Origin of the sequence: Bacillus pfraonensis (genome assembly GCF_050768835.1) — a bacterium.
GTDB lineage: Bacteria > Bacillota > Bacilli > Bacillales > Bacillaceae_G > Bacillus_A > Bacillus_A pfraonensis.
In genome coordinates this window covers 1-55,463 of record NZ_JAHCDO010000025.1, presented here as the reverse complement: position 1 = coordinate 55,463, position 55,463 = coordinate 1, and the positions used below count along the sequence as shown (strand labels likewise).

General features: G+C 35.0%; 56 protein-coding genes, 1 pseudogene and 2 other annotated features. Of the genes and pseudogenes, 34 read left to right on the top strand and 23 right to left on the bottom strand.

Annotation, left to right across the window (positions count from 1 at the left end):
• From KFD70_RS21750 to KFD70_RS21740, 3 genes are all read right to left on the bottom strand, one after another.
• The coding region (locus tag KFD70_RS21750) for an IS3 family transposase (RefSeq protein WP_431613337.1) at positions 1–271 on the bottom strand (271 nt) is incomplete at its 3' end.
• A complete protein-coding gene (locus KFD70_RS21745) occupies positions 271–594 on the bottom strand; it encodes a transposase (protein WP_065703575.1) in 324 nt (107 codons plus the stop codon). The genes KFD70_RS21750 and KFD70_RS21745, both read right to left, overlap by 1 nt.
• Before the next feature lie 485 nt (positions 595–1,079).
• Positions 1,080–1,310: a CGEA protein gene (locus KFD70_RS21740; RefSeq protein WP_431613336.1), complete on the bottom strand. Its 231-nt coding sequence runs from the start codon at positions 1,308–1,310 to the stop codon at positions 1,080–1,082.
• Between the two features lie 236 nt (positions 1,311–1,546).
• On the opposite strand from KFD70_RS21740, the gene KFD70_RS21735 reads away from it, so the two are divergent.
• Positions 1,547–2,767: a glycosyltransferase gene (locus tag KFD70_RS21735; RefSeq protein WP_431613335.1), complete on the top strand. Its 1,221-nt coding sequence runs from the start codon at positions 1,547–1,549 to the stop codon at positions 2,765–2,767.
• A 251-nt stretch (positions 2,768–3,018) separates the two neighbouring features.
• Here the strand turns inward: KFD70_RS21735 and pseI are convergent, their stop codons facing one another.
• From pseI to pseB, 6 genes are read right to left on the bottom strand one after another with little or no spacing between them, the layout of a single operon-like run.
• Positions 3,019–4,068, bottom strand: coding sequence for a pseudaminic acid synthase (gene pseI, locus KFD70_RS21730; RefSeq protein WP_431613334.1), 1,050 nt, complete (start codon positions 4,066–4,068; stop codon positions 3,019–3,021).
• A 15-nt stretch (positions 4,069–4,083) separates the two neighbouring features.
• Positions 4,084–4,662, bottom strand: a complete 579-nt coding sequence (locus KFD70_RS21725; protein ID WP_431613333.1) for a formyl transferase — start codon at positions 4,660–4,662, stop codon at positions 4,084–4,086.
• Between the two features lie 17 nt (positions 4,663–4,679).
• A complete protein-coding gene (gene pseG / locus KFD70_RS21720) occupies positions 4,680–5,765 on the bottom strand; it encodes a UDP-2,4-diacetamido-2,4,6-trideoxy-beta-L-altropyranose hydrolase (RefSeq protein ID WP_431613332.1) in 1,086 nt (361 codons plus the stop codon).
• Between the two features lie 5 nt (positions 5,766–5,770).
• Positions 5,771–6,508 (bottom strand): cytidylyltransferase domain-containing protein, encoded by a 738-nt coding sequence (locus tag KFD70_RS21715; protein WP_431613331.1) that lies wholly within the window; start codon positions 6,506–6,508, stop codon positions 5,771–5,773.
• Positions 6,509–6,528: 20 nt separating this feature from the next.
• Complete coding sequence (pseC, locus tag KFD70_RS21710) at positions 6,529–7,722, bottom strand: UDP-4-amino-4,6-dideoxy-N-acetyl-beta-L-altrosamine transaminase (RefSeq protein ID WP_431613330.1); 1,194 nt, start codon at positions 7,720–7,722, stop codon at positions 6,529–6,531.
• A gap of 55 nt (positions 7,723–7,777) precedes the next feature.
• Positions 7,778–8,743 carry a UDP-N-acetylglucosamine 4,6-dehydratase (inverting) gene (gene pseB, locus KFD70_RS21705; protein WP_336453952.1) on the bottom strand — a complete coding sequence of 322 codons (966 nt, stop codon included), beginning with the start codon at positions 8,741–8,743 and terminating at the stop codon, positions 7,778–7,780.
• 695 nt (positions 8,744–9,438) lie between these two features.
• On the opposite strand from pseB, the gene KFD70_RS21700 reads away from it, so the two are divergent.
• The 3 genes from KFD70_RS21700 to KFD70_RS21690 all read left to right on the top strand — a co-directional run bounded on the left by KFD70_RS21700 (position 9,439) and on the right by KFD70_RS21690 (position 14,838).
• Positions 9,439–12,135, top strand: coding sequence for a glycosyltransferase (locus KFD70_RS21700; RefSeq protein ID WP_431613329.1), 2,697 nt, complete (start codon positions 9,439–9,441; stop codon positions 12,133–12,135).
• Positions 12,136–12,383: 248 nt separating this feature from the next.
• Complete coding sequence (locus tag KFD70_RS21695; protein WP_336453954.1) at positions 12,384–13,619, top strand: surface carbohydrate biosynthesis protein; 1,236 nt, start codon at positions 12,384–12,386, stop codon at positions 13,617–13,619.
• A 478-nt stretch (positions 13,620–14,097) separates the two neighbouring features.
• Positions 14,098–14,838: a sugar phosphate nucleotidyltransferase gene (locus KFD70_RS21690; protein ID WP_336453955.1), complete on the top strand. Its 741-nt coding sequence runs from the start codon at positions 14,098–14,100 to the stop codon at positions 14,836–14,838.
• Positions 14,839–15,128: 290 nt separating this feature from the next.
• On the opposite strand, the gene KFD70_RS21685 is transcribed toward KFD70_RS21690, so the two are convergent.
• Positions 15,129–16,094: a CgeB family protein gene (locus KFD70_RS21685; RefSeq protein WP_336453956.1), complete on the bottom strand. Its 966-nt coding sequence runs from the start codon at positions 16,092–16,094 to the stop codon at positions 15,129–15,131.
• A 28-nt stretch (positions 16,095–16,122) separates the two neighbouring features.
• A complete protein-coding gene (locus KFD70_RS21680) occupies positions 16,123–16,362 on the bottom strand; it encodes a CGEA protein (RefSeq protein WP_174099359.1) in 240 nt (79 codons plus the stop codon).
• Positions 16,363–17,018: 656 nt separating this feature from the next.
• Between KFD70_RS21680 and rfbC the strand changes: the two genes are divergently transcribed.
• The 11 genes from rfbC to KFD70_RS21625 all read left to right on the top strand — a co-directional run bounded on the left by rfbC (position 17,019) and on the right by KFD70_RS21625 (position 27,287).
• Positions 17,019–17,585: a dTDP-4-dehydrorhamnose 3,5-epimerase gene (gene rfbC / locus KFD70_RS21675; RefSeq protein WP_431613328.1), complete on the top strand. Its 567-nt coding sequence runs from the start codon at positions 17,019–17,021 to the stop codon at positions 17,583–17,585.
• The gene (rfbB, locus tag KFD70_RS21670) at positions 17,582–18,559 is read left to right on the top strand and encodes a dTDP-glucose 4,6-dehydratase (RefSeq protein ID WP_431613327.1); all 978 of its coding nucleotides are present in this window, start codon (positions 17,582–17,584) and stop codon (positions 18,557–18,559) included. Before rfbC ends, rfbB begins: the two co-directional genes overlap by 4 nt.
• Positions 18,560–18,574: 15 nt before the next feature.
• Positions 18,575–19,435 (top strand): dTDP-4-dehydrorhamnose reductase, encoded by an 861-nt coding sequence (gene rfbD, locus KFD70_RS21665; protein ID WP_431613326.1) that lies wholly within the window; start codon positions 18,575–18,577, stop codon positions 19,433–19,435.
• 366 nt (positions 19,436–19,801) lie between these two features.
• Complete coding sequence (locus tag KFD70_RS21660) at positions 19,802–20,470, top strand: glycosyltransferase family protein (protein WP_431613325.1); 669 nt, start codon at positions 19,802–19,804, stop codon at positions 20,468–20,470.
• 194 nt (positions 20,471–20,664) lie between these two features.
• Positions 20,665–21,402, top strand: coding sequence for a TylF/MycF family methyltransferase (locus tag KFD70_RS21655; RefSeq protein WP_431613339.1), 738 nt, complete (start codon positions 20,665–20,667; stop codon positions 21,400–21,402).
• 610 nt (positions 21,403–22,012) lie between these two features.
• A complete protein-coding gene (locus tag KFD70_RS21650) occupies positions 22,013–22,636 on the top strand; it encodes a CmcI family methyltransferase (protein ID WP_431613324.1) in 624 nt (207 codons plus the stop codon).
• A 242-nt stretch (positions 22,637–22,878) separates the two neighbouring features.
• Complete coding sequence (locus tag KFD70_RS21645) at positions 22,879–23,118, top strand: glycosyltransferase (RefSeq protein ID WP_431613323.1); 240 nt, start codon at positions 22,879–22,881, stop codon at positions 23,116–23,118.
• A 116-nt stretch (positions 23,119–23,234) separates the two neighbouring features.
• Positions 23,235–23,987 (top strand): TylF/MycF family methyltransferase, encoded by a 753-nt coding sequence (locus tag KFD70_RS21640; RefSeq protein ID WP_431613322.1) that lies wholly within the window; start codon positions 23,235–23,237, stop codon positions 23,985–23,987.
• Positions 23,988–24,202: 215 nt separating this feature from the next.
• A complete protein-coding gene (locus tag KFD70_RS21635; protein ID WP_431613321.1) occupies positions 24,203–24,826 on the top strand; it encodes a cephalosporin hydroxylase family protein in 624 nt (207 codons plus the stop codon).
• A 231-nt stretch (positions 24,827–25,057) separates the two neighbouring features.
• Positions 25,058–25,756, top strand: a complete 699-nt coding sequence (locus KFD70_RS21630) for a glycosyltransferase family protein (protein ID WP_431613320.1) — start codon at positions 25,058–25,060, stop codon at positions 25,754–25,756.
• Positions 25,757–26,207: 451 nt separating this feature from the next.
• The gene (locus KFD70_RS21625) at positions 26,208–27,287 is read left to right on the top strand and encodes a CgeB family protein (RefSeq protein ID WP_431613319.1); all 1,080 of its coding nucleotides are present in this window, start codon (positions 26,208–26,210) and stop codon (positions 27,285–27,287) included.
• A 135-nt stretch (positions 27,288–27,422) separates the two neighbouring features.
• Here the strand turns inward: KFD70_RS21625 and KFD70_RS21620 are convergent, their stop codons facing one another.
• Positions 27,423–28,082: a hypothetical protein gene (locus KFD70_RS21620; protein ID WP_336453966.1), complete on the bottom strand. Its 660-nt coding sequence runs from the start codon at positions 28,080–28,082 to the stop codon at positions 27,423–27,425.
• A gap of 504 nt (positions 28,083–28,586) precedes the next feature.
• On the opposite strand from KFD70_RS21620, the gene KFD70_RS21615 reads away from it, so the two are divergent.
• Positions 28,587–29,417 (top strand): CotO family spore coat protein, encoded by an 831-nt coding sequence (locus KFD70_RS21615; protein WP_431613318.1) that lies wholly within the window; start codon positions 28,587–28,589, stop codon positions 29,415–29,417.
• Positions 29,418–29,484: 67 nt separating this feature from the next.
• Here the strand turns inward: KFD70_RS21615 and KFD70_RS21610 are convergent, their stop codons facing one another.
• The gene (locus tag KFD70_RS21610) at positions 29,485–30,132 is read right to left on the bottom strand and encodes a CotY/CotZ family spore coat protein (protein ID WP_431613317.1); all 648 of its coding nucleotides are present in this window, start codon (positions 30,130–30,132) and stop codon (positions 29,485–29,487) included.
• Between the two features lie 127 nt (positions 30,133–30,259).
• Here KFD70_RS21610 and KFD70_RS21605 point away from each other — a divergent pair, with 127 nt between their 5' ends.
• Positions 30,260–30,619 carry a DUF1360 domain-containing protein gene (locus KFD70_RS21605; protein ID WP_336453969.1) on the top strand — a complete coding sequence of 120 codons (360 nt, stop codon included), beginning with the start codon at positions 30,260–30,262 and terminating at the stop codon, positions 30,617–30,619.
• Between the two features lie 63 nt (positions 30,620–30,682).
• Positions 30,683–30,889 (top strand): cytochrome C oxidase subunit III, encoded by a 207-nt coding sequence (locus tag KFD70_RS21600; protein WP_336453970.1) that lies wholly within the window; start codon positions 30,683–30,685, stop codon positions 30,887–30,889.
• 287 nt (positions 30,890–31,176) lie between these two features.
• Here the strand turns inward: KFD70_RS21600 and KFD70_RS21595 are convergent, their stop codons facing one another.
• From KFD70_RS21595 to KFD70_RS21575, 5 genes are all read right to left on the bottom strand, one after another.
• Positions 31,177–31,644 carry a CotY/CotZ family spore coat protein gene (locus tag KFD70_RS21595; RefSeq protein ID WP_336453971.1) on the bottom strand — a complete coding sequence of 156 codons (468 nt, stop codon included), beginning with the start codon at positions 31,642–31,644 and terminating at the stop codon, positions 31,177–31,179.
• 143 nt (positions 31,645–31,787) lie between these two features.
• A complete protein-coding gene (locus tag KFD70_RS21590) occupies positions 31,788–33,851 on the bottom strand; it encodes an ATP-dependent helicase (RefSeq protein WP_336453972.1) in 2,064 nt (687 codons plus the stop codon).
• 101 nt (positions 33,852–33,952) lie between these two features.
• Positions 33,953–34,375: a GNAT family N-acetyltransferase gene (locus tag KFD70_RS21585; RefSeq protein WP_336453973.1), complete on the bottom strand. Its 423-nt coding sequence runs from the start codon at positions 34,373–34,375 to the stop codon at positions 33,953–33,955.
• Between the two features lies 1 nt (position 34,376).
• Positions 34,377–34,895 (bottom strand): YjcG family protein, encoded by a 519-nt coding sequence (locus KFD70_RS21580; RefSeq protein WP_336453974.1) that lies wholly within the window; start codon positions 34,893–34,895, stop codon positions 34,377–34,379.
• Positions 34,896–34,987: 92 nt separating this feature from the next.
• The gene (locus tag KFD70_RS21575) at positions 34,988–35,719 is read right to left on the bottom strand and encodes an alpha/beta hydrolase (RefSeq protein ID WP_336453975.1); all 732 of its coding nucleotides are present in this window, start codon (positions 35,717–35,719) and stop codon (positions 34,988–34,990) included.
• Between the two features lie 323 nt (positions 35,720–36,042).
• On the opposite strand from KFD70_RS21575, the gene KFD70_RS21570 reads away from it, so the two are divergent.
• The 4 genes from KFD70_RS21570 to KFD70_RS21555 all read left to right on the top strand — a co-directional run bounded on the left by KFD70_RS21570 (position 36,043) and on the right by KFD70_RS21555 (position 38,637).
• Complete coding sequence (locus KFD70_RS21570; RefSeq protein ID WP_431613316.1) at positions 36,043–36,954, top strand: DMT family transporter; 912 nt, start codon at positions 36,043–36,045, stop codon at positions 36,952–36,954.
• Between the two features lie 160 nt (positions 36,955–37,114).
• On the top strand, positions 37,115–37,282 hold the full coding sequence (locus KFD70_RS21565; protein WP_336453977.1) for a hypothetical protein: 168 nt from the start codon (positions 37,115–37,117) through the stop codon (positions 37,280–37,282).
• Positions 37,283–37,457: 175 nt separating this feature from the next.
• A complete protein-coding gene (locus KFD70_RS21560; protein ID WP_336453978.1) occupies positions 37,458–37,847 on the top strand; it encodes a cupredoxin domain-containing protein in 390 nt (129 codons plus the stop codon).
• Positions 37,848–38,220: 373 nt separating this feature from the next.
• Complete coding sequence (locus tag KFD70_RS21555; protein ID WP_336453979.1) at positions 38,221–38,637, top strand: PH domain-containing protein; 417 nt, start codon at positions 38,221–38,223, stop codon at positions 38,635–38,637.
• Positions 38,638–38,714: 77 nt separating this feature from the next.
• Here the strand turns inward: KFD70_RS21555 and KFD70_RS21550 are convergent, their stop codons facing one another.
• Complete coding sequence (locus tag KFD70_RS21550) at positions 38,715–39,107, bottom strand: Ig-like domain-containing protein (RefSeq protein WP_336453980.1); 393 nt, start codon at positions 39,105–39,107, stop codon at positions 38,715–38,717.
• Positions 39,108–39,286: 179 nt separating this feature from the next.
• The gene (putP, locus tag KFD70_RS21545) at positions 39,287–40,753 is read right to left on the bottom strand and encodes a sodium/proline symporter PutP (RefSeq protein WP_336453981.1); all 1,467 of its coding nucleotides are present in this window, start codon (positions 40,751–40,753) and stop codon (positions 39,287–39,289) included.
• Positions 40,754–41,059: 306 nt separating this feature from the next.
• Positions 41,060–41,298 (top strand) — a binding site (T-box leader).
• Positions 41,299–41,338: 40 nt separating this feature from the next.
• Positions 41,339–41,579 (top strand) — a binding site (T-box leader).
• A 52-nt stretch (positions 41,580–41,631) separates the two neighbouring features.
• Here putP and trpE point away from each other — a divergent pair.
• From trpE to trpA, 7 genes are read left to right on the top strand one after another with little or no spacing between them, the layout of a single operon-like run.
• Positions 41,632–43,044 (top strand): anthranilate synthase component I, encoded by a 1,413-nt coding sequence (gene trpE / locus KFD70_RS21540; RefSeq protein ID WP_336453982.1) that lies wholly within the window; start codon positions 41,632–41,634, stop codon positions 43,042–43,044.
• On the top strand, positions 43,041–43,628 hold the full coding sequence (locus tag KFD70_RS21535) for an aminodeoxychorismate/anthranilate synthase component II (RefSeq protein ID WP_336453983.1): 588 nt from the start codon (positions 43,041–43,043) through the stop codon (positions 43,626–43,628). Before trpE ends, KFD70_RS21535 begins: the two co-directional genes overlap by 4 nt.
• Positions 43,625–44,650 (top strand): anthranilate phosphoribosyltransferase, encoded by a 1,026-nt coding sequence (gene trpD / locus KFD70_RS21530; protein ID WP_336453984.1) that lies wholly within the window; start codon positions 43,625–43,627, stop codon positions 44,648–44,650. Before KFD70_RS21535 ends, trpD begins: the two co-directional genes overlap by 4 nt.
• On the top strand, positions 44,651–45,412 hold the full coding sequence (gene trpC, locus KFD70_RS21525) for an indole-3-glycerol phosphate synthase TrpC (protein ID WP_336453985.1): 762 nt from the start codon (positions 44,651–44,653) through the stop codon (positions 45,410–45,412).
• On the top strand, positions 45,409–46,017 hold the full coding sequence (locus KFD70_RS21520) for a phosphoribosylanthranilate isomerase (protein WP_336453986.1): 609 nt from the start codon (positions 45,409–45,411) through the stop codon (positions 46,015–46,017). The genes trpC and KFD70_RS21520 overlap by 4 nt, the downstream gene beginning before the upstream one ends.
• A 2-nt stretch (positions 46,018–46,019) precedes the next feature.
• The gene (trpB, locus tag KFD70_RS21515) at positions 46,020–47,213 is read left to right on the top strand and encodes a tryptophan synthase subunit beta (protein WP_336453987.1); all 1,194 of its coding nucleotides are present in this window, start codon (positions 46,020–46,022) and stop codon (positions 47,211–47,213) included.
• A 3-nt stretch (positions 47,214–47,216) separates the two neighbouring features.
• Positions 47,217–47,978, top strand: a complete 762-nt coding sequence (gene trpA, locus KFD70_RS21510; protein WP_431613315.1) for a tryptophan synthase subunit alpha — start codon at positions 47,217–47,219, stop codon at positions 47,976–47,978.
• A 136-nt stretch (positions 47,979–48,114) separates the two neighbouring features.
• On the opposite strand, the gene KFD70_RS21505 is transcribed toward trpA, so the two are convergent.
• Positions 48,115–48,675 carry a DUF4240 domain-containing protein gene (locus tag KFD70_RS21505; RefSeq protein WP_336453989.1) on the bottom strand — a complete coding sequence of 187 codons (561 nt, stop codon included), beginning with the start codon at positions 48,673–48,675 and terminating at the stop codon, positions 48,115–48,117.
• A gap of 161 nt (positions 48,676–48,836) precedes the next feature.
• On the opposite strand from KFD70_RS21505, the gene KFD70_RS21500 reads away from it, so the two are divergent.
• The gene (locus KFD70_RS21500; protein ID WP_336453990.1) at positions 48,837–50,333 is read left to right on the top strand and encodes an L-lactate permease; all 1,497 of its coding nucleotides are present in this window, start codon (positions 48,837–48,839) and stop codon (positions 50,331–50,333) included.
• Between the two features lie 89 nt (positions 50,334–50,422).
• Positions 50,423–51,106 (top strand): DUF2278 family protein, encoded by a 684-nt coding sequence (locus KFD70_RS21495; RefSeq protein ID WP_431613314.1) that lies wholly within the window; start codon positions 50,423–50,425, stop codon positions 51,104–51,106.
• Positions 51,107–51,120: 14 nt separating this feature from the next.
• On the opposite strand, the gene KFD70_RS21490 is transcribed toward KFD70_RS21495, so the two are convergent.
• Positions 51,121–51,963 (bottom strand): hypothetical protein, encoded by an 843-nt coding sequence (locus KFD70_RS21490; RefSeq protein ID WP_431613338.1) that lies wholly within the window; start codon positions 51,961–51,963, stop codon positions 51,121–51,123.
• A 190-nt stretch (positions 51,964–52,153) separates the two neighbouring features.
• Between KFD70_RS21490 and KFD70_RS21485 the strand changes: the two genes are divergently transcribed.
• Positions 52,154–52,927 (top strand): zinc-ribbon domain-containing protein, encoded by a 774-nt coding sequence (locus KFD70_RS21485; RefSeq protein ID WP_336453993.1) that lies wholly within the window; start codon positions 52,154–52,156, stop codon positions 52,925–52,927.
• A 16-nt stretch (positions 52,928–52,943) separates the two neighbouring features.
• A complete protein-coding gene (locus KFD70_RS21480) occupies positions 52,944–54,203 on the top strand; it encodes a TcaA 3rd/4th domain-containing protein (protein ID WP_431613313.1) in 1,260 nt (419 codons plus the stop codon).
• A gap of 145 nt (positions 54,204–54,348) precedes the next feature.
• On the opposite strand, the gene KFD70_RS21475 is transcribed toward KFD70_RS21480, so the two are convergent.
• Positions 54,349–54,777: a hypothetical protein gene (locus tag KFD70_RS21475; RefSeq protein WP_336453995.1), complete on the bottom strand. Its 429-nt coding sequence runs from the start codon at positions 54,775–54,777 to the stop codon at positions 54,349–54,351.
• Positions 54,778–55,099: 322 nt separating this feature from the next.
• On the opposite strand from KFD70_RS21475, the pseudogene KFD70_RS21470 reads away from it, so the two are divergent.
• Positions 55,100–55,463, top strand: a pseudogene (locus KFD70_RS21470) (hypothetical protein); the annotation flags it as partial.

The following is a 55,463-nucleotide window of genomic DNA, read 5'->3' as shown; positions in this document are numbered from 1 at the left end:
CCCGAGATAATACGTTATATTTTCTCATGATACGTAATACTTTTTTATGATTCATTACGATGTTAAATTGATCACGTAGACAAGCTGTAACCCGACGATATCCATACCGATATTTATGATGTTGACATATTTCTATTACGGTTTTTTCTTCATGATTAGTTACTGTTTTCTCCTGCGTTTTCCAACGATAATAAGTAGCACGTGAAATATTAAATATGGAACACAGTTCTGCAATTGTAAAAATTGATTGCCATTCCTTTATCATTTTCATTATTTCTTCTTTTCCTCCCACCTCCTTAAGATTTCTTGGCACTTTTCCAGCAATATAATCTTTGCCTTTAAATAACGTATTTCTAATTCTTTTTGTTCAAGTTCTGTTAACTTTTTTAAGCCTTTTCCATGTGCAGATTGTCTCCCAATAGATTGTTCAAACCGATAGGTTTCGCCTTCACGATACCATTTCATCCAAGTTTTAATTTGAGCCACATGTTTAATTCCTAAGGCATCCATAATTTCTTTATTTTTGAATCCTTGGTGTTTCATTTCAACTACTTTCCACTTTATTTCGGCAGGATAATGCGTCTTTTTCCCCATACGAAAAACACCTCCATTAAAATCATAACTGATACTTACGATTTAGAGAGGTGTTTTTTATCGTCTCATTCTCAGGGTTCACTCCATGCAGAAAGGATAGCGTTTTTTTATGCCTATTTTGATTTAAGACGAATTGTAAATCTTATTTGTTTTTCTATTATGCTTTGGGTGGAAGAACTAGTAATAAGGGAAAAGAAAAAACAAATTGAATATAAAGCTATAAATAATACAAGGTAATACTCAAGAACACATAAATATTCTTTTAGAAGTTTCATTTGTTAGAAAAGCGGAAGAAAGTCGCAACTTTATGAGGAAAAACCTTTTACACACTAGGTGGTGCTGCCTAAAAGTATGCTATGCTTGGTGCAAAAATTGTTTAATTGTAAAAAATCAAACTTGCTAGAGTTAGAAAAACATAATTTTTAGAATGTTTAGCGATTACTCCTTTCACTGAAAGTACAAAGTAATTTGTAGAGTTCATTAAATTAGGAATGGAGAGTAACACTTTCTATATCTTCACAACTTATGAGTACAAAATTAGTGGATGGTGGTGTTATTGAACTTTCTTCTTCTAATATAACTAGACAAATTCCGGGATGAAATTCATAAAGAGAAGCAGGGCCAATAATTTGTCCAGTTCTGGTTGTAATTGTAACTATAACTCCTGATGGCCAAATATTAAATAAAAAACAAGCTATACCTTTGCAATTTGCCATATTTTTCACCTAACCTTAAATTTGTTATTTGAATATGTGTTTTCTAAAGACACATATAGTCAATATATGTAGGGGGATATAAAATGTTTGGATTAAAGCAAACGTGGGTGACTTTTTTGAATTATAAGGAAAGAAAACCTTCGTAACCATCCGTCTTATGGTAGTGATTACTTGATGGGGGATACAATTTCGCCTTATTATTTCATGTGAAAATAAATGGTGTAATATTTTTGTTTATGAAAATATATATTTATAAATTATGGAAGATAATGAGTTGGAATGGTACATTAGAAGATTTAAATGAAGGAGGGAGAGTGTTGTTAGAGAGAACCGGTGTTTCAAAAAAGAAAGGCATTTTATTTGTGATGAATCCTATAGGTGGGGGAGTAGAATACTATCAAAATACGTATATTGAGGAGAATAAACATAAGTATAGAATGTATAAGCTGACGTTTAGAGCGGGAATTTTTCGTATAGAAGATATAAATCAGGAAATCCCTCTGTACGATGAGTTCGAGTTTCATAATTATGATGAAAATAGCTTCCGATTACTACTTAAGTCAATAAATATTGAGTTAATTTATATCAATCATCTTATTAAATTTCCTATATTTGAGTTTATAAAATTCGTTCAACATTCTGGAATTGATTATATTTATTTTATACATGATTTTTTTTGCATATGCCCTCTCGTTAATTTGATTAAAAGGAATGGTCCTTACTGCAATAATGAAACAGATGTGAATATATGTACGGCGTGTTTGAGTGGGGGAAGGGAAACAGATATTCAAACTTGGAGAAAAACATTTGAATCTTTTTTATCAAATGCTCAGAAGGTAATCGCTCCAAGCAACAGTACAAAAGAAATTGTAAAAAAACATTTCCCTAGCATTGCTATAGATGTACAGGAACATCCTTTATCTTCTAATATCCACTATACATATACCCCTGAATTTACAAGTGAAAAAAAGCTTAATGTCGCCTTCGTAGGAAATATACACAAAAATAAAGGATCACACATTTTATATAAACTTAAGATGGAAATTGAAAGGGGGAAGCTACCTTTTTGTATAAAGGTAATTGGGTTAACAGATAGGCATAAAAGAAGATTTGTCAGCCCTAGCGGACATTTTGTTGTAACAGGACCATATGATAGTAGGGAAATTTCTAATATTTTGGCAACACATAAAATAGCTATCGTTATAACTTCTTCTATATGTCCAGAGACATTTTCTTATACAACCAATGAGGCTATGTTTTCAGGGTATCCGGTTATTGCATTTGATATGGGAGCCCCAGCGGAGCAAATAAGAAAATATAAAGGGGGATGGATTCTAAAAGAAATTAGTAGTAGGAGTGTCTTGCAAGTATTACAAAAACTCTTCGTAAATCGCAATGAAATATTGGAGAAAGCAAGTAATCTATCGGTAGCTTGTCAAAATAAAGGGATTTTATAATCTTTTCATCAATGAAAAGAAGGGAAGGATTAAAATGGTAATTGTGACTCTTAAAGATCCGTAGAATAACTGCAGATAAAGAGTTGTGTAGAGGCTTTTTTAACCATATAAAATGAAAGAGGGACTAGTTGACAAAACATGACAATAGCCCCTGATAGAAAATGCTTCATAGGTAAAAAAATGGTGAAATTTATGTGGGAAATTTGATTAACAGAGACAGGAATTTTGTTTTTTCATTAAGAAGTTTTCCGTTAAATCAAATCCCAATTTACAGGTGTTCCCTTAACAACATCTTTTTTCACTTTCTTTCCTAGCAAAATAGGAAGGTATTTTGGTGCCAAACCATATCCAGGTCGAATGGCTTTTATATTCTCTGTTGTTAAAAGATCTCCAGCTTTCATATCTTGTGCAACATATAGAGAACGACGAAACTTTAATGAGCTTTTTTCCATCTCAGTCGGTCCATAATAAACCTTCCCTAGTGCCTGCCATGCTCGTTCTGTTTCCATAACAAGAGATTTTAGTTCGTCTGCTTCCATTGAAAACGCGGAGTCTACTCCTCCATCAGCCCTAGATAAAGTGAAATGTTTTTCAATTACAGTTGCTCCCAGTGCAACACTTGCGACTGCAGTACCTACTCCTAATGTATGATCTGATAAACCTACTTCACATTGGAATAATTCCCTCATATGAGGAATTGTATAAATATTAGTGTTTTCCGGGGAAGCAGGATACGTACTTGTACATTTCAACAAAATAAGGTCTTTACAGCCTGCTGATTTGGCAGCTTTGACAGTCTCATCTAATTCTGAAATTGTAGCCATACCGGTGGAGATAATAAGCGGTTTGCCAGTAGAGGCAGCTTTACAGATTAGAGGGATATCAGTATTTTCAAAAGAAGCAATTTTATAACAAGGAACATTTAGGGATTCTAGAAAATCAACTGCTGTTTCATCAAATGGGGTGCTAAATGGGGTTATACCTAGTTCTTTACATTTATTAAAAATCGGTTTATGCCATTCCCAAGGTGTGTAAGCTTGCTGATATAGTTTATAAAGCGTGTTTCCTTTCCATAAACTGTCTGCATCTTCTATTTTAAAATCTTTATTATCTATATCGAGTGTCATAGTATCAGCTGTATACGTTTGAATTTTTAGAGCATGTGCACCAGCTTTTGTTGCAGCTTCAACGATTTGTAATGCACGTTCCAATGACTGATTATGGTTTCCAGACATTTCGGCAATGATAAATGGTTGTTGATTACGACCTATTTTTCTTCCATTAATCTCAACATCTTTCATTCTATCTTCTCCTTTCTAACCGTTCATTTTTGCTTTACCTATTATATCTTTCACTGACGTATCCCATCCATCAGTAAGGAAATTCAAATACTTTTCTTTATCTTTTAATCTATGATAACTGCCGCCAGGAGGTTGTGGTTTCCTCATAACTTTTCCAGAACGAATTAACTCCCAATTCTTAATAAAAAGTTGTTCTATTTCTTGGCATAGTCTATCATAAGAGGTTTTTAGTGTATCATTTTCCTTGTAGGGAACTTTCAATTGAGCGATAATATCCCCTGTATCTAATCCGTTATCTATATAATGAATTGTAATCCCTTTAGGTGTATCTTCAAGAAAACTCCATAAATTGGGATCAGCCCCCTTATTCCAGGGAAGATAAGATATATGCAAGTTAATAATCTTGTTATTAAATTTCTCTATAATTGAAGGAGGAATTATATATCTATATCCATAGCTGACAATAAAATCAATATGAGTAAGAATAGGTGAGTGAATGTCTATTTTATCTTCATAGAAAACAACACTATCTCCATATGATTTAAGAAAACTGTACAAGTTATTACCTTTAGATCCTAATAATAGAATGTTCATAATATCTTCCTTAACATTTAATATAGTAAAATTTCCGATACTACACGTGTTTTCCCGAAAGCGTCTACCATTTCTAATGCTTTTTTAGAAGAGACCTCTAAATCAAAGTTTCCGCTCCTAACAATCTCAATGGAATTACAAATATCTTTCTCATAAATTTCATCTGATTTTCCAATATAAAAATCAATACCTAAATTTCCTACTGCTTTACATATTTCAATTTGATTATATGCCACTGAGATTAATAGTGCAGGTAACCCTAAACAATATCTTTCCCAAGTTGTCGAACCTCCAGCACATATTGCCAGATCTGCTTCATTCATTAATCGGGACATATAATCAATATTATAATGGAAGGTCATATTTGAATGTTTTTTGCATAAATTTTGGATGAAGTCTTTTTGAGGATTTGCTTGACCGACAACTACATGAATAAGAAGCTGTGTACAGTCTAGTGCTTCTAGAGCTTTGATTACTTTGGATGTTTCATTAGTGGGATCACTTCCACCAAAAAATATGAGTACTGTTTTAAGATTACCAGTTCTTTTTCTTACATTTTTCCGTTCCTTTAAAAATTCTGTCCTTAGCAGTGCATATTTGGGACCTAATAATTTTATACAATTTTTAGGGAGTAATTTTGTATATCTTTGGTCTATATTTGTATAATAATTTTGATCGAGCAGTACATCACACATATGTAATCTATCTGCTAAATCATCTATAACCATTATATATTGGGTGAATTCCTCCAATTTTTCTTCCCATTTTTTATCTAAAGCGTAATGGTCTACAATAAGCCAATCCACAGGAGAAATGTTCTGACTTATAATATTTATTGTTTGTTGTGCGTCTATTTCCCAACTAGTTTGAAGCCAGTGAGCATGAGCGGTATTACAATTATTATTCACTAGTTTCATTTTGGGTAACATATATACTGTGTATCTTTTAGATTTTATAAAGTTACACATATGGCCATTTAATTCCCTAGATATAAAAGCTACCTGATGTCCTAGATTTTTTAATTCCTTTGCTAAGGTTAAACATCGCATAACATGACCTGTTCCAATTTCTATAGAAGCATCTACTCGAATGAATATGTTCATCTGATTTACATACCTATCTTCTTTTGTTCTATATGACTATTAATATAAAACAAATCTGGTTCTTGTTTTAATAAATTTAAAATATCGCTGAAAGAAAACTGACTATTAACTGGATATAATCTGGTAATAATGTTTTTAATCAGAATAAAGTCTTCTTTCGTGTCGACAGTCCAGCGATGTTTACTTTCATCTAAGTCATGATGGACATTTAACAGTTTGAATTTCCCAGGGTTGTTATATATATAAGCAGTCACATGCTCACGATGTGAGGGCTCATTGGCTTCTTCATATGTTCGTTTTAAAATTCGATAGGGTATAACCTCTGTATCTAGTCCTCTCGGATACGTACGGGTTAGTGTATTAGAGATATAATCATATTTATTTTGCTGTTTTAAATAGCAATGAACTACTTTATCAATAATATTAGGATCGATAATGGGGCAATCTGAAGTTAATCGAACTACAACATCCACAGAAAAATTTGTTGCAGTTTCATAATAGCGTGATAATACATCATCTTCTGATCCACGATAATAAGGAACAGAAAGTTGCTTACAAAGCTCAATGATTGGATTATCATTGAGCTTTGTAGTAGTAGCTACAATAATTTGGTCAATTGTTTTTGCTTTTTTTACTCGTTCAATTTGATATTCTAATAGTGTTTTATCAAGAACTTTCTTCAGGATTTTTCCCGGAAGCCTAGTTGAGCCCATTCGAGCTTGAATAATAGCAGCAACTTTCATTTCATCACCTTTTTATTCATTTATTTTTTATAAAAATTTATTACTTTTTTAACTGCATGAATGACATCATTAGCGTCTTGTTCACTCATTTCTGAAAATAATGGTAGAGTAATGATACTTTCATATAATTTTTCAGCATGGGGGCAAATTCCTTTTTGATAACCTAATTTTTGATAGTAGGGTTGTAAATGAACCGGAATGTAGTGAACATTGACACCAATATTTTCTTGCTGTAACGCTTGAAAGATTTCTTTTCGGCCAACTTTCAGCATTGATAAATTTAACTGAATGATATACAAATGCCAACTTGAATCAACATGACTTAATTGTTTTGGCAGAATAATTTCTGGTAAATCTTTTAGCTCCGTATCATACATTGCTACATATTGTTTTCTTTTAGCAATAAAAGAATCTAATTTTTGCAGTTGTGATAATCCAAGAGCTGCTTGGATATCTGTCATCCGATAGTTATAGCCAAGAAATTGCATTTCATAGTACCAAGGACCATGATTCTCAGTTGAATTATTAGGATGACGGGTGATTCCATGTGTTCGAAACTGCAGAAGTTTTTGATAGTAGTCCTCATTATTTGTTGTAATGATTCCACCTTCGCCTGTTGTAATATGTTTGACGGGGTGAAAACTGAACATGGTCATATCGCTAATTGAACCAATTTTTTTCTTTTTGTAAGTAGCGCCTAATGCATGAGCTGCATCTTCGATTACTGTTAGATTATATTCTCGAGCAATTTTTGAAATTTCTTCAAGTTCAACGGGTTGTCCTGTAAAATGTACAGGTATAATTGCTTTTGTTTTATTTGTAATCTTATCTTTTATTAAATTAGGATCAATGTTGTAAGTATCGGAGTTTATATCTGTAAATACCGGCACGCCACCTTGATAAAGGACACAGTTAGAACTGGCAGCGAATGTCATCGATGTGGTGATAACTTCATCATCAGTGGAGATTCCCGCTGCAAAGCAAGCTCCATGCAAGGCGGCTGTTCCACTTGAAAATGCTACGGCATATTTGGCACCTACATATGCTGCCATTTGATCTTCAAATTGTTTTATTGTTGGGCCGGTTGTAATAAAATCACTTTTTAAAATGTTTATTACGGCTTGGATATCACCTTCATCTATGGATTGCTTACCGTATGGCAAATAATGATCTCGTACGGGTTTTCCTCCATGAAGCGCTAAAAGATGTTTCATGATTATTAATACTCCCTTATAGATTGTTTTCATTCATTTTAGTTATTCTGTTATCTTATTCATTAATGAATCTTTTTAACTCTTCCTTTGTTAACCAATGATCATTTTTGTCGCTTGCATAACTAAAACCTTCTGGAAGCGGTTTGCCTTCACCTATATTTGCTTTATCCCACCAATTGAATTCTGGTTGAATGATATAGTAATTTTCAAATTCTAAAGTATGACGAGCATCGTCTTCAGTTATCATGGCCTCATGAAGTTTCTCCCCTGGACGGATCCCTATAAACTCAATTTTACATTTAGGTGCAATTACTTTTGCCAAGTCTGTTACTTTCATGCTAGGGATTTTAGGAATGAAAATTTCTCCGCCCTTCATTCGCTGAAGGTTATCAAGAACAAATTGCACGCCTTGATCAAGTGTTATCCAAAATCGGGTCATACGTTTATCTGTAATAGGGATCTTCCCAGTATTTTTTATACTTTTAAAAAATGGCACTACACTGCCTCTGCTGCCTACTACATTTCCGTAACGTACAACTGAAAATCTTGTATTCTTGCTCCCTACATAAGCATTTGCTGCCACAAAAAGTTTATCTGATGCTAATTTTGTTGCACCGTATAAGTTAATTGGAGAAGCAGCTTTATCTGTACTTAAAGCAATGACACGTTGCACTCCACAATCTATAGCAGCTTCAATGATATTCTGAGCACCATAGATATTTGTTTTAATAGCTTCAAACGGATTGTACTCACATGCACCTACATGCTTCAGAGCAGCTGCATGAACTACAATATCAACCCCAGCAAATGCCCGGTATAAACGAGCTTTATCACGTACATCCCCAATAAAAAAACGAATACGCGAATCGGTATACTCTTGAGCCATTTCGTATTGCTTCAACTCATCACGACTAAAAACAATGATCTTGTTTACACCAAGTTCCAGGGCTTTTTTTATAAATCTTTTTCCGAAAGAGCCTGTTCCACCAGTAACTAAAATTGTTTTTCCTGTTAAATCCATTTTATTCACATCCTTTTTTATTGAATACATTTTCTCTATCTATTACTATGAATATTTCGTGGAAACGTTTGGGTATCATCTCCATATTTCCTTATAGTTTTATCGAAATAGTAAATAAGCCTAGATTGTAATTTACTTGTAATTGTGCCTTACCGTTTTTTTATTTTATGGTTCAGGAATGATAAATCTGTTTAATAGCTTTTTTATATTATGGAAATGCTAGAAATCAAAATCTTCGTTTTTAGATATAAGTGGTACCCCAAAATTTTCTAATCTAAAAGTGTTACATGTTCATAAGCTGTTCAAGCACATAGAGGGGATTATGTCTTTAATATAGAGCATAATGCACCATCTTTTTTCAAGATAGGCTGTGTAACTATACAAAAAACAAAACAAAACATAGCATGATAAAAGTAAAAGCCTAAGTTCGATTTCTATTGTTTGATTGCATAGTTTATATCACTAATTAGTAATGAATAAAAACATCGATCGTGTATAATTAGTCGATTATAAAACTCAAATAATAATAATGTATCTTCATTAATAAAAAACATTTAATTCAATGAACTTGAAATAGGCGTTAAATAGTGCTATTAAATAATTTGCAAAAAAGTATATATATCTTTTAATTTTAATAGTTAAATATTTTCGTTTTTTGAATTGTAGAATGAATTATATAAGCGAGGGTGAACAATGTGTTGCAAGGATTTTTAAATTTCAAAGGGCAGGAAATGATAAAGACAAAGGATTTGTTTAGAAATGTTAAAAATAATTTCACTTATGAGTTTTGGATAAAGCCTCAAAAGGAACTTAACTTAAATTGGGAATCGGCTGAAGGAAAGTATAGTATTTCCGGTCAAAGGTTCATTATTAGCCCGGGGAAATCTGCCATTGAGCAAAAAGATGAATCGGGTACGGGAATATCAGTTGGAACGAATGGGGTAACAGTATATGAACTTAGTGGCAATGATGCATTTGCTCTACTCATATATAAAAGAAAAATAGACGATTGGACTCATATAGCTATTGTTTATGAAAACAATACTCCAAACTTATATGTGAATGGAAGTTTTGTAAAAAAAGGATTAAAAAGTGCAAAGAGTAATATCTTTGCATCAGGAAATATTGGAGGATGTGAAGTATACGGATATTTTGAAGGACAAGTAAATCATTTGAGAATTTGGGATTATTCAAAAAACGAAAGAGAGATTAAGTCCCATATGGATAAATATTTAAAGGGTGGCGAACAAGGATTGATTTTAAATTTGAACTACGAAAAGCCAACAGATATCCAATCTATTTCGAACATAAGCGAAGAAGCTGATGAACCATCTTTTTTAAATGATTCTATTCTTGATCAATTTAGTTTAGAAACATTTGATGAAATAAATTATGTTGAATATAAGAATAACTTACCTCAAGATACTGAAGTAGATGTGATTATACCAATATATAATGGTTATGAATTTACGAAGAGATGTATTGAAAGCATATATGATAATGCAGATCTTCAATTTAATTTATTTTTAATTAATGATGCTAGTACAGATGAACGAATATATCATTTTTTGGAGAATTTGAAATCAAACAAATCACCTCAAAATTTAAAAAAGTTAGTGGTTATACACAATAATAAAAACCTGGGATACGTACAGAGTATTAATAAAGGATTACTTTTAACAATGAATCACCCCATTTTATTAAATAGTGATACAGAAATTCCCCCTCATTGTTTTCGGCGTTTAATTAACCCTATTCTAGTAAATAATAAAATCTCATCAGTTACTCCTTTCTCAAATAGTGCTACGATTTGTTCCTATCCAAATTTTCTTCAAGATAATGAATTACCGTACGATATGAATACAAATGAAGTCGATTCATATTTTTCAAAATATATCATTAACAAAGGGATAGTAATTCCAACAGGTGTAGGCTTCTGCATGGCATTAAATAGAAATGTTATTCATGATATCGGAATCTTTGATGATGAGGTTTTTGGCAAAGGATATGGCGAGGAAAACGATTGGTGCATGAGAGCTCAGCATAAAGGATATCAAAATATATTGATCCCAAATGTGTTCATTTATCATAAACATGGTGTCAGTTTTAATCAAATAGATGGCAGTAAACAAGAGTTAATGTCAAGTAATTTGAAAAAATTACTTAACCGATACCCCAATTATAATAAAAGAATACAAGAATTTATAAGGCGCGATCCAATGAAAAATATAAGAGAATTTATGAAAAGTGTAATGGTCGCCGATAAATATTCTTCTAAAAAGGGCAGATTATTTATCGACCATGGCTTAGGTGGTGGTGCCTCAATCTATCAAGCTAACCATATAAAAAAATTAGAAGATGATGAGAGGATATACACACTAATACCTAGGACAGATTATTTAATTTTAACTGATCATAATCATTCTGAACCAATACATTATCATCTTAAACTAAATAAACTAAATGAAATGAATTTTAAAAAATTATTAAATGCTTTAAGAATTGATCTCATTTTTATTAATCATTTATTTAAGTATCCAATTGCAAAGATGTTCAGTTTAATACAACACTCACTGGTGGATTATTGTTTTTTTGTTCATGATTTTTATTGTATTTGCCCAAGTTATAATTTAATTAACTATGAAAAGAAATATTGTAATGCTGAAACGAATCCAGAAATCTGTCAGGGGTGTATTGCAAAATTATATCCAAAAGAAACGATTAACATTGAAGATTGGAGAAAAGCGTTTCATTCTTTTTTGATAGGGGCCAAAAAGGTGATAACACCTAGCTATAACACGAAAGAAATTCTTTTGAAATATTATAAAGATATCCAGATAGAAGTAATAGAACATTCCATTGATTCAAAAATAGCATACACTTTTAATAAGGATTTTCTAAATAAACAAGATTTAAATATTGCTTTTGTAGGAGCCATTGATTATCCAAAAGGATCAAGTATTATATATGAGCTAAAGGATTTAATTATTAAAGAAAATTTACCAATAAACATAAAGGTAATTGGGATAACAAATATTCACTTTCATCCACACAAAAGTGTTGAAGGTAAGTTTGAAGTAACAGGAAGATATGAAGTTGATGATTTATCAGAAATATTAGCTGAAAAAGAAATAGCATTGGTGATTACTCCCTCAGTTTGTCCTGAAACGTATTCCTATACAACAAGTGAAGCGATGTTATCGGGATATCCCATTATTACATTTAATCTAGGTGCTCCTGCTGAACGAGTGAAAAGATACCAAGGTGGATGGATTATTGATAATGTAACTAGTACTGAAATATTAAGCTTATTAAAAAGATTATTAAAAAACAGAGAAGAAATTAATGAGAAAGCAACAAATTTAAAAAATTTTCAAGAAAGGAATGAATGATAGTAAATATTAATGGATTCAGTAGGTTTATTCCATTATTTGTGGGCAGTAAGACCCCACCTCAAAATTCCGAAAAAGCAAAGAAATTAAGTGTGAGCTGCCCGTAAAAGCCTGATTGGTGAGGGCCAGTAAACAGTAAGGGATGAAGGAGGCCTTCGTTAATTAAAGGTTCATCTATAAGAAAAAATACTATTCGCTACTAAAGGCAAGATTATTTTTGATTGAAACAATAAGAAGGGGTGATGTTTATGTCGCAAAAGTTTCTTTACTTGCCAATCGAATCAAAAACAAGGGAATTCGACGCAAAATTACTCTTAACCTATTATGCAATTAAAGAGAATTATCGGATTGTTCTAGGAACACATACGCCTATTCTCGCTCATTTGGAGTTATTACCTAAGGGGATTATTTGTTCAAAGGGAACTCCTTATGGTGATGCAAGGAAAGAATATATGGATCATGCATACAAACTAGGCTATTCTATCGTTGAATTAGATGAAGAAGAAGGATTATTCCTTAATAGCAATAATTATAGCCGTCTTGGAAAAGATGATAAGTATGTCAAAATACTTGAGCATGTTTATTGCTGGGGAGATGCTCATAAAGAAATCGTTACAAATACTTTTCCTGAATTTAAGCAGAAATTTCATTTAACTGGTCATCCGCGTTTCGATCTACTCAAGAAAAAGTTCCGAGGTTTATATAGTGATGAAGTTAAAATGATTGAACAAAAGTTTGGTGATTTTATTTTAGTAAATACAAGATTTACTCAATATAATCACTTTCTAAGAGGATTTAATCCTAATGAACGTTATATAAAGAAGGTATATGAACATTTTATCCAATTAATTAAAGAATTAAGTGGGAAATATCCAAATCTTAATATTGTTGTTCGTCCTCATATTCATGAAAATGTAGAGAGTTATCGAAAAGAATTGTCGAATTATAAAAATGTATTTGTGGCCCATGATGGTAATGTTGTGATGTGGATTTTAGCTTCAAAAGTTGTAATACACAATCGTTGTACGACAGGCATTGAAGCTTTGTTACTTGATAAACCAGTCATTGCTTATATGCCAATTGATTATGAAAGAGAGAAAAAATATTTACCTAATGCGGTTACCTATAAATCAGTGAATAGTAGTGAAGTATTCAACTTAATCGATTTTTGTTTATCTAAAGGAGAAAAAGGTGAAGGAAAAAAAATTCTATCCAAAAATTATTATGGGGCTATGGATGAAGAAAACTATGCGTATAAGAATATTATTAGTTTATTAGACAAAATCAATTCAACAGGTGAAAGTTCCATCCAGGAGTCTTCAGTAAGAGCGCTCTCTACAATAAAAGGGGATCATACGTTAACTTCAGAAGAAGAAATAAAAAGTTTCTTCAAAAAACTGGATTTAATAGAAATAAATAAAAATGAAGTGAGTGTTCGAACATTAGCTCCTGATTTATTTGAAATAACAGCTAATAAAAGTTGAGCCCTTGCTTTCTGTGAGACTTAATGTAACTTCCTTAGTTAGATAAAAACCCTTGTTACCAAGGGTTTTTATTGTTTTATAGAATAAAGAATGAACGTTTATAAAGCGTGTGTTTTTTATAATAAATCAACCTATACAGCATTTTGTTTTGAAGTCGTTGTTATGAAGAAATTTACTATTGTTACTTCACTGAGTTTTCTTCAAAAGTATTTTAGCAGTTTAAGGTTTCCGAGAAAAGAATAAAAAAATTTTATTCATTCGGTGTCACGTGCGTAGCAAGAAACGTATTTATGAAAAGATGAAGAATAAAAATGAGCCTTAAAGAATTGTATTAATACTGCAAAGAATTTCCATTGGTACACTATGGGATTTGAGGGTAGAGACAGAAGGGTACCTTTGGATGCATGGATATTTTTCTGCTCTTACTTAAAACATCAGGCTATGTTCTAGACTTTTATAGAGGGAAAGGAGCAACCTTATGAAAGGCATTATTTTAGCTGGAGGTACAGGATCACGATTATACCCTATCACTAGGGTGACTAATAAACACTTGCTGCCTGTAGGACGTTATCCAATGATTTATCACTCAGTTTTTAAATTAAAAGAATGCGGGATTACAGACATTATTGTCGTAACAGGAAAAGAACATATGGGTAATGTAGTTAATTTCTTAGGGAGCGGAACAGATTTTGGAGTTTCATTTACTTATAGAGTACAAGAAAAAGCAGGAGGAATTGCACAGGCTTTAGGGTTATGTGAGACATTTATCGGTAATGATAGAATGCTTGTTATTCTAGGTGATAATATATTTTCTGATATATTACTTCATTATGTAAAAGGATATCAGAAGCAAAAAGAAGGAGCGAAAATTCTTTTGAAGGAAGTTGATGACCCAAAAAGATTCGGAGTTCCTGAAATACAGGGGGATTATATTGTAAATATAGAGGAAAAACCAAAGAATCCGAAAAGTCCTTATGCAGTAACAGGAATCTATATGTATGATGCAGATGTATTTGAGATGGTCAAAAAATTAAGTCCATCTAGCCGCGGAGAATTGGAAATAACGGACTTGAACAATGAATATATTAAGAGAGGTACTTTAACTTATGATGTATTAAAGGGCTGGTGGACTGATGCTGGAACCCATGATTCCCTCCATAGGGCAAATACGCTGGCAAAAGATTTATATTTTGGGAATGGATTTGACAGTACACCTTAAGAGTTTAGATATAAAAAGAAATGCATATTGTAATTATCCTGGAAGTGATATCTATTTCATAGGAAATAAATCCTGATATTGTTATACATTGTGTTGTTTATCCCGCACTAACGGGCAGTAAGATCCCCACCTCAAAGTTTAGTAAAAACAAAGAAGATAGGTGGGGGATCAACTGTCAGTACAAGCCCGATTGGTGAGGGCTAATAATCAGTGGGGATATACAAAACCCCCACTAATTTAAGTTTCACTTTATTTTTTAAATAAATTATGTTTACGATAGAATACAATTTTTATGCTTGAATAATATTCATCATTTCTTTTACCCTTTGACCAAATGTGTGCTGCTTTATCACTCGTTTTTGAGCTTTTTGAGCAATACCCTGCCTTTTTTCTTTGTTATTCATATAGGTAACGACTTTACATAGACAATCTTCATAATCCCGGTAAGATACCATTTCTTCTTCAGTAAAGAAAGAACGAAGGTTAGGTTTTTCCTCTATTAGTTGAAAAGCTCCACATGCCGCAATATCAAACGTTCGGTTATTAATGCTTTCGCTAATAATTCCAGATGCGTTTTGATTATGCAAGAAATTGTGGCTTCGATGAGGGTTTAATACAATGCTGGCTCCGTTGTAAAAATAGGAAACCACTTTTGGATTCATCCATGTATCTTTAATCGTAACTCTAGGGCTGTTTCTCCAGAGTTTTTGTAGTCTATTACGCCAGCCTTTCCCAACTAAGCAGATGTGATAGTTTGTATTTTGTAAGAGAAAATGGATGAGGTATATCCTTGTGGGATATGGATATCCTACAAGGAGTAAATCGCTTTTGTATGCGTGTCCCGCTAGTAGAGTTCTAAAAGTCGTAGAATCCGTTCCTAACGGTAAATGATAGGCATTTGGATGGACTAATTGATAGTGTTTTAAAGATCCTGTATCGATAGTAAAGATATAATCGAATCTATTAATCATTTGATAAGTCTTATCAAAATAATAAGGGTCCTCAGTCATCCAACATGCTAGCTTAATACCATTTTCTTTAAAATATTGAATAGCTTGTACAGAAAGATAGTCTCCTAATATAGTTAGAACCACTTGTGGTTGAAACGTGGCAACAATAGATTGCAGCTTTTCTATGGGTTCTAATGGATGAAAGGAGATCCATTCATAACCATTATCGTTTAGCCCAGCTTTCATACTGTGATCTAAATAATTGTAAATACCGTGATAACCAGAAGAAATATACAGTAACTTCATTATATATCACCAATTGTAACAATGATTTCTATTCTTCTGTTGTAATGATGCTTTCAACATTATTACAACTAATTTTTATAATGTTCGTCGCACTTGGAGATGGTAAATCTTCTTCTTCTAATGTAACTATGCCAGTCCAGTTATTAAAGTCTATAAGTTTGGCTGGTCCATAAACAAAACCAGATTTACCTACGACCGTTATAATAGTTCCAAGTGGTATGTTGGCAAACTGGCGACAAATGCTACTTTTACATAGTAAGAAAGCCATAGACAAATTCCCCTTTCTTTTTATCAATTAAGTTGATATTTAATAACACTTATAATATATGCAAATAGATAGATTTTGTGCGAAGAATGTTCCGATAAATACACCCTTTTATATCAATTTAAATATCTAATTTGAGTAATAAATGCCAGTTTAAAAATCCAGTAACCGACTGAAAACAGTAGGCCTCTTTTTATGTGTGTACTACGTTAAATATTCCATGTCATTATGGAATCAGCAATGAAATGAACAGAAGAAATTAAAATTGTACAGGATTCAGCTAGTACCGTATGGTTATAAACGGCATATATATGATGTTTAAAAAGTAAAATAAATAAAGAGATATGTTTATTTTGCTATTCGTGGAGTAAGTAATGAACCGATTAAAGTTGAGATTAGATGAGAAGAGTTATTTTTACTGATGGTACAGAATCACGTCTATATCCCACGACAAAAGTAATAAGGAATCATTTACTTTCTGGCAATCAATTAGCAATAGCATATTAAAATAACGAAGAGTATTAACCTATATATTTAATGGAGTGATGAAGTAGCAGAGAGGTTTATGACCCTCTTTGGCGTAGCAATGTACTCGCAAAAGAAATCCGATTCGGGAAGGAATTTGATGAAAAACCTGAATAATGGAGGTGATGGCGAAAATGAACGTAATTGAAACTTTATTCGAGAATGTACACATTGTAGAGCCAGACGTATATAAGGATCATAGGGGTTTTTTTAAAGAAAGCTATAATAAAAAAGTCTTTGAGCAATTACAAGTGCCGTATCAATTCGTTCAGGACAATATATCAAAATCGGTGGAAGCAGGAACAATAAGAGGCTTGCATTTTCAAACAAATCCTAAAGCTCAAACGAAGCTTGTACAGGTGATGAAAGGAGTTATATTTGATGTTATCGTGGATTTGCGAAAAGAATCCCCGACATATAAGAAATGGCAAGGATTTATATTAAGTGAATATAATCATCGGCAGTTGCTTGTACCAAAAGGATATGCACATGGTTTTTGTACATTAGTCCCTAACACAATTGTCATGTATAAGGTCGATGAACATTACGATTTTCAATCTGATAGCGGGATACGCTGGAATGATGAAGAGTTGCAAATTGATTGGCCGGTTAAGTATCCCGTTCTATCCGACAAAGACCAGGCATTGCCGTCTTTACAAGATGGTAATCATAATTTTCATTTTAGGGAGAAACGCACATGAATATTTTAGTAACAGGTGGGGCAGGTTTTATAGGCAGTAATTTTATAAGATTTCTAGTAAAGAAATATCCGCATTATAACATTATTAATTACGATGTATTGACTTATTGCGGAAATTTATTGAATTTAGAAGAGATAAAGGGTAGAAAGAATTACCGGTTTATTAAAGGCGATATTCAAAATAAAGAATTGCTTTATCATGTAATAGATCAATATGAAATTAACAGTATTATTAACTTTGCCGCAGAATCACATGTTGACCGCAGTATTGAAAATCCACAAATCTTTTATTCTACAAATATATTAGGAACAACTACATTGTTAGAAGTTGCTCTTGCAAATCAAATTGAAAAATTTATTCAAATTTCTACTGATGAAGTGTACGGTTCATTGGGGGAAACAGGAGTATTCACAGAGGATACGCCATTGAACCCTAACAGTCCTTACTCTTCTAGTAAAGCGAGTGCGGATTTGATTGCATTAGCTTACTGTAAAACGTATGGTTTACATGTAAATATTACACGATGTTCTAATAATTATGGTCCTTATCAATATCCGGAGAAATTGATTCCTCTTATGATTACAAATGCCTTGGAGAATAAACCTTTGCCTGTATACGGAACGGGTAGAAATATTCGAGATTGGCTCCATGTATATGATCATTGTACAGCGATTGATTTAGTACTCCATAAAGGGAAAAAAGGCGAGGTATATAATATCGGCGGAAATAATGAAAAGCGCAACATTGAAATTGTAGAGCTCATTCTTGAACAGCTAGGCGCCTCTAAAGATCAAATTACATTTGTAAAGGATCGGCTAGGACATGATTGGCGCTACGCTATTGATGCTGAAAAGATTAAAAAAGAGCTTGGATGGAAGCCAGTATATACGTTTGAAGCGGGCCTTCAGGAGGTTATTCAATGGTATAAACGGAATGAAACCTGGTGGAAGCCTCTAAAATACGGTACATCTTAGTAGAGGGAGAGAGTTATGAAGAAAGTAATAGCGATTACTGGGGCGAATGGACAATTAGGCAGGCAGTTTGCTGAAGATTTACATGATTTAGGTTATCGAGTTTGTGCTTTAAGCAGGGAAGATATGGACATAACGGATTTTTCAAAAGTCGAGCTCATTTTAAGAAAAATAAATCCTAACATTATTATTCATTGTGCTGCATACACAAAAGTAGATTTAGCTGAAACTGAAAGAGAGAAAGCATTTCTTGTAAATGCTTTTGGAACAAGAAATGTTGCTGTAGTAGCGGAGAAGTTGTCAGCTAAACTTGTTTATATTAGCACGGATTATGTATTCGATGGAAAAAAAGACACTGGCTATGATGAGTTTGATACTCCTAATCCAATAAACGTGTATGGAGCCTCAAAATATGCAGGAGAAAATTTTGTTAAGAATTTTCATTCACGTCACTTTATTGTGCGTACTTCTTGGCTTTACGGCAAGTATGGAAATAACTTTGTTGAAACGATGTTGAAGCTTGCTAAAAATCAACTTGGGATTAAAGTAGTGAATGACCAAACAGGATCTCCAACCCATGTAAAAGATTTAGTACAATGTGTGAAAGAATTGATGGAAACAGAATTATATGGAACGTATCACGCATCTAATGCCGGGGCTTGTACGTGGTATGAGTTTGCTAGGGAGATATTTTCTTTATGTAACATAAGTGTTAATACAACACCCATTACTACGAAGGGATTTGGCACGGGGGCTCCACGTCCAGCTTATTCGGTTTTAAATCCTTGTGCGTTACGATTGAATAGACTCAACTTACTGAAACCTTGGCAAGAGGGGGTGGGGGAATATTTGAAAGAAAGGGGAACGAATAGACTGTGAGGTTGTTATTTGCGTAGTTCCCCAAGTATGCTGCACTAAAAATAATGCCAACTTCTAATGAGAGTTTTAAGATTGAAGGACAATAAGTCTTCTAAATATAGAAGGAAAGATATGATCGCGATAGACTTAGTTATTTAATGAAACATCACATGGGGAAAACAGGGGAACGGATCTTTAGTATTACCTTGTTCCTAAAGATAAATATCCGTGTAAATTCCATTATTATAGATATAATTCGTATATTATAAATTTATCATTTTGATAACCAAAAGAAGCAGAGCACATAATTTAAAGAAGGGATTTAAAAGTGTGCAAAAAATCAGCATGGGAAATAAATCAAATTCTGAATTTATAGGAGAAGGTTAGATGAATAGTAAAAAAATAAGCTTTATATCTTGTGTCAATAATTTTGAAGAGTATAACACAGCTTTACATTATATTCATTCTCTGAAGATTCCTCCTAATTATGAAATTGAAACTATAGCTATTCAAAAAGCTTCTAGTATGACATCCGGATATAATGAAGCGATGAAAAAAAGTGATGCGAAGTATAAAGTTTATCTTCATCAGGATGCTTATATCCTAAATGAAAATTTTATATCCGATGTGATTACATTATTTGAGAAATATCCTAAGCTAGGAATACTTGGAGTATTAGGTGCAAAAACCTTACCAAATGGATATATAATACATAGTTTTCATATATATGGAATTATGTATCATACTCTAAAAGGTAAAGGTAACATAGAATTAACATCCGCTCGTAATGTAATAAATGATTATGAAAAAGTACTGGTTATTGATGGTGTAATCATGGTTACTCAGTACGATCTTGTTTGGAGGGAAGATTTATTTCAAGGTTGGCATTTCTATGATGCTTCCCAAAGCTTAGAGTTTATAAAAGCTGGCTATGAAGTGGGGGTTGTTAAACAAGAAAGCCCATGGTGTTTTCATGATACTGGTATTATAGACTGGACTGGTTATGAGGAAAATAGGAACATATTTGTTCAAAATTATAGAGATTATATCATTTAAACACAAAATGAACATTCATTCTTTGAATGTATTAGGAATTGCGCAGGAGAAATGAATTAATGAGGTGTATTGTGATGAAGTAGTATTGTATATTTGGGAGCTTAGAACGATTGATAATCATAAGAATAGGTATAATTTTATATAGAATTTCACATAAAGGAGAGTGTATTGTGTATACAGAATCAGTAAGAGAAATGTATGTTGAGTTACTAAAGAAGACAATTTTGTTTGAGTTTTGGCAAGAACATGAACAAGATCTTCTTTCAGGGTTGTGGAATCATCGGATAACGACCATAGATCCTGAAAAACATAGAATGGGAGAAACATGGCCACAAATCGCTCATAGCATGATTGGGCGTATGCGTATGGATAATTTACAAATGTGTATGGAAACTGTTTTAAAAGAAAATATAGAAGGAGATTTCATTGAAACAGGTGTGTGGCGAGGAGGCGCCTGTATCTTTATGAGCGGCTTCTTAAAGGTTCATGAAATTGATAACCGCAAGGTATGGTTGGCAGACTCATTTCAGGGGTTACCAGCTCCAAATACAACAAAGTATCCAAAGGATAAAGGAGATATTTTATATACAATTGATTATTTACGTGTATCCTTGGAGGAAGTGCAAAATAATTTTCGGAAATATGATTTACTTAATGAAAATGTTAAGTTTCTAAAGGGATGGTTTAAGGATACCTTACCCACTGCTCCAATTGAAAAATTAGCAATTTTACGACTTGATGGTGATCTTTATGAATCTACAATGGATAGTCTATCAAATTTATATGATAAAGTATCGAATGGTGGCTTTATTATTATTGATGATTACAATTTACCCACATGCGAATCAGCTGTTACAGATTTTCGCAGGGAGCGTGATATTAAGGAGCCACTTATCCGAATTGACAATAACTCAGCATATTGGAGGAAATAGAAAAGCTAATTTATTTCAATAAGAAATGTTGATGTGATTATGAATTTCATTTTCTTTTTTAGTAGAACCAATTGTGTTTCTTAACAGCTGTAATTAAAGAACGGATGAAAAAAGATCGAAATATTATAACGTTAATCAGAGAAGTCTATAGTGAAAAACTATAACTTAGTGGGGGAACCAAAGTAGGTTTTGACTACGCTAGTCGTTTCCTGCCTCCAGTTGTTTGATTTCGAAGAAGAAATTGTTACCTAAATCCCTGAAACATTTAGGCACCCATCCTCCTGAGAATTTTTCAACCATTTACTTATCAGATTTGGGCTGAGTTCGTGTCGCCTCGGCATCACAGTTTTATTGCCTAGTTCAATTGCTTCGTGTACTAATAGTTTTGTGCTTTCACCTTTGTATCATAGTTGACTACCTTAAGTATAAAATCACTCTCAGTAGAGGTATTTCAATTCATTAGGGGGACTAAATAGATTTGAAATTAAAAGAATAGTGTTTGGCTCTTTAGGATAAATAACTCATAATTTTTACTTTGAAGCATATTATGTTCTTGGGTCTATACGTTTTTATAGAATAAAAGAGGGAAAACGGGAAAGAGGTGTTCTATATGGGGAATTTTATTGAAGCGTTTCATAAACATTACTATGATAGCTTAGTATGGCTCACAAGTACACAATGGTTAGGAGTTCCTGTTGCAAAATGTCCTTTAGATTTATTTTTATATCAGGAAATGATTTATGGAATTAAGCCCGATTTTATTATTGAATGTGGAACATATAATGGAGGAAGTGCATTGTTTTTTTCATCAATGTTGGATTTAATTGACAAGGGGAAAGTTCTTTCCATTGATATAGCACCTCAGCCCAATCTTCCCACTCATCCGCGACTAACTTATTTGCAAGCATCCTCAACATCTCCTGAAGCGATAGAAAAAGTACAAAGCATGATTAAACCTGGAGATGTAGTAATAGCAGTGTTAGACTCCGATCACAGCAAAGATCATGTGCTTAATGAATTGAGATTATATAATAAATTCGTTACAACAGGAAGCTATTTAGTTGTAGAGGATACGAATATAAACGGTCATCCTGTACTACCAGATTGGGGACCCGGGCCAATGGAAGCAGTAACAGAATTTTTGAAAGAAAATAATGATTTTGTCATAGATGAAAGTAAACATAAGTTCTTTGTAACCTTTCATCCTAAAGGATTTTTATACAAGATAAGATGAGAAATACAGTAGAAGTATGTAGCTGCTAACAATAAAAATTTCATCTTACAAACTAGCTAGAATTTTTCTCGAAGTAAGTTGTTAAAAGTAAATTGAGGCGCTTATATGTATAAAAAATCTATAATTTTTGAGAAGAGGAATAGGGGAATATTGCGAATCATCCTCTATTCTTCTTTAAACATGAAAAATGAATTAGATAAAAACATCCATGCGTTTGTAGTCATATCCCTAGTTTAGAATTTGTGAAAGTTGGATATAAAGTGGGTGTTCCTAAACAAAAAAGTCCTTGGTGTTTTCATGCTATTGGCGCCATAAAAATGAATTGCTATGAAAAGAATACAAACATTTTTATTGAAAATTACATTATACAAAATGAAGGATACAAGCTCTGGCTTGAAATTTGGTGGAATTTAGAATGTTGCAATGAATCCTGTAATAGTCTTTACAAAGATTCAATATGTTTAACTATATTAATGGAATGATGAATGTTAGAAGAAGCTACTTGTTAAACAGTCTTAAAAGTTAAGGATTTGAATACCCCGTTATTATAGGAATAAACATAATTCTATATAGAATGTCAAATGAAGGAGAGGATATTATGCATACAGAGCAAGGAAGAGAAATGTATATTGAACTGTTAAAGAAGGTAATCTTGTTTGAAATTTGGCAAGAACATGAACAAGATCTTATGATTGGGGGAGGGGCAGATCCTGAAAAAAAGAGAATGGGAGAAATCTGGCCGAAATTTGCACACAGTATGATTGGTCGTATGCGTATGGATAATTTACAGATGTGTATGGAAACTGTTTTAAAAGAAAATATAGAGGGGGATTTCATTGAAACAGGTGTGTGGAGAGGAGGCGCCTGTATGTTTATGCGAGGTTTTTTAAAGGCTTATGGAATTGAAGACCGAAAGGTATGGTTGGCGGACTCATTTCAGGGGTTACCAGCTCCAAATACAATAAATTATCCAAAGGATAAAGGAGACGTTTTATATACAGTTGATTACTTACGTGTATCCTTGGAGGAAGTGCAGAATAATTTTCGAAAATATGACTTGCTTGATGAAAATGTTAAGTTTCTAAAGGGATGGTTTAAGGATACTTTACCCGCTGCTCCAATTGAAAAATTAGCAATTTTACGACTTGATGGTGACCTTTATGAATCGACAATGGATAGCTTGATAAATTTATATGATAAGGTATCAAAGGGTGGCTTTATTATCATTGATGATTATATATTGCTTACCTGTGAACCAGCAGTTACGGATTTTCGTAGAGAACGTAATATTAAAGAGCCGCTTATTCGAATTGACAATCACGCGGTATATTGGCGGAAACAAAAAGACTAATTAAATAAAAATTTCTCATGGGTTATAAATTTTATTGTACCGGCTTCTTACTCAAATATTAAGCATATGATATTATTCGTTATCATATAATGATTTTTTAGCTTATCCACTTTGTCCCCTAGAATAAATTAATTCATAACTTTTTTATTAAGCATACCATGTTAATATACTATATATATTTGTGTGTCTAAAAAAATAGAAGAGTGGTGTTCTATATGGGGAATTTCATTGAGGCGTTTCATAGGCATTACTATAATAGCCTAGTATGGAACCATAGCACAAAATGGTTAGGGGTTCCGATTCAAAAATTGCCTTCAGATTTATTTTTATATCAGGAAATAATTTATGGAATTAAGCCTGACCTTATTATTGAATGTGGGACACACAGTGGAGGAAGTGCGTTATTTTTTTCATCAATGCTGGACTTAATTCAAAAAGGGAAAATTATTTCCATTGATATAGCACCTCAACCTAATCTGCCTATTCATCCACGATTAACTTATTTGCAAGCATCTTCAACATCCCCTGAAGCGATAGAAAAAGTCCAAAGTATGATTAATCCTGGAAACGTAGTAATGGCAGTGTTAGACTCGGATCACAGCAAAAATCATGTGCTTGATGAATTAAGACTATATAGCAAATTCGTTACAACAGGAAGTTATTTAGTTGTAGAGGATACAAATATAAATGGTCATCCTGTATTACCGCATTGGGGACCAGGACCAATGGAAGCACTAGAGGAATTTTTGAGGGAGAATAATGAGTTTGTCATAGATGAAAGTAAGCATAAATTCTTTGTAACCTTTCACCCTAAAGGATTTTTATACAAGATAAGGTGAGGAATGTCGTATCTTAAAAACTGTTTGGAATTAGTTTTTGAAAAATCAGTTTTTTGTTGCGGAGTAAGGACTTTTATTTACACGAGAGTAAAAAGATGTATATAAACTTATATGGAAATCACATGTTTTTAATCAACCGAAAGGAAGTTAATGCATATTTTAAAGAGGAGGACTTAAAAATATGAAGAAGAAAAAGTAACTATAATTTTTAGACTAATAGGGGAAAAATTAATGAATAATAAAAAAGTGTGTTTCATATCTTGTGTGAATAATTATGATGAGTACAATACGGCTTTACGGTATATTCAATCCCTTAAGATTCCTAATGGCTATGAGATAGAAACAATAGCTATTGAAAATGCAGTTAGCCTTACATCTGGATATAATGAGGCAATGAAAAAAAGTGATGCAAAGTATAAGGTTTACATTCATCAGGATACTTATATTTTAAATAAAGACTTTCTATACGATATCATTACATTATTTGAAAAAAAACCAAAATTAGGAGCGGCCGGAGTATTAGGGGCGAAAGGGATACCAGGTATTTCTGGTGTGTGGCCACGTAGATTAACATATGGAGGGTTATATCACGCCCCTACCAAGGGTGCAATGGAGCTGATATGGTTTTATAATGTAAAGAATGAATATGAAAGAGTGTTAGCTGTCGATGGTTTCATTATGTTTACTCAGTACGATCTCTTATGGAGAGAAGATGTATTTCAAGGATGGCATTTTTATGATATTTCCCAAAGTTTAGAGTTTGTTAAAGCGGGATATGAAGTAGGCGTCGTTAAACAAACACGTCCTTGGTGTCTTCATGATAGTGGTATTATAAGTTTGGAAGGCTATGAGGAAAATAGAAACATCTTTCTTCAATATTATGATACGGATATTAGGAATAATCAGTGGCGTTTATTTTGGAATGTATAGTTTGGTGAACGGGCTGCTGCAATGAAGATATTTCTAACGGTATTTATGAACAGGGAATATGGTTTAAGAGGAATACGGGTTTTCTAAATTATTGAGATATAAATGATTCATAGAAGAAAGCTTGTAATACAAAACAATTCATTTTTAGATTAATAAATATAAATTATTTTTTGCAAATAGGTAGAATAGTAATTATTCTACCTTATTTTTATAGGGGAAAACTTTGAGATATCAAGGGGTATTTCGTGAGAGAAAGTTATGTAGTATTTATATGTAATTAAAATCATATCTGATAATTAGAATGTTTTTCTTTATGCCCCAGTGACTGTAATAAAGGTATTCGATAATAGAAAATATAGGGGTTTGCAACTGAGATTATTGTATTAGTTTCAAATAAAAATATTTGTTTTTATCATAATTATGCCCCAAGGAAGGAGCGTATTGAAATATCATGAAAGAAGATTATGGATATGGGAATTCTTATGATCATCCTCTAAATTCTTCTCAAAGTAATTTCAATGCAATTTCACAAAATAAATTTAAAGATCTTATCATCATATTTGTATCTTCTGAATATGATGTCCCATATTGGCCATTAGAAAGAGGGATTATCGATAGTCTAAAAAAGGCTGTTAGGGAATTACATGTAGTATCACCAAAGCAGGATTTAGTGCGAGTGGCACAAAAAATAAAACCAGATCTTATACTTGTTTTTAGTGGATTTAAGTTGCCTTTTTATCAAGTAGAAATGCTAAAGAACGTTGGTATAAAAACAGCTGTCTGGATGACGGATGATCCCTATGTGATAGATCAAAGTAAAAAAATCGCGCTTAATTATGATTTTGTTTTTACACAAGAAATCAATTGTATTTCTTTTTATAAATCGATAGGTTGTCAAAATGTTCATCATTTACCTCTTGCTGCAGACACTAACGTATTTCATCCGAAAGATATTGATGAGAAATATAAAACAGATATTTTGTTTATCGGGGTTGCATTTTCAAATCGTGTAACATTTTTTGATGAAATTGCAGGCTATTTGGCAAGTAAAAATACGCTAATTTCTGGCGTCGGATGGAACAGTTTACAGAATTATCATTTGCTGCAGCAAAGAATCAATGCAAATCATTGGCTGTCTCCTGAAGAAACCGCAAGCTATTACAATGGGGCAAAAATTGTGCTCAACATACATCGTTCGCACGATGACCCAACTATTAATAAGAATCGCGAAAGGATAGAAGCCTTATCTCTTAATCCTCGAACATTCGAAGTATCTGCTTGTGGGGCGTTTCAATTAACTGATATTCGTTCAGATTTAAGTAAGTTTTATCAACCTGGCTATGATATTGAAACATATTGTACACCTCAGGAGTGTATACAAAAGATAGAATATTATTTAAGTAATGAAGAAGAAAGAAAAATGATAGCGGCAAGGGCTTTAAACAGAGTTCAAAATGAACATACTTTTTCACATAGAATCTTAGATTTACTTGGCATAGTTTTTCCTGAAAAAGATCGGGAAGAAGAATAGTAGTATGTATGATTATATAAAGAAGTATTATAGATAAGAACATCCATGAGGCTTTTTATTGTTGAATTTTAGAATAAAAAGAAAGCAATGTATAGAAGATTCTCTATACATTGCTATTTTTTTAGAGAGTGAATGTTATTCAATCTCTAAGAAAGCGTAAGTGACAGCTACCACCGAAGCAGCAACAAGACCAGTAGATTGGATAAGTTGAATTTGAACTACGTCACCAGCGTTTAATGGCACATCAGGAACACGGATTGTTCCTCTTAGTAATGGAAGGGCAACGACACCTGGAATAGTTGCTGTCGTTGCTAGAGGGATTGTAGCAATAGGCTGTGGCGTATTAGTGCCAATTCCGCCTGGGAATCTCACTATTTGGGCAATGAGGCCGCCGCCAAGTATACCCGCAACAGCGCCAATCAATGAAAGTCCAGCAGTGATATCGAATAGACCAGATGTAGTTACTCCTACACCAGTAAAAGGATTTGCTGGGAGTGTGATGGATCCTGCGAAACCTGGAGGAACAGGAGTTGCTGCTGTTACAGGAATTGTGGTTGGAAGAGGAGGTAAGAATCTATCAAAAGCGATTGGAGCTCTGTTAGTTCCTCCTAGTAGTATTAGGCCTGCCACGTCTACTAACGCAATAGTTTGAAACGTACCACCGTCCTGAACTGCAAAAGCACCATCTTCACCAGCACGACTAGGGAAAGGAACAGTGATAGGTCCCGGAGTAGGACATGAAACAGCATCCGGAGACCGGAAAGCATGATGATTTGATCCACAATGATTAAACATATATTCACCTTCTTTTCTTTTAGAGTACATTATATTTAATGCAAGTAGGTATAAAGTTGAAATGGACAAATTCCTATTTTTTTGTGAATAGTGGAGATGTCTAATGTGTTTTAATCTGAAAATTCGAACTCCAAATGACAAAGATAATTTATTCAACTATTTGTGAGTAATAACTATCGGTAAAAGGCCGACTGGTCGGACTGACCATTAGTAGGAATGAAAGTTTCACTGTATTAAAATGTTATCTTTTTTTCTGTTTATTATATAATTACGATAATATTAGAGGAGAAGAGTCGTTATTTCAATGATAATAGTGTAGCAAAGTGTTATATTTTAAGGTTTATAACATTAGAAAATATGATAGGTGAGTTCATAAATAATCTATATTTTAGAAGGTATATGAAACTGTATATTATGTCTGTATACAAAAAAAGAACGCAAATTTCCGTACCCGCTGAATATACATCTAACAGTAAGAGTTTGTAAGAACAGGAGGGAAAGGATTTGAAGCGGAAACCAAGCAAAAAAAAAGATAAGCGGTCGATCATATATATTTCACAACCTACATTTGATGAGGCTAAATTGAATATGCAAAAGACATTTGTTATAAAGCCGGAAAAACAAGTGGAATCTGAACGGGAAGAGGAAATAGACACTAAGGAAGAAAGAATAAATATAAAGAAAGAATCGGATGTGAAAGCAGAGGATGAAGTTATTGAAAAAGTAAAGCAAGAGGCACTAAAGATAAAGGAAGAAGTGGATGTGAAAGCAAAGGCTAAAGTCATTGAAGAAGTAAAGGAAGAGGCAATAAACATAAAGGAAGAAGCGGATGTGAAAGCAGAAGCTGAAGTCATTGAAGAAGTAAAGGAAGAGGCAATAAACATAAAGGAAGAAGCGAATGTGAAAGCAAAGGCTAAAGTCATTGAAGAAGTAAAGGAAGAGGCAATAAACATAAAGGAAGAAGCGGAAATTACTCAAGAACTGCAAGGGGAGGAGAATTCACCAGAAACAGAGGTAATAGCTGCAAAAGAGAATAAAGAATTTGAAAGGGCAGCGTTGAATGAGGGAAAAGGTAAGGAAATAAACTCACCTAGAGGAGTACGAAAAAGAAAGTCCTTTAAAGATATGAATAATGAAGAAAAACTCTATTTTTTAATACAAAAACCTAAGTATATTCCGAAAGTGAAATGTCAAATTAAAACAGTAAAAGAAAATTTAACTGGATACGTACTTTCTTATGAAGAAGGATATGTAGCAATCAAAATGATGGAGAAAACAAAAGAAATTAAAGTTAAATTCGAAGATATCGTTCACATTAAAATGATGGGTTTATAGAAACAAATAAATATAGAAAGGTGACAGACACTCTGCCACCTCATAGTTTTTGGGGTTTACAATAAAGTTACACTCTACTAACGAAAGTGTCACGGAAACATTGAATTGCACAGAAGCATCGTAAGTCAACTGTAATACAGAAGTTAGTAGATGCTAGACCAAAGAATTCTGTTGTAAGTCTAGGAGCAACTCCTGAACCTCCTCCAGTATCTCGGAAAGTAATACCGTTTTGATATTTACAAATTAAAGCTCTTGCGATTGCTTGGAAATCAGCCTGTGTTGATGGAAGCCCTGCCACTGGTAAGAATAGTGATAATTCTCTAACGAGATCATCTAAAGCAGCAGCGGTAAGATTGGATACATCTGGTATTAATACTCTAAGAACCGCACAACAATCGCCATCTACACTTTCAACGCGTAAAAATGGAGATGGAATAGGAATAGGCAACTCAAAAGCATCAGCATTTACAGACGCTGTATTAATAACGTTAAAGCAGCCTGCTGGTAAGAAAATGCCTCCTTTTTTATCAAATATTGCGAAAGGTCGGGTATTAGCGATTGGAGAAGTACCACCACAGTTTGCACCTAGAATCGGATTTTCGCAACCAGTCGGGCAACTATCAAGTTGTACGTCTTGTAGTTCGTTGATAAAATTCACGACGTCGCATACACAATTGACATCGGAACAGTGCTTTTTGTCATCATGGCAACTCATTCTATACACTCCTTATCATTAAGTTTTGATTTACATTAATAGAATATTGAAGAGGGGGTAAATCGGTTACTCCTCTTACAGAGTTTTTTTTATCTGGGTAGAAGTAATGAAAAGGTAGGAGAGGGAAATGTTATTTACAAGTTGGCTTGTGTTCTTTATTTTTGCATGTGCTGCCTTCCGGTTAACGCGGCTTATTGTATTTGATAAAATTACATCATTTTTACGGGCACCTTTTATTGAAGAGGTACAAATTACAGAACCTGATGGAAATATTTCTACCTATATGAAAATTAAAGGAACAGGATTGAGAAAATGGATAGGGGAATTGTTAAGTTGTTATTGGTGTACAGGGATATGGGCGAGTGCATTTTTATTGTTATGTCATAAGTGGATTCCAAAAGTAATGGAGCCGATTATATTATTATTAGCGGTTGCGGGTGTCGCAGCAATTATTGAGACGATTGTTAGTCGATTGATAGAAGAATAAGAAATAAGGGAACGAAACAGAGGGATTGTTCATATAGTAAATCGAGCGTAAAAAATAGAGGAGATGTTTGCGATGACAAATTATCAGCAACCGAATCCGAATAATAACCTTCAATATTGGTATCAAGTGCAGCAACAGATGAAGAATCAACAAGCACAACAACAACTGCAGCAGCATCAGCTATTAGAACAACAAGGATATGTGAAAAAGAAAAACTGTAATTGTAGCGGAAAGAAACAAATCTTGTCAGATCAGCAAGGTCAAGGTTAAGTAAACACTCATGTTATCGTGAGTGTTTTTGTTTTGTGCACAGCTAGTTAATGATAACTGTACTAGCAAAATTTTTTATTCTTCACATATGATGTGATGTAGTTGGAAGAGAATGAGTGAAGGAGATGAAGTTGAAAAGAGTGTTAACAACATTTTAAACGCTAAGGGACATTTGTAATGTTGTTTTTATAGGATATTCATGGAGAAGAGATTTGTACTTAAATCTTAAATATTTGGAACATGTGTCCGTGGAAGATTGTGAGTGATTAGAGAGTAGGAAATCTCAATCAGCAGTTTGGAATATATACATCACGTAAACATTGAATACCGCAGAAACAAGTTAAATCAAGAGTGATGTAAGAAGAGGTTGCATGTAATACAGCATCTGGTCTAGTTAAATATGTACAAATAGGGTTTAAATTAGCGTCTTCTCCCCGATTTGTGACAACAATCAATGGTTGAAGTACAGCGTAGCAAGAGTCGTCTATATTTTCGACGCGAAAAATGGCTGATTTACAGTTTGTAGTTATACTAGGTACATATGCTTCGAAAGGATTTCCGGATTTTGTGAACAAAACGAAAGGGCGTGTGTTTGCGGTTTTTGCCTCATAATGGGGATCGAGGAAGGGAATGTCATAATATAAGGAAGGAGTAGTTGATGCACATTCTTGTAATTCATGTATAAATGAAACAACGTTACATACACAACCTGCATCATAATCTGAATTATGTGTATTGTTACAGTTACAGCCCATATGATTCACTCCTTACTTTTTAAGTTTATTCTATATAGAATATGAGTCGAGAAGAGTCGATATTACGAGAGACAAAGCTGATTTCTTTTAGCTGGGCCCCGGTATTGTTTGGGAAAGATACAAAAAAACAGCGCCATATGATGTTAAGGCGCTGACTTCTTCGGCAAATCTTTTCGAGCAATATATAAAAATCTCGATATATCTAATTTTTTTCCTCTAAAAAATTGCGGGGAGGAAATATACAGTTCTTCTTTTGCGCGTGTGATGGCGACATACATTAACCGTCTTTCCTCTTCTAATGCTTCAGAAGTATCTGTCACACGGTCATTTGCATCTTTTAAAGAAGAAGAATGAGGCAGTATGCCATCACTTGCTCCGAGTAAAAAGACACATGGAAACTCAAGGCCCTTTGCATTATGGATAGACATAAGGGAAACAGCATCTTTCTCTTGCATTGTTTTTAATGCTTCCATTTCTTTTTGGCTTTGAATCGCCGTACTAACAAATTCTAAATAAGCAGGGATATCAGTAAATCGAGTTGCTGATTCCATAAGTTCTTCGAGCATTTCTTCTTGTATATCTTTATGCATCGTAAAGGAAGAACGATCATTACTTTGTAAGTATTCTAAGTATTTACCTTTACCCTTAATAATTTCTTTTAATGCTTTCTTTGGTTCCAATTCTTTAATAAATTTAATGAAGTCAATCCGGTCGTTTATTTTTTTGACTTGAAATGGTTTTAAACTTGGGTTGAGCAATAAAAAATGCAGGAGGGAAGGGAATCTTCCTTCGCCGTATTTCCACTGTTCACGTTCAATAAATGAAATGCATTCATCGCGGCCAATATACATGGTTGGTAATATGCTTGAGAGCGATTCGATTCGAAACGGTTCATATGCGAGGCGCAGATGATCGAGTACGGGTTTAATTAAAGAATGTTCATAGAACGATTGACTTGCGCCGTGTTTAATAAATGGAACTTTATGAATCGTCAGTTGGTCAAGTAAAGAACGGCTGACAGAATGTGTACGGTATAATAAGCAAAAGTCTTTGTATGATCGTTCGCCGCTCGCTACTTTATCTTGAATGAGTTGCAGGATTTGATTTGCCTCATCAAGAGTAGTTGCAGGCCGTGCGTAAAATGGCTGCACTCCTTCTTCATGAACAGAATATAATTCTTTTTTAAAACGTTCTTGATTCAGTTTAATGACTTCATTTCCAAGTCCAACGATAAATGGATTCGAACGATAATTTGTATTTAAAGCAATTATGGTTGTATCTTCAAACTCTTTTGGGAATGATAAGATAATTTGATGGCTTGCGCCGCGCCAGCCATAGATTGCTTGATCGTCATCGCCCGCGATAAATAAATTATTTCGCGGCGAAGCTAACAGTTTTACAATCTCATATTGTGCATAAGACGTATCTTGAAATTCATCGACTTCAATGTAGTGGAACCTATTTTGTAATTGCGTTAATAAAGGTGCGTTATTTTCAAGCATGTAGAATGTTTCTAGTAAGATATCATCAAAGTCTATATACCCATATCTTTTTTTTACATCTTCATAGCGTTCATATACTTCGCGGAACTCTTGTTCAATGGGTGTTTTTGCTTGTACATCTTTTGGTCGATTTAATTTGTTTTTTTCGAGCGAAATCATGGCGAGCATTGTTTCTGCATCGTAATCGTCTTTTAAACGCAATTCTTTCAAGATTTTCTTTATCATAATTTGTTTATGTTTTTCATTTGCTAAAATCTGCTGGTTGTATCCTTGGCTACGAAGTAATTTTAAAAAGACAGAATGGAATGTGCCTGCGACAACATATTGGCTTGCCACGCGGTTCATACCAGGTAAGCTTGCTACGCGGCTTCGAATTTCTTCAGCAGCTTTTTGTGTAAACGTAAGCAGTAAAATATTGCGTGGATGAACATTTTTTACATTGATTAAATAGCCAACACGCGTTGTTAAAACAGATGTTTTTCCGCTACCAGCTCCGGCTAGTGTAAGAACGGGACCTTCTGTTGTTCGCACTGCTTCTAATTGTTTTTCATTTAAATAAACGCCTTGCCGCTCTAAAGCACGAAAATAATTGACATCGTTATCCTTCTCTACAATTAAATTGACAGAGGTTTTCGGAATATGATAGGTTGCCTGCGGAACGCTAGCGTGTGTTAATGATTTTTGCGAAAATTTTTCTTGAGTCATACATTCACCTTCAAAACTATAGCATCAACTTTTAACTTTAGCGGAAGAAAAAGAAAATAGCAATGTAAAAAACAGGAGGGGGTTACCTCCTGTTTTGAAAATCATAACTCTTTTATCATCACAACATGCGGTATATCCGCCTCCATAAATACATTAGAAACAGTTTCATATCCGAGTTTTTTATAGAAGGATTCCGCATGTGTTTGCGCATGAAGTTTCAATTTTGGTAGCGACTCTTCTTTTGCATATGCTTCGAGCGCGTCCATAATGATTTTTCCGACTCCCTTTTTGCGATGAGAAGCGAGAACACATATACGTTCCATTTTCCCAATGCCATCCACGATGCGAAAGCGACCTGCTCCGACTGGAATATCCTCATCATATATAACAACGTGTTTGGAGATTTCTTCAAATTGATCGTATTCTTCTTCAGCGGACACATGCTGTTCTTCAACAAAGACTTGTTTACGTACAGAGAATGCATCTCTTAGTTGTTCGTCTGTTTGTACGATTTGTGCTTGCAAATTAGTTGTTCCCCTTTCCAAGATGGAATGTTTCATGTACTGTCCATGTTTCATTTTCTAATTGATATAGAAGGTGGAAACGGTCGATTGGTTGTTCATAATAAAAGTCTTTCATACGTAAGCGACCTAATACATCCGCATGCTCTGCATCTGATAAGTTTTGTCCAATTGTTAAATGTGGTACGAAAGCATACTCACGCTCTTGTGTGAAGAGTCCTTTATGCATTTCTTCGTTTAAGAATGTAAGTTCAGGTGTTTTTTCTACTTTGAAATAAATAACATTATTAACAGGTGCAAATGAGCTTACCTTTCCAACATGAAGGGTAAACGGATTTGTTTTGTTTGCGATTGTATGTAGTTCTTGTACAATCGATTCTAATTGTTCATCTGGTGCCTCAAAGGGTGTTTTTAATGTAATATGTGGTGGAACTAATGCATAATGCGGATCATAACGCTTACGCAATCCGTTCGCTTTATCTTGAATCATTTTTGATGGAAAAATTACAATGCCTAGTTTCATCTTTATATTCCTCCCTTTGTAAGTCTAGTTAGATTTTGAGAAAATAAATCTCTTTTTTTATTATATCAAAGAATTCTGAATACTGCTTCCTATTATTTCATTGATAGAATATACGAGAATGCTTTTGGTAAATCTGTTTGCCAATATTTCCACGTATGATTTCCTTCAAATTCTTCGTAATGTGTGATGAATTTTCTTTCTGTAAGTAATGCATGCAGTTCACGATTTGGCTCTACAAAGTCAGAAACTTGTCCATCCGTTCTTTTTACAGCAGTTTCTTCTGTCCCAATTACATGATAAATTTCCAATGCTTGCGGTTCTGTAAAATCTTTTGCAAGGCTAAGTACGGTTTCATCGACAAATGGAGATTGCATAACAACTTTGCCAAATGTATGCGGATACATAAGTGCTGTCATAAAGGACACTGTACCGCCTAGAGAATCACCGATTAATACACGACCTTTGCCCATTTGGTATGTTGGATAATTTTCATCGATATATGGAACGAGTTCGTGGGCAAGGAAACGAATATAGGCGCTGTTTTTCACATCGTTTGGAAAGTATTTTTCTTTACGATCATGTACATTTTTATATGGAATACCGACAATAATTGTTCGGTCAATTTCTTCATTTTCACGAAGACGTTCAATTACACGGTGCGCTTTACCAAGTTGAAAATAGTCTCTTCCGTCTTGTGCAATGACAACTGTGTGCTTATGAAGCGGCGTATAATTAACTGGTAAATAGACGAGAAGTGTAACCTCTTCTTGAAGCGATGTACTGTAAAATGAAAGTTCTTCGATTCTCCCGATTGCTTGATTCATGTGTGATCCCCCTAATAAAAATATGCTTTAGTTGCTCTGTGAGGGTGGCGCAAATAGCAAAAATGAACGGACATATCTACTACCCGTGCTTCTCATTTTATATTTTACCATAATGGTAGGAAGAATCTAAAAAATTAGTATTTATAAATCTTTCTTTTTAGGTAGGAGAAGAACTGCCAGTAAACGTCCGAGTGGTGGGGGCTAATAATCAGTGGGGGTGGGGAAAAACTATTGATTAAAGTTTCACTTTATATGTTGAAAGATTAAATTGGGTTTATATATAATGAAGTGGGGATTTTTACAGGGAGAGGGGTAAAACAACTTTGAAACAAGAAAAATCAATTGCACTACCGTTAGCAGTTTCCATTATAGCCATTTCATTTGCAGCTGTTTTTGTAAAGATGTCCTCAGCGCCATCTTCAATTTTAAGTATGTATCGGTTATGGATTATTGTAATCTTGATGCTTCCAATCGTTTGGAAAAAACGTAAAGAGTTTCGCAGAATTCAAACGCGAGATTGGTATTTTCTAATAGGATCAGGATTCTTTTTAGCACTGCATTTTCTCTTATGGTTTGCATCTTTAAAGTTTACAACTGTTGCTAGCTCCACCATTATTTTAGCGCTCCAGCCAATTGTATCGTTAGTTGGAGGTTTTTTTCTGTTTAAAGAAAGAACGACTTATTCAGCGATTGCCACAATGGGGATTGCCATCCTTGGCGTAATGTGTATTGGATGGGGAGATTTAGGGTTAAGTAAGCAGGCAGTAATTGGAGATATCTTATCCTTTTTAAGTGTAATTGCAGTTGTTGGCTATTTATTCATTGGGCAAACAACTGTAAAAAAAGTTTCGCACTGGATTTATAGTTTTACCGTGTTTGCGTTTGCGGGAATATTTATCGCTATTTATAACGTAGTCATGAGTGTGCCGTTTACAGGATATTCTACATGGGACTGGTGGATTTTTATTTTGCTTGCGATTGTACCAACTGCTTCACATATGATTAATAACTGGCTATTAAATTATGTGAATGCGACAACAATTTCAATGAGTATTTTAGGAGAGCCTGTTGGAGCGTCAATATTGGCATTCTTCTTACTAGGTGAAAAGCTGAATGGTATGCAAGTTATTGGCAGCGTTCTCGTATTATGCGGTGTGTTTATTTTCTTGTTGCAGCAGCAAAAACGTGTGCAGAAAGAACCAGTTCAAAGTGCAGCATGTACGCAAGAACTGTAGTGTGTTTATAGATGATTAGTAGGCTGTTAGGGGGAATCCTAACAGCTTTTTTCGATATAAAAACCTTTCTTTTTGGGTGGGAGAGAGGATCTGTCCGTGTATAGAAGCGGTCAGCGCCTTTTTTAGCCCCATGTCAAGTGGAATCAAAGAGAGAAAACGAGTGGAAATCTCCTTTTTGTTGAGTACAAATAAAATTGTTACATTTACAATCAAGATGTTTAAAAACGTCAGTCATGCTATTCCATTAAAGGGCCAGATTGTGGAAAATCAATTTGAAGATGATGAAAATATTTTGTTTGAATGGGAAGTATTACACTTAAACCAATAGTGCAGATTAATTGAGGAAGAATGGATTCCAGAAGATCGTCCATTAGAGTCGATTTTTTTCTTTGTCACTGTTTTAGATAAAAGAGTTACTATTTGAAGCACGTTGGAACCACATTTATAGTGATAATATTTTATGAATTGGAAAACAATAGTGCTTAGGAAAGGAAGGATTGCGAATGTCTGTGAAAAAGTGGTTAACTGGATTGGTCGTTTTGCTTGCGATGATTGTGGGTGTGACAACTTCAGGCTCACCCAGTGTATTTGCCGAATCCGGCGTCGTAACACAGTCTATTGAGTCAGAGAAAGTGATTGAGGTCGAGTTGAACGATGATTACTTTAATCCGAGAGTCATCAATATTCCGATTGGAAAAACGACAACGTTGATATTGAAGAACCAAGGTAAGAAAGAGCACACCTTCACAGTGGAAAAGCTCAGAATTGACGTCGAAGTCCAGCCGGGAAAAGAAAAAACCATTACCGTGAACCCTAAAAAACCCGGTACATATGAATTGATATGTCGGTACCATTTCCAGAAAGGAATGGATGGAAAAGTAATAGTCAAATAACAAGCAGGGCCAATCGGGCCTTGCTTGTTTAATAAGCAACGGTAGCTTACTTATTATTACTCAGACATCATTATAACATCTAACTTTCCTCAGCAAACAGAAGTTCTTATGAAAACGTAAATGCTTACTTTTTGTAAAGAAAAGAGGTAGATTTGTTCAATAAGACATAGGAATTAAGATCTTGCACAATCGGGCGCGATTGTGCAAGAACACTTAGATTTAAACAAATGTATTGTTATATTTTTAAGTGAAGTATTTCACATCAAAAATGAAATAACTTTATCATGTTACACTTTTGTTTTCATAGCATCGATTTATATGGTTTCGAAAGTTTTTATAAATTGGTATATAATGGATGTGGAGGTGGCTTTATATGTACTTTCCATCAAAAAAAGATGTGTGGTTATATCCAATTTATTTGGCGGGAGTCGCTGCTTGTTTTGCTCCATTTCTTGCAGGAAGGGATTATTTCCTTCTATTTTTCACCATTCCTATTGCCGTTCTTCTTATTTGGAGCTGGTTCACAACGGGTTACAGAATAAAAGATGAACAGCTTATCATTCGATACGGACCGAGGAAAAAAAGAATTTCAATCAAAGATATAAGAAAAATTTCAAAAACTAAAAACCCGTTAGCGGCTCCTGCACTATCTTTTGATAGACTAGAAATCCTTTACGGTTCTCAATTTGAAACAGAATTGGTTTCACCGAAAGATGAGCAACAATTTGTTTGTGTTTTAAAAAATATTCATCCACAAATTGAAGTGGAAAACCATTTAATAAATGAGTGAGAAGAGTGGTCTCTCAAGGGCCACTCTTATTTTTTGATTAGGCAAGGAAATACATAAACTGAACAAAGGAAGAAATTTTATTTCGGATTTGTGATAAAAGGTTGAACATGAACAACACATAAATCTCGAAATTTCCCTTCGGCAGTAGTGACGATGACGACAGCTCGTCCGGCGTTCTTTCCAGTTATGATTGCTTTGTTTTGATCTGTATGAATTGTTATGACGTTAGGATTCATATTTGTCCAAATGAGTTCTTGATTTGTTGCTTGAATTGGGAGAACAGAGGCTGATAATTCAGCGCTTTTCCCTACTTTTATTTTTAATTTGTCTTTTTGTATATGCACACCAATTACAGATACGACAGAAGGAGCGATTGAAATGTGAGGTGAATTTGATTGTATGTTTGGACAAGAAGCATTTGTAATAAGTGATAGTTTTTTTGAGCTTTGGTGTTGTAGTGATGCCATCATTTTAAAGTCTCCTTTCTGTATAAGTGTTGATACTAATACTATAACGAAGTAGTGTTATGATAAATTTAACGAAACATAAAGAAATTGTTAATTTCAAAGAGAAAAATGTCGAAAGGTACATAAAAAGAAAGGAACCCCCGCTTTTATGATGAAAGCGAAGGTTCCTTATTTTAAAAATATTACGCAGTTTTTTCAAATTCCTCAAACTGCTTTTCAACCTCTTTTGAAGGTTTTGTTAATAAACTAATGATAATAATTGCAAGTAAGCTTGCAGCAAATCCTGGGATCATTTCGTATAAAAAGTCTTTTAAAAACTTAAATTGTGTCCACGTAATAACAGTTACAGCCCCAGCGATCATTCCAGCTAGTGCGCCCCATTTTGTCATACGTTTCCAGTATAAGCTTAGTAAAATGACCGGGCCGAATGAAGAACCGAAGCCAGCCCAAGCGTAGCCAACAAGCGCTAGGATTGTGTCATTTTGTTTAAATGCTAATCCACAACCAATAAGTGCGATAACAAGAACAGCCATACGACCAACAAATACAAGCTCACGATCAGATGCAGAACGTTTAAAGAATGTTCTATATATGTCTTCCGTTACTGCACTTGAAGTAACAAGAAGCTGAGAAGAGATTGTACTCATAATAGCCGCTAAAATAGCTGCTAATAAAAATCCAGTAATTAATGGGTGGAATAAAATGTTACCTAGTTCAACGAAAATTGTTTCTGGGTCAGAGAGCTTTAATCCCGCTTTTGAATAGTAAGCGATACCGATAAGGCCAGTAAACATAGCTCCTACTACAGAGAAAATCATCCAGCCCATACCAATTCGACGTGCGCTTTTAATTTCTTTTACAGATGAGATAGCCATAAAGCGTACGATAATATGAGGTTGCCCAGCATAACCAAGACCCCATGCAAATAATGAAATAATACCTAATACGGATGTACCTTTAAAAATATCTAATAGTGCTGGGTCAATAGATTTAATTGTATCAAATGCTGGTCCAAGGCCGTTTACATTCATAATTGTTACGACCGGAACAAGGATAAGAGCAACTACCATGATGATACCTTGAACGAAGTCTGTCCAACTTACAGCTAAGAAGCCGCCGAATAATGTGTAAGCTACAACAACGCCTCCAACAATAAGTAGTCCAACATGATAATTCATGCCAAATGAATTTTCAAATAATACAGCACCCGAAACGAATCCTGAAGCTACATAAAATGTGAAAAAGATCATAATAACAAGTCCAGAAACGAGACGTAGCATATGAGATGCATCATGGAAACGATGCTCTAAAAATTCTGGAATAGTAATAGAGTTGTTTGCAATTTCTGAGTAGGTACGTAAGCGAGGAGCGACATAGATCCAGTTTGCGTATGCGCCAAGTGTTAGGCCAATCGCAATCCAGCTACTACTTAATCCAACGCTAAACATTGCACCGGGTAATCCCATTAACAGCCAGCCGCTCATATCGGCTGCTCCAGCACTTAATGCTGTTACTGCGGGGCCTAGTGTACGCCCGCCAAGCATATAATCTGTTAAGTTGGATGTTTGTTTATAGGCAAAATAGCCGATAATTAACATCCCGAGCATGTAAATAGAGATAGAAATTAAAATTAACATCTGCGTACTCATGTAGTTCCCCTTCCTTTTGTAATATCTTTTGATGAATTTTGCATATTTATAATCTATCATGATTATTTCAGAAAATCCATATACAAATACGAATTTTCTGAAATGTAAGCGTTTTTTGACATAGATTTATTTTTAGAATATATAATTTTCTGACAAAAAAGCTTAATTTAAATAGAGTATTTATTATATTTACATAAAAACAGGTTGTTTTGTCAATATAATATTGAATGAAGAAAAAAATAAAATTTTTAAAAAAGTATTGACTTATGAAAAAAGTAGGGACTATAATGAGTGCAACTTAAAAAAATGCAAGCGTTGATGAAGAAGAGTACATATTTTGAACATGTCAGAGAGCTGGTGGTTGGTGCGAATCAGTATGGGATTAATATGGAATGGCCTTCGGAGCTTCCAAACCGAACCGAAAGAAGTAGGCTTTGGCGACATGATCTCATCGATACAAGAGACACGTATTAACTTTTGATACGGCAAAGTGCGTTACATTTGTAACGAATTAAGGTGGCACCACGGGAGTACCCGTCCTTTCTATAGGATGAGTACTCCCTTTTTGTGTATAAAAATAAATAAATTAAATCGTTTAAGTAAGAAGAGTACGTATATTGGAGACGTTCCAGAGAGCCGGGGATAGGTGGGAGCCCGGTGCGGTGCCATATGCGGAATGGGCTTACGAGAGGTATGCTGAACCGAAAGAAGTAGGCAACCCGGGTTCCGCCGTTACAAGGATAAGGTATATATTTGTACCTGAATAAAGCGGGATGCTTCTTGCATCCAAACGAGGTGGTACCACGGTAAATTTATCGTCCTCTACATATTTCGATATGTAGGGGACTTTTTTTATTTTAAATAGTGAGGTGGCAATCATGATAACGAAAGAACAATTTAACATGCAACAAGGGAAAACATTTTTGGTCATCGATGAAGAAGAAGGAGATAGTGTGACGCCGATTGCTTTATATCGTCGTATGAAAGGTAAAAAGAAATTCTTACTCGAAAGCTCGCAGCTTCATCAAGATAAAGGACGTTATTCTTATTTAGGATGCGATCCATACGGAGAAGTCAAAAGTAATGGCGCAGCAGTAGGGATTACGATAAATGGTAGAACAGAGCAGGTAGAAGAAAATGTATTACAAGCATTGAAAAAAATCATTGCCCCAACGGGTGTCGAAAGTCCATTTCCGTTTTGCGGGGGAGCAGTTGGATATATTGGTTATGATGTGATTCGGCAATATGAAGATATTGGGGAAGAACTGTTTGACCCGGTCGATATTCCAGAAGTTCATGTATTACTGTACCGAGAATTTATGGTATACGACCATTTACGCCAAAAATTATCGTTTGTATATGTATGCAGGGAAGAGGATACGGACTCTTTTGAAGAAGTTCACGAGAGATTGCAGGCATATAAACAAAATGTCTTACAGGCAGAGGAAAAGTACGTAACAGAAATACAATCTTCTCTATCCTTTACTTCTTCTATAACAGAAGAAAAGTTTTGCGAAATGGTAGAGAAAGCAAAAGAATATATTCGAAATGGTGATATTTTTCAAGTTGTATTATCTCAGCGATTACAAAGTGAATTTATAGGCGATTCATTTGCACTTTATCGCAAACTTCGGATTGCGAATCCATCGCCATACATGTTTTATATTGATTTCCAAGATTATGTTGTACTCGGTTCTTCACCAGAAAGCTTACTTTCTGTACGAGACGATAAGGTGATGACGAATCCGATTGCAGGAACAAGACCACGCGGAAAAACAAAGCAGGAAGATGAAGAAATTGCGAAGGAGCTCTTAGCCAATGAGAAAGAGCGTGCCGAACATATGATGCTTGTAGATTTAGGGCGAAATGATATCGGCCGGGTGAGTGAAGTCAGTTCAGTTAAGTTAGATAAGTATATGAAAGTCGAAAAGTATTCACATGTGATGCATATTGTATCCGAAGTTTCCGGAACATTGCGAAAACAAACGGATTGTTTTGATGCATTAGCGTATTGTCTGCCGGCTGGTACTGTATCTGGAGCACCGAAAATTAGGTCGATGCAAATTATCAATAGATTAGAAACGGAAAAAAGAAATGTATATGCCGGAGCAGTTGGATATATAGCTTTTTCTGGAAACCTTGATATGGCGCTTGCGATTCGCACAATGGTTGTCAAAGACGAGAAAGCATATGTGCAGGCAGGAGCTGGTATCGTCTATGATTCAGATCCAACCTCTGAGTATGAGGAGACGTTAAATAAAGCGAGAGCGCTTTTGGAGGTAATGAAATGATTGTACTCATCGATAACTATGATTCATTCACTTATAACTTGTATCAATTGTTAGGGGCATATGAAGAAGAGATTGTTGTCCTGCGAAATGATAAAGTGACGATTCAAGAACTGGAAGAAATGAAACCAAAAGCAATTATTCTTTCACCAGGACCTGGAAAACCAGAAGATGCAGGAATTTGCATCCAGGTGATTCAGCATTTTTATAAACAAATTCCGATTCTTGGCATTTGTCTTGGACATCAAGCGATCGTTTCAGCGTTTGGCGGTGAAATTGTAAGAGCAGAGAATATAAAACATGGGAAAACATCACGTGTAAAACATAATGGCACATCGATATTTTCCTATGTCACGCAACCGTTAACTGCAATGCGCTATCATTCACTTGTAGCAGCGAAGCAGACGATTCCAAAGTGTTTTGATGTATTAGCAACAGCGATGGATGATGGGGAGATCATGGCAGTTCGCCATAATTATTACCCACTTTTCGGACTTCAGTTTCATCCGGAGTCCATTGCGACGGAAGAGGGCGGAAAATTAATACGTGCATTTTTATCCAATGTGAAAGAGGAGGAGCGAGTATGAACAGTTATCTTCGGAAATTAGTAGATGGACAAAACTTAACGGAACAGGAAATGTATAAAGCAGGTCTTGCACTCTTAAGTGAAGATATATTAGAAAGTGAAATTGCTGCGTTTTTAGCATTGTTAAAGGCAAAGGGTGAAACAGCCGATGAAATATATGGCCTCGTTCGTGCTCTTCGGGAAAAGGCGTTACCATTTGCAAGTCATATAAAAGGAGCGATGGATAATTGCGGAACAGGCGGAGACGGAGCCCAAACATTTAACATTAGTACAACATCTGCTTTCGTACTTGCCGGAGCTGGTGTGAAGGTAGCGAAACATGGGAATCGCGCTGTGTCTAGTAAAACGGGGAGTGCGGATCTATTAGAAGAACTTGGTGTAAATATTGCATGTACCCCAAGAGAGATTGACTATTTATTAGAAAAAGTAGGCATAGCTTTTCTATTTGCACCAGCGATGCATCCGGCACTTAAACGCATTATGAAAATAAGAAAAGAGCTGAATGTACCGACCATTTTTAATCTTATTGGTCCACTTACAAATCCGATTGATTTAGAAACGCAGTTTGTTGGTATATACAAACGAGATATGCTAATGCCAGTAGCAAAGGTATTGCAAAAGCTTGGTCGAAAACAAGCGCTCGTTGTAAATGGAAGTGGATTTTTAGATGAAGCCTCTTTGCAAGGAGAAAATCATGTGGTGATTTTAAAAGACAACAAAATTATAGAAGAGAGCATTACTCCAGAAACATATGGATTTTCTCGGGTGAGTAATGAAGAAATCCGAGGCGGAAATGCAAAAGAAAATGCGCATATTACACTGCAAATACTAGAGGGGAAAAAGAGTGTATACCGTGATACGGTTCTACTCAATGCAGGTCTTGCACTTTTTGCGAATGGAAAAGTAGAGACAATTGAAGAAGGAATTCACTTAGCAGCACATAGTATTGACTCTGGAAAGGCATTAGAGAAACTGAATGTATTAATTGCAGCTAGTAATCAAAGATTGGAGAGGGTGAACTAAATGGAAACTATTTTAGACAAGATTGTTGAGCAGAAGAAAAAAGAAGTAGAAGAGTTATACCAAACATATACACCAGTGAAAGAAAAAAGACAGGTTTACTCACTTGTGGAAGCACTGAAACAATTTACAGTTATTGCAGAAATGAAACGAGCGTCCCCATCTAAAGGCGACATCAATTTACATGTAGATGTAGCAAAACAAGTAAAGACGTATGAACAGTGCGAGGCAGGAGCTGTTTCCGTTTTAACGGATGGGAAGTTTTTTAAAGGATCCTTTCAAGATTTAGAAACGGCGAGAGCACAAAGTAATATTCCGCTTTTATGTAAAGATTTCATCATTGATACCATTCAAATTGATCGGGCGTATGAAGCGGGAGCGGATCTCATTTTACTTATCGTTGCGGCATTATCAGAAGAAAAGCTACGAAAGTTATATGCATACGTACAAAAAGTAGGATTAGAAGCAATTGTAGAAGTACACAATGAGGCAGAATTAGAGGTGGCATTAGCATTAACTCCTCATGTGATTGGAATAAACAATCGTAATTTGAAAACATTTGAAGTGGACTTAGGTACGACAGAAAAACTCGGGAAACGATTAAATGAAAAGAATATGCTTTGGATTAGTGAAAGTGGAATTCATACGAAAGAAGATATCATGCGTGTCAAGCAGGCTGGTGCAAAAGGAATTCTTGTTGGGGAAGCGCTGATGACTGCACCTTCTGTCGGAGACTTTTTTCAATCGCTGAAGGTGACAACATGAAAGTAAAGATTTGTGGCATTACTGATTTCGAGACAGCAAAACTTGCCTGTGAATATGGCGCAGATGCCATTGGATTTGTTTTTGCGAAAAGTAAAAGGAAAATTACACCTAAAAAGGCAAAACAGATTATTAGTGAGCTTCCAACTGATGTAATGAAGGTTGGCGTGTTTGTAAATGAATCGGTAGAAGTCATCCAGAAAATCGTAAATGATTGTGGTTTAACGCATGTACAACTGCATGGGGATGAGAGGAATCATCATATTAGAAGATTGAATATTCCGTCTATAAAAGCGGTTGGTGTACATTCGAGTGAAGATATCGAACAATCAACAGGCTATGAAGCAGATTTTCTCTTATTTGATAGCCCGAAAGAAAAGTTTCATGGTGGAAATGGTAAAACATTTTCATGGCAGTTACTAGAGCATATGCCAAATGAAATTCGAAAAAAGTGCATGTTAGCTGGTGGATTACACATTGAAAACATTAAAGAAGCGATTGAAATTGTTAAGCCGTATATGGTGGATGTCAGCAGTGGCGTAGAAACAGATGGCAAGAAAGATAGAGAAAAAATAAAACAATTTATTAGAAAAGCGAAGGAGTGTTAAACATGCAATATGCATATCCAGATGAAAAAGGTCACTACGGTATATACGGAGGACGTTACGTTCCAGAAACACTTATGCAGTCCGTTTTAGAATTAGAAGAGGCATATAAAGAAGCGATGCAAGATGAAGCATTTCAACAAGAATTAGAGCATTATTTACAAACGTATGTCGGAAGAGAAACACCTCTTTATTTTGCAGAGAATCTAACAAAGTATTGCGGAGGGGCAAAGATTTACTTAAAACGCGAAGATTTAAATCATACAGGAGCTCATAAAATTAACAATACAATTGGGCAAGCGCTTCTTGCGGTGCGAATGGGTAAGAAAAAGATTGTAGCTGAAACAGGAGCTGGACAACACGGAGTAGCAACAGCGACGGTATGTGCTTTACTCGGTTTAGAATGCGTCATTTTCATGGGAGAAGAGGATGTGAAACGTCAAAAGTTAAACGTCTTCAGAATGGAACTATTAGGAGCGAAAGTGGAAAGTGTTGCAGCAGGTAGTGGGACGTTAAAAGATGCAGTAAACGAAGCGCTTCGTTACTGGGTTGCACATGTGCATGATACGCACTATGTAATGGGATCTGTTCTTGGACCGCATCCATTCCCGCAAATGGTACGTGATTTTCAAAGTGTAATTGGGAAAGAAACGAAGAAGCAATATGAAGCGTTAGAAGGGAAATTGCCAGAAGCAGTTGTTGCTTGCATTGGCGGCGGGAGTAACGCGATGGGGATGTTTTATCCGTTTGTACACGATGAAGAAGTTGCTCTTTATGGCGTGGAAGCAGCAGGAAAAGGGGTTCATACAGAGAAGCACGCAGCAACATTAACACAAGGAAGCGTGGGCGTCCTTCATGGTTCAATGATGTATCTCCTTCAAAATGAAGAAGGACAAATTCAGGAAGCACACTCTATTTCAGCAGGTCTAGATTATCCGGGGGTTGGGCCAGAGCATAGTCTGCTAAAAGATATTGGCCGTGTTTCTTATCACGCAATTACAGATGAAGAAGCGTTGGCTGCATTCCAGTTATTAACGAAAAAAGAAGGAATTATCCCAGCATTAGAAAGCTCACATGCAGTGGCATATGCATTAAAACTCGCGCCTACAATGAAGCAAGATGAAGGACTTGTCATTTGTTTATCGGGCCGCGGTGATAAAGATGTTGAAAGTATAAAACGTTATATGGAAGAGGTGTAAACGATGGGGGTAGAAAGAATTACAGCAGCGTTTCAAAATGGAAAAAAAGCATTTATCCCGTATGTAATGGGAGGAGATGGCGGTTTACAAAAGTTACAAGAGCAAATTCGTTTTCTAGATGAAGCAGGAGCGAGCATTGTTGAAATTGGTATTCCTTTTTCTGACCCAGTTGCAGATGGACCTACAATTCAAAGGGCGGGAAAACGAGCATTAGACAGTGGAACAACGCTCGGGGGAATCTTTCAGGCATTAGCGGAAGTAAGACAAGAAGTAAATATTCCATTTGTACTTATGACCTATTTAAACCCGATTTTAGTATTTGGAAAAGAACGCTTTATCGGAAGTTGTCTAGAGGCTGGTGTAGATGGTATTATCGTTCCAGACTTGCCTTATGAAGAACAAGATATCATTGCGCCACTTCTTCGTGATGTGAATATCGCCTTGATTCCACTTGTTACAGTAACGAGCCCAGTTGAACGGATTGAAAAGATTACGAGGGAATCACAAGGTTTCGTTTATGCGGTAACAGTAGCAGGTGTTACGGGAGCTAGACAGAACTTTAAACAAGAGATTCATAGCTACTTAGAAAAAGTAAAAGCACATGTCCATCTCCCGGTAGTTGCTGGATTTGGAATCTCAACGACTGAGCACATTGAGGAAATGATTACTGTGTGTGATGGGGTTGTTGTGGGGAGTAAAGTAATTGAGTTATTAGAAACAGGAAAACAGAATGAAATTTGTGAGTTAATTGCTGTGGTGAAATAATAAATGTGGGCGATAGGAGATAGTAAGCGAAATTATATCGGCGTAAATTAAAATATATCGGCGATTCGACAAGGGATATCGACTAACAGACAAATAACGACAAAAGAGGCTACCTGTAAAGGAGCCTCTTTTATTATTAACCTAATGGATTTTCACCAAATCGTTTCCAAAGTTTTGGAAAACGTTTTGCTAATCCTTCTTCATCATCTTCATCCCAATCGAATTCAATATCAGGAATAGATGAATCATGTCCCTTTTCATCTAATAAAGAATCAAGTTTATCCCAAATATCATCGTCCCATTCTATATCTCCCGTTTCTTTTAAAGAAAAAGCTTCAAGGCCTATATTTAACATTTCTTCAAATTCTGGAATAATTTCTTCCTCTTCATAAAAAGAAGGAATTAAGTTTGCTAGATTATCAGGATTTTGCAGAGCGGCTTCAAACACTTCTTGTCCGCATGCAATGAGCCAGCCTCTGAAATAATCAAATGAATCATCAGAGCATCCACCTAGAATAATATACGCAGCTGCCCATAGAGAAGATGTATAAGATTCTTTGAAAGCAGTCTGAAAGTGGATTTCATAATCGGCAATTTCACTTGCGGATCGTGAAGCTAATTGTTCAACTAGCCATTCGCTCGTTTCGTCTTTTGTGTTCATTTCAGAAATGAGTTGCCAAAATTGTTCTTTATTCATTGTTAGCACTCCTTTTAAAACGGTATTTGTTTGTAGTGTAACATTTTTTCAATCCTTCACTTGATAAAGAATAGGAAAAAACTGTTGTGAAATGAATTGAATATTATGACATCTGTTATATAATAGTTACAATTGTATCTTATAAGAAATGAGATGATGGTATGGCTGTACTGTTAGCCCTTATTCCAATCATGATGATTTTTATTTGTTTATTTATTTTTAAACAAACATCGCTGAAAGCATCGCTAATTTCCTATGCAGTATGCGGTGGAATCGTTTTACTAACACCAATGTTTCGACTGCAAATAGGAGAGATCATGCATGCAACTATTAAGGGCTGGTTAATTTGTTTTATTGTTGGCTATGTTCTGTTTTTTGGTATTCTTTTATTTCACCTCATGAACAAAATGGGGTATATCGACCAAGTTGCACGTTTTATCGAACAAGTTACACATGATCGATTATTACAAATGCTCTTAATGTGTTTTGGGATTTGTCCACTTATTGAATCCGTGAGCGGATTCGGAATTGGTTTTATGGTTGCTGCCCCTATTTTTCTCTCGCTTGGCTATAAACCGTTTCAAGCAGTTTTATTATCGTTTATCGGTTTATTGGCAAGTTCATGGGGGGCAATGGCTACAGGAACGATTATCGGTTCACAACTTATCAATATGCCATTAGTAAACTTAGGAACTAGTACAGCGTTACTCAGTATTCCTTTTTTTGCATACTTTATTTTCCTTTCTTTGTATGTAGTTGGAGGTGGGCAAGCAATTAAGCAAAAGTGGAAAGAAGGAATGGGCTTTTTTCTTTTATTTTCTATATCAATCTACCTTTCTAACGCATACGTAAGTGTTGAGTTAGCAGGGATTTTAAGTTCCATTGTAACAATTACATTTGGTTTTCTTATCATTAAAATGACAACGAAACAAGGGGAGGAGTTTGTATCAGAGCATGCTGCAACGACGCAGCGAGAAGTTTCTATCGTGAAAATTATAAGCCCGTATTTATTTTTAACTGTTTGTATCTTGCTTTCTCGTCTCATTCCATCGCTACATAATATGCTTGGGTCTTATGCTGTTCTTGATTTGCCAGCGTACTCTTACAAACTAGCATTATTATATTCACCTGGATTTTGGCTTGGGGTTACATGTTTATTTACTATCATTTTTTTTCGCATTCCTTCTACTATTATAAAACAATCTTTATCGCAAACGATCAAACAATGGATACCGTTTGCGATTACAACGACAATGTTCATTGCCATTTCAGAACTAATGGGCGCCGCTGGTATGCACACATTGTTAGCAGAAGCAGCGGGAAATACATTTGGAACGTTATTTGTCTTTGTTGCTCCGTTCATTGGTGCAATTGGTGGTTTTTTAACGGGAAGTAACGCAGGATCAAATGCGATGTTTATTAAACTACAAATGCAAACAGCACAGAATGTAGGGCTTCCGTGGCAATATGTGACAACGCTGCAAAATACAGCATCATCGGTAGCGACAATCGCATGTCCATCACGGATTACACTCGGGGCCTATTTATGTAATATCCCGTTTCGTGAGAATGAACTACTAAAGAAGACAACGCTTATAATCTTTGGAGCGGTGTTGATTGTAGTAGTGGAAGTTGCCGGATGGTATGTATTGCAATGAAATCCTCTGTTTAAGGAGGATTTTTGTTTGTCAGTGGATAATGTATAAAAGAACAAACGTTTCTATTATGTGAAGAGGAGATGATCCCCGTGCCCTTAAAAAACTACGGTGTTCTAAAAGGTATAGCAGTACAATCTATGAGTGGAAAAGGGAAAACCCCTCATTACCAAGTCCGTTTACAAGACGAAGATAGAGTGGACTATCGCATTGCTATTAATGTGAAATCACAAAGTTATCCATCTGAGGTTTTATATTTTGCAAGTGAAAATATAAAATCAGAGGCGATTACGATTTTACCAACAATACCTTTTGGTTTTACTGAAATTAAAAATAATAAGCCGAAGATTGCACTAGATTATGTGAGGGGAAATTTATTTGATTCAAACCAGATGATTCCATTGCCACCTGAAAAGCCAGGCCAAAATAATGATTTAAATGAAAAAATCGAACATTATATAAAGCGTGCAATAGAGGAAAAGGCAATTATTTATGCATTTGGAGAACGATGGGGTCCAGAACATAATACACCTGATCGGTATTTTCATTTTAAACCTGGTAACGGCATACATGATATTCATATGAACCAAGGAAATGTGGAGAACTGGAAGAATGATGATGGCGTGTGGCAAGATGGCGGCATATTCATCCACTTTGAGAAAGAGGAAAAGTGGATTGGAATTTTCCTTGCATTTCAGTCGCAGTCTTGGTGTACGGATGAAGAGGGGCATGCACGGGTTCCTGTGGAGCAGTGTAATTATAAAGGGGGAAATTAAGCAAAACAGCTAGTTCATCTCGAACTAGCTGTTTTAATTTTGTAGAAAATAAGACTGATGAATGCAGCGATACATGAAAATAGTATCGCTATGCTCGAAAAAGCAAGTACATACATATTATATTTCACTACACTACCTATCAACTGATTACTATCATAATGAAACAACGCTGCTACCGTATTGAATAAGAACAAGACGATAAATATCGTAATCACACCATCTAATGAACCTTCTATATCTGGTTTACTTAATGCGATGTGTGCAGAAATGCAAATCGCGATAAAAAGAAAAATCCAAAAGGAAGGAGTAGAAAGGTTACTAATCGTAAAAAGACTTTTTAATAGGAGGATCGATGATACAAAAATATTTTGCAGCATATCGATATTAATAGAAGTAACTTGCGTATTTGTTTCAAGAGCACGCATAAAGACCGAATAAGATTGTGGTACAAAATAATACATCAAAAGGATTAAGACGGTCATTCCTGAAAAAATAGGAGCAATTCCGATGAAGAAATTTCCTATTCTTTGATAGATACTTCTTTGATTATATTGGTGTCTTACATAACCTAAATAACCGTTACTTGTATCGGTTGGAAAGAGCTGCATTGCGACAATTTGATGTCTGAATACGACACACATAACAGCATGACCAAGTTCATGGATAGGGACACCAATCCAAGCTGATAAAAGGAAGCCTTTCTTGCCAAAAGCTCTCGTCCAATACGCCCGTGTAAGAGATTCTAAATACCCTAATAAAAAACCAACTAAAATGATGACACCTAGTAATGAGAATAATTGTATCAAGCTTGTAAGGAATATATGAAAAATTGAGTATGCTAATTCCATATTCTTCATCCAATCTATGTATTTTATGAAATTCTTTTTAATATTGTTTATCATACCACTTTGTTAGTAGATTACTAGAATAAATACGATGGAAATGTATAGAATAGATAGCTTTTTCTTGTAGGCATGTTTTCTCTCCTTATACATATATTGAATTTGTAGCAACTTAGAAGATACATGCTAAGGGGGAGATGATAGGATGACGTGTCCAAAATGTAACACCGAGCATACAAGCGAAGCTAAATTTTGTGGGAATTGCGGGCATGCACTGACAGAACAAGCCGCGGGACATCGTGCAGAACAGGGAGAACAGCAGTTGACCCAGTCAGCAGGCACGAATGAAAAGGTAGAGCAAGCAAAGCAATTTGCGAGTGGCTATTTCCAGTTTTTTAAGAATGCATTGAAAGCTCCGTCAGCAATTATGAAAAGTGGACATATTGAGGTAAGGAATGGGATCACAAGTCTTGTTCTTATTTGTTTTTTATTTGCTTGTCTGTTTTATCGAATGATGAGTCAGGCTACGTCGGTGGCGACGAGATTCGCACCTGAAGTGCCTGCGCCTTCATTTTTTGGAGAATCTGTTAAAGTCTTTCTCTTTTTATTAATTTTAGTTCTTTTTGCTGGGTTTATTGTTTTTGTAAGTGGAAAGTTGATGAAATCATCTTTTTCTTTTTTGGAAACATTAGGTATTTGGGGAACAGTATCGACACCAGTTGTCGCTGTGCTTGTTATCGCACTTTTATTTAGCTTTTTAACAATTTTTCTAGCAGCTTTCTTTTTAGGGATTGCTATATCGTGGATGAGCGTATGTATGATTGTTTCAATCGTAAAGTTAGACCGAGGTGGATTAGATCCAGTGTACACACTAATCATTGCAAATATTTTGATTTCAATTGCGATCTGGATTATCCTTTGGTCTTATATCCAAACAATCATTAATACCTTAACAGGAAGTTTCTCGGGCTTCTATTAAAAAGATGGCTGAACGGATGAGCGTGTGTACAAAATGCGGTTTGCAATTAATGGATGGCGTGCAATTTTGTCAAAGCTGTGGAACGAGAAGAGCTGAATATGAACGGAGAGGAAACGAAGAGGCATCCCATATGCGAAGGAAGATGAGTACAGGAAAGAAAATATGGATTGGGGTTATCATTCTTGTTATTCTCAGCTTTGGCGGGGTATACATGTATGGGGCAAAGTATTATTCTGCAGAAGCGCAAATTGATAGAATGGTTACGATCTTACAAGAAAGAAATGCAGAGAAATTCATTGATATTGTGATAACAGATGATCCGCAATTTGTAGTCGATAAAGAGAGCATAGCCCCGTTGTTTTCTTATATAAAAGAATCCCCTTCTTATGTGAATGATTTAAAAGCTTCTATACAACAGCAAAGGAAGAAGCAAAGTGATGTAGAAAAAGTAGACTTTGTATTAACGAAGGATGGAAAATACTTATTTCTATTTGATCGATATAAATTGAAAGCAAAAACGTATTACGCATCGCTTCTTACAAATGAAAAAGATGCGTTGTTAAAAATAAATGGAAAAGAGTTAGATAAGGCGACTGATAAAATGTTTGAAAAGCAATATGGACCATTTTTTCCAGGGATTCAAACGTTTCAATCAGAGTTTAAAAATGATTATGTGAAGTTAAAGCGTGAAGAAAAGGTCGTACTTATGAAGCAAAATCAAAATAATATAACAGTTGATCTTTCATTAAAAGGCCATTACATCACGATTCAAACAAATGTAGCGGGAGCGACATTATATGCCAATCAGAAACCAATTACGACTCTCACAGGGGAAGAATTTAAGTGGGGACCAGTAGCTACGGATGGGAGCGTCTCGATTTATTTAGAAAAAGAGAGCGCAAGCGGAAAAGAGAGAACAAAGGTGGAACCTATATCAACAAATCAATACTATACATTATCGTTTCAAAAAAAATCTGAAGAACAACCGAAATCTTCTTATTCACCACCAGTAACAACGAAGTATGTATATAACGGATTTTTCTTTCCTGATAGTCATATTCGGAAGTTAACAAGTGCAGAGTTAAATTTCTTAACAAAAGAACAATTACGGATTGCGAGAAATGAAATATACGCTCGGCATGGGCATATTTTTCAAACGAAAGATATGCAGGCATACTTTTTAAGGCAGTCTTGGTATCGGGAAAATCCGTATTATACAGGAGAGTTGAATGATGTCGAGACGTATAATGTTGAGCTTATAAAGTCAAAGGAATAGGTAGAAGAATTCACTTTCTATGTTGTAAAAATGAAAGGTACATCATCAATAATGGTGATGTACCTTTTATTTATCTATTATGGTAATTATGACATGATTCCTATTGGGAAATACGGAGTAATTGAGTAGTAAGGTACCTTTTTTGTTATTTTTGTAGTGGGATAAGGGCAGCTTTAGCTGGTTCGCGTGAAAAATAGAGATGAAAGAGAAAGTTGACCCTACTCGATTTTCCAGTTGTACTAGCTTGGACATCGGATAAAGCACTGGAAGAAAGTATGGCTTCTGAATTCGGTGGAACTGTAATCTCGAGTCTACTGTTTAATCCTTCTGATGCGACAACTTTTACTGCATCGTAAGAGAGGTTGATAATCTTAAGAATACCGAGTGGATAGACCGCCTCATTAGGCTGTGAGGTAGATGCAAATAGGGTAGATTTCCAAATTTCTTGAAAAAAGGTATCGCTATCAACTGCCCAAGCCTCTGCATCGTAGATTGTTGCACTAATACTGAATTCTTGTTCAAGTGGTTGAGCAATTTTGGATTCAGCAGGAGTAGAAATAAAATTACTACACATTGAGTCTGTTCACCTACTTTCCATTGTGACTGTTATAGCATATTAATAATCAGATTTATGAGACACGACGTTTTACCTATAATGTTCAAAGGATGTTTAAGGTATAAAATCATCCTTTTGAGTGGGAGAGAGCATCCAGCCATGCATAGAAGTGGTCAGGTCCTTTTTTATTATTTTAACCGAGAAGACCCCCTTCTCTAAACGAAGTGAAGGTGGAGGATGAATCGGTTTTTTCTTTTTAAAGAAAACGTCTCTTTTTTTGTAGAACGTATGTTTGTTTTGGTACATAATGATCTTATCAAATAAAAAGAGGTGAGAACAGGTGAAGAAAGCGTATTTTTCGAAACGGATCTACAAGATAGATTTACCGCATGAAATGGTAGATGCATTGGCAGAGACAGTCGAAACATTTAATCATGCAAAACGTTTTGCATTTCAAACGATTGTTCGTGAAAAGCGTTGGAACCGTAAGTTGTATAGGGACAGTCTTCATCTCGTTCTCAAGCGGAAATATCAATTGAATGATTATTATGCAAACAGTGCGGCGCAAGAAGCAAAGGCATTGTTTACAGGTTTAATGGCGTTACAAAAACGATATGAGAAGCAAACGCAAGAGAAGCTTAAGAAGCTCAAGAAAAAGTTGAAACAAGAACGGACAAAACTAACAAATCTTCGCAAAATCAAAC

Bases quoted from the DNA above. Each gene is read 5' to 3' on its own strand.
- KFD70_RS21745 (WP_065703575.1), bottom strand. From the start codon at position 594: ATGGGGAAAAAGACGCATTATCCTGCCGAAATAAAGTGGAAAGTAGTT.
- KFD70_RS21740 (WP_431613336.1), bottom strand. From the start codon at position 1,310: ATGGCAAATTGCAAAGGTATAGCTTGTTTTTTATTTAATATTTGGCCA.
- KFD70_RS21735 (WP_431613335.1), top strand. From the start codon at position 1,547: ATGAAAATATATATTTATAAATTATGGAAGATAATGAGTTGGAATGGT.
- pseI (WP_431613334.1), bottom strand. From the start codon at position 4,068: ATGAAAGATGTTGAGATTAATGGAAGAAAAATAGGTCGTAATCAACAA.
- KFD70_RS21725 (WP_431613333.1), bottom strand. From the start codon at position 4,662: ATGAACATTCTATTATTAGGATCTAAAGGTAATAACTTGTACAGTTTT.
- pseG (WP_431613332.1), bottom strand. From the start codon at position 5,765: ATGAACATATTCATTCGAGTAGATGCTTCTATAGAAATTGGAACAGGT.
- KFD70_RS21715 (WP_431613331.1), bottom strand. From the start codon at position 6,508: ATGAAAGTTGCTGCTATTATTCAAGCTCGAATGGGCTCAACTAGGCTT.
- pseC (WP_431613330.1), bottom strand. From the start codon at position 7,722: ATGAAACATCTTTTAGCGCTTCATGGAGGAAAACCCGTACGAGATCAT.
- pseB (WP_336453952.1), bottom strand. From the start codon at position 8,743: ATGGATTTAACAGGAAAAACAATTTTAGTTACTGGTGGAACAGGCTCT.
- KFD70_RS21695 (WP_336453954.1), top strand. From the start codon at position 12,384: ATGTCGCAAAAGTTTCTTTACTTGCCAATCGAATCAAAAACAAGGGAA.
- KFD70_RS21690 (WP_336453955.1), top strand. From the start codon at position 14,098: ATGAAAGGCATTATTTTAGCTGGAGGTACAGGATCACGATTATACCCT.
- KFD70_RS21685 (WP_336453956.1), bottom strand. From the start codon at position 16,094: ATGAAGTTACTGTATATTTCTTCTGGTTATCACGGTATTTACAATTAT.
- KFD70_RS21680 (WP_174099359.1), bottom strand. From the start codon at position 16,362: ATGGCTTTCTTACTATGTAAAAGTAGCATTTGTCGCCAGTTTGCCAAC.
- rfbC (WP_431613328.1), top strand. From the start codon at position 17,019: ATGAACGTAATTGAAACTTTATTCGAGAATGTACACATTGTAGAGCCA.
- rfbB (WP_431613327.1), top strand. From the start codon at position 17,582: ATGAATATTTTAGTAACAGGTGGGGCAGGTTTTATAGGCAGTAATTTT.
- rfbD (WP_431613326.1), top strand. From the start codon at position 18,575: ATGAAGAAAGTAATAGCGATTACTGGGGCGAATGGACAATTAGGCAGG.
- KFD70_RS21660 (WP_431613325.1), top strand. From the start codon at position 19,802: ATGAATAGTAAAAAAATAAGCTTTATATCTTGTGTCAATAATTTTGAA.
- KFD70_RS21655 (WP_431613339.1), top strand. From the start codon at position 20,665: ATGTATGTTGAGTTACTAAAGAAGACAATTTTGTTTGAGTTTTGGCAA.
- KFD70_RS21650 (WP_431613324.1), top strand. From the start codon at position 22,013: ATGGGGAATTTTATTGAAGCGTTTCATAAACATTACTATGATAGCTTA.
- KFD70_RS21640 (WP_431613322.1), top strand. From the start codon at position 23,235: ATGCATACAGAGCAAGGAAGAGAAATGTATATTGAACTGTTAAAGAAG.
- KFD70_RS21635 (WP_431613321.1), top strand. From the start codon at position 24,203: ATGGGGAATTTCATTGAGGCGTTTCATAGGCATTACTATAATAGCCTA.
- KFD70_RS21630 (WP_431613320.1), top strand. From the start codon at position 25,058: ATGAATAATAAAAAAGTGTGTTTCATATCTTGTGTGAATAATTATGAT.
- KFD70_RS21625 (WP_431613319.1), top strand. From the start codon at position 26,208: ATGAAAGAAGATTATGGATATGGGAATTCTTATGATCATCCTCTAAAT.
- KFD70_RS21620 (WP_336453966.1), bottom strand. From the start codon at position 28,082: ATGTTTAATCATTGTGGATCAAATCATCATGCTTTCCGGTCTCCGGAT.
- KFD70_RS21610 (WP_431613317.1), bottom strand. From the start codon at position 30,132: ATGAGTTGCCATGATGACAAAAAGCACTGTTCCGATGTCAATTGTGTA.
- KFD70_RS21605 (WP_336453969.1), top strand. From the start codon at position 30,260: ATGTTATTTACAAGTTGGCTTGTGTTCTTTATTTTTGCATGTGCTGCC.
- KFD70_RS21600 (WP_336453970.1), top strand. From the start codon at position 30,683: ATGTTTGCGATGACAAATTATCAGCAACCGAATCCGAATAATAACCTT.
- KFD70_RS21595 (WP_336453971.1), bottom strand. From the start codon at position 31,644: ATGGGCTGTAACTGTAACAATACACATAATTCAGATTATGATGCAGGT.
- KFD70_RS21590 (WP_336453972.1), bottom strand. From the start codon at position 33,851: ATGACTCAAGAAAAATTTTCGCAAAAATCATTAACACACGCTAGCGTT.
- KFD70_RS21580 (WP_336453974.1), bottom strand. From the start codon at position 34,895: ATGAAACTAGGCATTGTAATTTTTCCATCAAAAATGATTCAAGATAAA.
- KFD70_RS21575 (WP_336453975.1), bottom strand. From the start codon at position 35,719: ATGAATCAAGCAATCGGGAGAATCGAAGAACTTTCATTTTACAGTACA.
- KFD70_RS21560 (WP_336453978.1), top strand. From the start codon at position 37,458: ATGTCTGTGAAAAAGTGGTTAACTGGATTGGTCGTTTTGCTTGCGATG.
- KFD70_RS21555 (WP_336453979.1), top strand. From the start codon at position 38,221: ATGTACTTTCCATCAAAAAAAGATGTGTGGTTATATCCAATTTATTTG.
- KFD70_RS21550 (WP_336453980.1), bottom strand. From the start codon at position 39,107: ATGATGGCATCACTACAACACCAAAGCTCAAAAAAACTATCACTTATT.
- putP (WP_336453981.1), bottom strand. From the start codon at position 40,753: ATGAGTACGCAGATGTTAATTTTAATTTCTATCTCTATTTACATGCTC.
- trpE (WP_336453982.1), top strand. From the start codon at position 41,632: ATGATAACGAAAGAACAATTTAACATGCAACAAGGGAAAACATTTTTG.
- KFD70_RS21535 (WP_336453983.1), top strand. From the start codon at position 43,041: ATGATTGTACTCATCGATAACTATGATTCATTCACTTATAACTTGTAT.
- trpD (WP_336453984.1), top strand. From the start codon at position 43,625: ATGAACAGTTATCTTCGGAAATTAGTAGATGGACAAAACTTAACGGAA.
- trpC (WP_336453985.1), top strand. From the start codon at position 44,651: ATGGAAACTATTTTAGACAAGATTGTTGAGCAGAAGAAAAAAGAAGTA.
- KFD70_RS21520 (WP_336453986.1), top strand. From the start codon at position 45,409: ATGAAAGTAAAGATTTGTGGCATTACTGATTTCGAGACAGCAAAACTT.
- trpB (WP_336453987.1), top strand. From the start codon at position 46,020: ATGCAATATGCATATCCAGATGAAAAAGGTCACTACGGTATATACGGA.
- trpA (WP_431613315.1), top strand. From the start codon at position 47,217: ATGGGGGTAGAAAGAATTACAGCAGCGTTTCAAAATGGAAAAAAAGCA.
- KFD70_RS21505 (WP_336453989.1), bottom strand. From the start codon at position 48,675: ATGAATAAAGAACAATTTTGGCAACTCATTTCTGAAATGAACACAAAA.
- KFD70_RS21500 (WP_336453990.1), top strand. From the start codon at position 48,837: ATGGCTGTACTGTTAGCCCTTATTCCAATCATGATGATTTTTATTTGT.
- KFD70_RS21490 (WP_431613338.1), bottom strand. From the start codon at position 51,963: ATGAAGAATATGGAATTAGCATACTCAATTTTTCATATATTCCTTACA.
- KFD70_RS21485 (WP_336453993.1), top strand. From the start codon at position 52,154: ATGACGTGTCCAAAATGTAACACCGAGCATACAAGCGAAGCTAAATTT.
- KFD70_RS21480 (WP_431613313.1), top strand. From the start codon at position 52,944: ATGAGCGTGTGTACAAAATGCGGTTTGCAATTAATGGATGGCGTGCAA.
- KFD70_RS21475 (WP_336453995.1), bottom strand. From the start codon at position 54,777: ATGTGTAGTAATTTTATTTCTACTCCTGCTGAATCCAAAATTGCTCAA.